This window comes from Ideonella oryzae (assembly GCF_024055665.1).
Classification (GTDB): Bacteria; Pseudomonadota; Gammaproteobacteria; order Burkholderiales; family Burkholderiaceae_C; genus Ideonella; species Ideonella oryzae.
Window position 1 is genome coordinate 1 of the sequence record NZ_JAMXMC010000004.1, and the last position, 57,249, is coordinate 57,249.

Here is a 57,249-nt window from a genome sequence, read left to right on the forward strand (position 1 = left end):
GTACGGGGTGACGAACTTGGGGGCGATCAGGCGCACCGTGTGGCCCAGGGCCATGAACTGACGGGCCCAATGGTGGGCACCGGAGCAGGCTTCCATGCCGATCACGCAGGGCGGCAGGGCCGAGACCAGGGCCAGCAGCTTGTCGCGCGGCACCGCCGGTCGTACCAGTTCAGCACGTCCGGCCTCGTTGATGCCGTGCACGGCAAAGACGTTCTTGGCGAGGTCGATTCCAACGCATACGATGGCCATGGGCTTCCCCTTCGGAGTGAATGGATGAGATTCGCAACCCCATCGTGGCACTCGTTGCCGTTTGCCGCTTCGCGGCTCGCTCGGGACGGGGAAGTCCCTTTCATTCGTTAGACCGCATGGACAGCATTGCGTCACCGCAGGCACTAGTTCTTTCGTTGGTCCGAGCCCTTTGGGGAGAGGTCCATCCAGAGTTGCGCCAAGCCTCTATCGAGGCTGATGAAGATGCGCATGTAGTTCGCATTCGTTTCGAGTACGACGGAGCAGCAAACGGCCCCGCCCAAGAGAGTTGCTCACACGCGGCGACAGAGGTAATTGCTGACTTTCCTGCACCTTGGGACTTGGATGAGCAGCATGTAGCTACGCCTGCTCTTGGCAAGCTTTCTTCTCTTAGGCATGTTGTTTACCGTCGCTGGGAGCCTGACAATGCGGTCTAACAATTCATTCAAGCCGATGCAGCTTCGCGGCACGGCTTAATTCAGGCGTTGAGGCTGTAGCAAAACCCTGTTTTGCAGCCTCGAACCGACACGGCGTCCCAGGTGGGCGCCGTTTTGCTTTCTGCCCTGCGTTGAGTTGGCTGGTTGGCTTTGCGCTTCGGCGATGCCCTCTGGCCCGCCCGGTGGCCTCCAACGGGGTGCCCCTGGCCCGTGGTCCCCTGCCTTCACCTCATCCCATACCCGGCCTTGGCCAGTTTCTCGATGTTGTGCACCAGGCAGAAGAGCTTGAACTGCCCATCGACCTTCTTCTGCCCGCGCAGGGTGAAGCGACGCAGGCCCTTGTTGTGGCGCAGGTTGGCGAAGATGGGCTCCACGGTGGCCATGCGCCGGTCGTACAGGGCCCGGCCCTCGTGGCTGTCGATGAGCGCGCGCATGCGCTGGGTGTGCGGGTGGCCCTGCCCGGTGTTGGCCTGGTGGAAGGCCACCTGGCGTGCAGGCGTGGTCTCGGGTTTCCTCAGGCATTGGGCCTTGAGCGCGCAGGGCCCGCACTGGCTGGGCTGGAAGCGGTAGCGCCGTGAGACATAGCCGCGCTGCTGGGCCTCATGGCCGCCTTGCACGGTGTGGCCGCCCGGACAAGTGCAGCGGTCGCTGGCCGGGTCGTGCTGGAAGTCCTCGGGGCCGAAGCGCTTGGGCTGGTCGGGTTGGGCCGTCTTGTCGTGCAGCGGATCGGGCTGCTGGCGGTGCTTGGCCTGGTCGGCCAGGCGGGGGTCACGCTGGCGGCGCTGGTTGTCGGCGATGACGGCGGCCACGCCCAGCTCGGCCAGGGCCTGCAGATTGGCCTCCGAGTGGTAGCCCGCGTCAGCGGTGATGACCGTGTGCGCTGCCATGTGGGGCCGCGCGGCCTGCACGGCCGGCAGCAGCAGGGCCTGCTCCGAGCCCGTGCCATGGGCCTGGGCATCGACGATGACCTGGTGGGCCGCATCCACCGTGGCCACGCCGCAGTAGCCCTGGATGACGCCCTTGTCGGTGGCCATCTTGGCCGAGTCGTTGTCGGTGACGTTGCTCTTGCGGATGGCCCCGCGGCTGCCGGGCTTGTCCTGGGGGTGCTCGGCCAGGAAGCGGGCGATGCGCTGGGCCTCGTGGCGCAGGCGCTCGACCTGGCGTTGTTCGCGGGCCGCCAGCGTGGGCTCGGGCGCCAGAGGCTCACCATCGCAGGCCTGGTGGCGGTGCAGCATGGTGATGGCGGCGTCCAGCATCTTGCCGGCGCGCTGGGCCAGTTCGACGCGGCTGCCGCTGTGGCGCTTGCTGGCGTTGCCCGGCAGCTTCACGCCGTCGATGGCGAACATCTCGCGGCCGATCAGGCCCTGGGCGTCGCAGATCAAGAGCACCTGCTGGAACACCGCGGCGATGGGCTCGGCCAGGCGCGAGACGAAGCGGGCCACGGTGGTGAAGTGCGGGGCGTCCTGCCCGCACAGGGCGATGAAGGTGACGTGGCGCTCGCAGGCCGAAGCGATGGCGCGGCTGGAGACCAGGCCGCGCGAATAGCCCAGCAGCACCACCTTGAGCAGCACCGCCGGCGAGACCGCCGGCGCCCCCACCTCGTCGTTGCGGTAGTGGGCATCGAAGCCGTCCAGCGGCACCGCGCCGGAATCGATCAGGTGGTTCAGGGCGAATTCAAAGGTGCCCGGCAACAACTGCTCGGACAGCACCACCGGCAGGAAGCAGGGTTGGTTGGAAACGGGGCGGTAGCGGGCCATGGGCATCCCCAGCACAAGGCGACACATTCACCTTGCAAGCCCCATGCCGCAACGATAGGCTGGGGCCATTACCCCACATCCGAGCCAAGAGCCAACACGGACTGCCCATGCCTGAGATCAACATGATGCTCGACCACACCGAAGCCGCGATGGGCCGGGTTTTGCTACAGCTTCGTTAGACCGCCTAGGCACGCCGCAGTGCACACAACCAGTTCAAGTCAAACCGTCCAGTTTCTTCAATAGAAAATCGCCGCAATGAAGCTCAAGATCTGCGTCAACAAGGTCAAGTCCATAAACCATTTGGAAATGGAGTTCCCAGTCGACAAGGGACTGTATGCAATCACGGGGCAAAATGGGTCCGGAAAGAGTACTTTAGTGACTTGCGCGTCAAGCGTGTTCTTCAGTATGCGAATGAAGGACTACTTCGGCACCACCGAGCCTGATGCATACATCACGTCGGAGTTTGCAGGGGCTACACGGTCTTGGCGTAAAAACCTCAATGGGAACTGGGCGCAAGACGCAAACGGGGTCATGGACTTGAAGGGGTTCTACGAAGGCAGCTTGATTTTTGGAAATCGTTTCAAAAACACGAGCTACGAGGTTCTCAGGCAGCTTGATCGCATTGACGGCGCAAGACTCAGCGTTGCAGACGATTTCATTCGAAATAATCTTGGCGGCATCCTACACAACAACCCCGAATTCTATGAAAAGCTGCTGCGGGTAAACAGTAAGGAAGCCGGACCCGACTTCACATTTCGCGGGGAAATATTCTACTACGAAAAGGGCGGGCGCAGAGTAAGTCAGTTCCATATGTCTACGGGTGAGAACCTCCTCGTTAGTGTTCTCCACTCACTGCACCTTAGGAACATGGATCGAGCGAGCTTGAACAAGCCCTGCATCATGTTCCTCGATGAAATCGAACTCGCGCTCCACCCCTCATCGCTCAAGCGACTGGTTGGTTTTCTTAAAGAGATGGCAAACGAGTTCAATTACGCAATTTACTTCTCAACTCACTCCATCGAACTAATCGGCTCCATCCAGCCGCAGAACATCTTCTTTCTTGAAAGGCACTCAGATGGTTCGCTTGAGGTCCTAAACCCGTGCTATCCCGCGTACGCCACTCGCATACTTTACGATCACTCAGGGTACGACCACGTATTCCTGGTTGAGGATGACCTTGCCAAGGAAGTCATTAACCGCCTTCTTCGGCGCCATTCTCTCTTGTCTAGCAAGTTGGTGCATATTCTGCCGTGCGGCGGATACACAAACGTTATCGAACTTGCTCGCGAGGTCGTTAATAGCAATCTCGTAGGCCGAATCGCCACGGTGTCTGTAATTCTCGACGGAGATGTTCAGAGAGAGGCAGAGGCGTATATGCTAAAGCACTCGATAAAGAACAACATCCCTCTTTCCTTTCTTCCAATCGAGAGTCTCGAAAAGTACTTGAAGGCTAAGTTGTTCGACAACGTAGACCACAAACTTTTACGGAAGCTAAACGACTTTCTCTTTCATCAGGTCAGCTTAACCGAGCTGATCGAGACCTACAGATCCAGCGGCGGATCCGCCAAAGATACCGGCGGTAAACGCCTTTACAAAATAATCGAGGAGGAACTCCAGCGGCGCAAGAAGTCAAGAGCCGACCTTGTCGAGATGATCGTCGACCACTTGGTGGAATTTGAAATCGAGGAAATGAACAGGATTGCGGCTTACCTTAAAGGGCGACTGTCGTAGCCCTTTACTTCCCGAATCAAAGGAACGCTCACGCCCCTTGGCCCCAATGCGGCCTAACACCTTGGTGAACCGGACACGCCACGGCATGCCGTCGCCCGGCTCCATTTCATTCTGGGCAGGCGCCGTCACGCCGCAGCGTGCCGGTTACCGCGAACGTTAAACGTCATCATGGATACCGCATCTCTCTGCCAAGCATTTCTCGAGCGAGCGCATATTCCGGGCGTCAAGTTTTGGCACAACGACTATGTCCGCGTCATATCAGGCTTGCACTGTGGAGCAGCAGGCTCGCTTGTGACCGTACTATCCCTTCAGCCAGAACCGCGCTTCATAGTGGAGCTTGAGTCAGGCTTCGACGTCGAGGTTCTTCAGTCGGAGATCCAGCGTGAAGATGGCTAATTTCCCAAAAGCTACGCCTTTGTCCATCGGCTGAGCTTGGAAGTTGAACGGCCCCTTCCGGCATCTCGTCACACTCATCCGAATTTCCGCTCACGGTCGAAAGCGACCGCTCGTTCGCCGTTCACGGCAAACGCAGGTCGGTCCTTCACGCTCTTGCAGACCCCTGGATGATTCATCCGGGAAGGCGTCCCAGGGCAGCGCCATTCGCCACCCCAAAGCAAAAAGCCCCCAGTTCCACCGGAACTGAGGGCTTGCTTGTTTGGTAGGCGCGATTGGATTCGAACCAACGACCCCCACCATGTCAAGGTGGTGCTCTAACCAACTGAGCTACGCGCCTGCTGAGCCTCGCAGTATAGACCGCTTTTCAGGAACTGTGCAAGCTTCTGCTGAAAATTTCCCGTGATCAGCGTCGGCGCACCTGGCGCACGCCGGCCACCTGCCCCACCTGCACCAGCACCTGCTGCAGGCGCGATGCGTCCGCCACCTCGATGGTGAAGGTCATGCGGGCGGTGCGGCCGTGCATGTCGGTCACCGTCTGGCTGTGCACGCCCACCACCTGCATGCGTTCCTTGGCGAACACTTCGGAGATGTCCCGCAGCAGCGCGGTGCGGTCGGCGGCTTCGATCTGCACGTCCACCGGGTAGGCAGCCTCGCCGGCCTTGGCGGCCGCGCCCCAGGTGACGGCAATCACCCGCTCGGGCATGCGGTCAGCCATGTGGCGGAAGTTGGAACAGTCCTGCCGGTGCACGGCCACGCCCTTGCCGCGGGTGACGAAGCCGCCGATGGCATCGGGCGGCGCCGGGCGGCAGCAGCGGGCCAGGTTGGTCAGCAGGCTGTCCACGCCCACCACCAGCACGCCGCCGCGCGCGGTGGGTGCGTCACTGGCGGTGCGCTTGAGCAGCGGGTTGTCGTCTTCGGACGGTGCGGGCGGCGGGCGCAGCAGCTGCTCGATGTTGCGCAGCGAGTATTCGTCCTTGCCGACCAGCTCAAAGAGGTCGTCGGCTTCCTTGAAGCCCAGCTGGCTGGCCAGCTCGCTGAGCTTGAGGGCCGTCTTTCCCTCGCGCTGCAGCAGCTTTTCCACCGCCTCGCGGCCGCGGGCGATGGTGTCGGCCTGGGCCCGGGCGTTGAACCAGGCGCGCACCTTGGCACGGGCCCGCGGGCTCTTGAGGAAACCGGCCTCGGGGTTGAGCCAGTCCAGCGAGGGGCCGCCTTCCTTGACCGCGGTGATCTCCACCGTCTGGCCGTTGGCCAGCGGGGTGGTCAGCGGCACCATGGCCCCGTCCACCTTGGCGCCGCGGCAGCGGTGGCCCAGGTCGGTGTGCAGGGCGTAGGCAAAGTCCACCGGCGTGGCACCGGCGGTCAGCTCCACCAGCGCGGCCTGCGGGGTGAAGACGTAGACGCGGTCGTCGAAGCGGCCCTGCACCTGGCCGGCGCCCTGCCCGGAAAAGTCACGTTCCCAGGCCAGCAGCTGGCGCAGCACGGCCTTGCGGGCCTCGGCCACGCGCTGCTCGAACTCGCCCGCGGCGCTGACGCCACCGTAGCCCTTGGTGCCCGCTTCCTTGTAGGCCCAGTGCGCAGCCACGCCGTACTCGGCATGCTCGTGCATCTCCTGGGTGCGGATCTGCACCTCCAGCGGCCGGCCCTCGTCGTCCAGCACCACGGTGTGCAGGGAACGGTAGCCGTTGGGCTTGGGCTTGGCGATGTAGTCGTCGTATTCGGCGGCCACCGCGCGGTAGCGCTCGTGCACGCGGCTGAGCGCGGCGTAGCAGGCCGGGATGTCGGCCACCACCACGCGCAGCGCGCGCACGTCCATCACCTTCTCAAAGGGCAGATGCTTGCCCTGCATCTTCTTCCAGATGCTGTAGATGTGCTTGGGCCGGCCATAGACCACGGCCGGGATGCCGTGGGACTGCAGGTCGCTGCCCATCTGCAGGCGGGCCGCTTCCACGCTGGCCTCGCGCTCCACGCGCTTCTCGGCCAGCAGCTTGGCGATGCGGCGGTATTCGTCGCCCTGCAGGAAGCGGAAGGACAGGTCCTCCAGCTCCCACTTGATCTGCCAGATGCCCAGGCGGTTGGCCAGCGGCGCGAACACGGCCTTGGCCTCTTCGGCCAGGGCCACCGGGCAGTCGCGCTTGCTGGCGGCGAACCAGCGCAGCGTCTGCAGGCGCGAGGCCAGGCGCAGCAGCACCACCCGCAGGTCCTTGGAGAAGGCCAGCAGCATCTTGCGCACGCGCTCGGTCTGCTCGGCGCGCTGGGCATCGCCCAGCTGGGCTTCGCGCGCGGCACGCTGGATCTGCACCAGCTTGCGGGTGAGCACCACCAGGCTGGCGTAGGACGGCCCGAAGGCCTTCTCGACCACGTCCTCGGGGCGCTGCAGGAAATCGGCCGCATAGACCAGGAAGGCCGCGGCCTGCAGCGACGGCCCGCCGCCGATGCTGGCGAGGATGGCGGCCACGCCCTGCGCGTGGGCATAGGCGTCCTCGCCGCTGTCCATCACGCGGCCGGCCAGCAGCGGCTCGGCAAAGGCCATTGCGCGGTTGAGCGCGGCCAGCGCCTCTTCGGTGGCGGGATGGTCCGCGCGTTGTGGCGCCACCCGCTCATCGGGCTCGGAGGCCAGCGAGACGATCGGTGCCGTGCTGCTCAGGGTCTCGGCAGAACTCTTCATGGGGACAACAGGAAATCGCGCACGACGGCCACCTGGTCGGGCGCCACCAGCGTGGGGGCATGGCCCACGCCGGCGAATTCGTGCAGGCGGGCCCGCGGGCCGCGCTGGGTCATGGCCTGGGCGGTGGCAGGCGACAGCAGATCGGACTCCGCGCCGCGCAGCAGCAGCGTGGGGCAGGCAATGCGGTCGTAGCTGGCCCACAGGGCCGCCTCGCCCGCGGCCGCCAGTTCGGGCGTGATGGCCGCGAAGGCCTGGCGGATGGCCGGGTCGTAATGGGGTTTGAAGCCGGTGCCGTCCGGGGTGATCTGGTGCTCGGTCAGCGCCAGCCATTGCGCGCGGGTGTGGGGGCCGAAGCTCTGCGAAATGGCCCACAGCGCGTCGGCCGCCTCGTCCAGCGTGGCCCAGTGGGCCGGCTGCCCCAGGTACTGGCCGATGCGCTGCAGCGAGACCGGCTCGATGGCCGGGCCGACATCGTTGAGCACCAGGCGGCTCACCGGCGAGCGCGCCAGGCTGGCCACGCCCAGGCCGATCAGCCCGCCCATCGAGGTGCCCACCCAGTGCACCTCTTGCGCATCCAGCCGGGCCAGCAGCGTCACCATGTCGGCCACGTAGTAGGGAATGGCGTAGCCCATCGGGTCGGCCAGCCAGTCAGATTCACCGCGGCCCACCACATCGGGGCAGACCACGCGGTAGTCATTGGCCAGGGCCTGGGCCAGCACGTCGAAGTCCCGCCCCTGGCGGGTCAGGCCGTGCACGCAGACCAGCACCTTCGGATTGGCCGCGTCACCCCACTCGTGGTAAGCCATGCGGTGCAGGCCGCGGCTGTCCAGGCATTGCACAAAACGCAGGCGAGGCTCGGGGCTGGAAAAGTCGTTCATGATGCTGTCGCTTGCGGCATGGGCATGTCGTGGGCCAGATAATCCACTGTAGCAACCAAACCGCGCTTTCACCTCAAGGAGACTTGCATATGCTCAAAGGAAAAACGGCCTTGGTCACGGGTTCCACCAGCGGCATCGGCCTGGGCATTGCCAAGGCCCTGGCCGCCCAGGGTGCGAGCGTGATGCTCAACGGCTTCGGCGAGGTGGATGCTGCCAAGGCCGAGGTGGCCGCCCTCGGGGTGCGCGTGGGCTACCACGGGGCCGACATGAGCCAACCCGGCGAGATCGCCGAGATGATCTCGGCCTGCCAGGCCGAGTTCGGCGCGCTGGACATCCTGGTCAACAACGCCGGCATCCAATACGTGGCGCCGGTGGACGAATTCCCGGTCGAGCGCTGGGACGCGATCATCGCGATCAACCTGTCCTCGGCCTTCCACACCTCCCGCCTGGCCCTGCCGGGCATGAAGGCCCGCGGCTGGGGCCGCATCATCAACGTGGCCTCGGTGCACGGCCTGGTGGCCTCGGCCAACAAGTCGGCCTATGTGGCGGCCAAGCACGGCATCATCGGCCTGACCAAGACCACCGCGCTGGAAACCGCCACCACCGGCGTGACCGCCAACGCCATCTGCCCGGGCTGGGTGCTGACCCCGCTGGTGCAGAAGCAGGTGGATGCCCGCGCAGCGGCCGAAGGCGTCTCCAACGAGGAAGCCAAGCGCCGTCTGCTGGCCGAGAAGGAGCCCTCGCTGCAGTTCACCACGCCCGAGGAGCTGGGCGCGATGGCGGTGTTCATGTGCTCGCCCGCCGCCAACAACCTGCGCGGCGCCGCCATCAACATGGACGGCGGCTGGGTGGCGCAATAAGCGCCACCCGTATCCGGCTCACTTGAGCTGGATGCTGCCTGAGACCGTGGCGGTGACGCTGCCCTTGCCGGCTTCCACCGGCAGAGACTCGCCGTCGCCCACCTTGGCGGCGGCCATGGCCACCTGGAAGCGCGGCACGGGCGAAGGTGCGCCGCCGTCGGTGTTCACCGACACCTCGCGCAGCGTGTAGCCGCCAAAGCCGAACTGGTGGGCATAGTCGCCCGCCTCGGCCCGGAAGCGGGCGATGGCCTGGGCGGTGGCTTCGGTCTGCAGCTTCTCGCGCGCTTCCCGCGAGAGGCTGTAGCCCACGCGGGAAATGGTCAGGCTGCCGATCTGGCCGGAGAGCTGGGCGATGGCCGGCATGTCCCGGCCCTCGATGACCAGCTCGGTCGAACCCTGCCAGCCGGTGATGCCGCCCTTGCTGCCGTAGCGCGGGAAGACCGAGAAGGCCCCGCTGCGCAGCTCCACCTGGCCGGGCCGGGCCTGGCGCCGGGCCTGGGCCATGGCGCTCTCCACCGCCTGCTTGAGCTGCTGCTGCACCTGGGTGGCATCGCCGCCCTCCCGGGTGACGGACAGCACCAGTGTCATCCAGTCCTGGGGCGCCTCCACGGTGGCCTGGGCGCTGAGGTTCAGCACCCCCTCGGGCGCAGCCGCGGGCGCTTGGGCCCGGGCAACGGCCGCCGCAACGGTCAGCATGGACAGGCCGGCCAGACGGCAGCCGGAGCGAAGAAGGTGCAGATGTGTCGTCTTCATGGGTCCATTAACGCATGAGGCGGGATGGGTGGACGACCCGATGGCGCCGGGGTGTGAGAGAGCAGGAACATTTGTAACAGACAGTCAGGACCGGCCAGAAACCCAAAATCCGCCCCGCACAATCCGCCTCTGTTACAAATTGGGGTCTGACCATGAATGCCACCGCCTCCCCCCGCCAGGACCGCATCGTCGTCGTCGATGACGACGCCCGCATCCGCGACCTGCTGCGCCGCTACCTGACCCAGGAGGGTTTCGATGTGCTGCTGGCCGAGGACGCCAAGGCCCTGGCCCGGCTGCAGACCCGCGAGACCATCGACCTCATCGTGCTGGACCTGATGCTGCCGGGCGAAGACGGCCTGTCCATCTGCCGCCGCCTGCGCGCGGCCGGTGACCGCACCCCCATCATCATGCTGACCGCCAAGGTCGAAGATGTGGACCGCATCGTCGGCCTGGAAGTGGGCGCCGACGACTACCTGCCCAAGCCTTTCAACCCGCGCGAACTGCTGGCGCGCATCCACGCCGTGCTGCGCCGCCGGCCAACGCAAGAGGCCCCGGGCGCCCCGGCCAAGGAGCCGCAGACCGTCACCTTCGGCCCCTTCGAATTCGACCTCTCGCTGCGCCGCCTGACCAAGGACGGCGAGCAGATCACCCTGACCACCGGCGAGTTCTCGATGCTCAAGGCCCTGGTGCGCCACCCGCGCCAGCCGCTGTCGCGCGACAAGCTGGCCCAACTGGCCCGCGGCCGCGAGTTCGAGCCCTTCGACCGCAGCCTGGACGTGCAGATCTCCCGCCTGCGCAAGATGCTGGAACCCGATCCGTCCAATCCGCGCTACATCCAGACCGTCTGGGGCGTGGGCTATGTGTTCATTCCCGGCGACACTGCCTGAATCCCTGACCCCATTGCCTGCGCCAGGCTGCGCGCCCCGCCGTCGTGTCCCTCAAACGCCCCGCCCTGTCGCTGAACCTGTTCTGGCGCACCTTCGTGCTGCTGGCCCTGCTGTTGACCGGCGGCGTGGCCGCCTGGGTGCAGACGCTGCGCCAGCTGGAGTTCGAGCCCCGCGTGACCCAGGCCGCGCAGCAGCTGGCCAGCCTGGTCAACCTCTCACGCGCAGCGCTGCAGTACTCCGACGGCATCAACCGCATCGCGGTCATCAAGACCATGAGCGAGCGCGAGGCGGTGCGCATCCTGCCGCGCAGCAAGGACGACCGCTGGGAGCCGCTGGAGACCGACCGCTTCACCCGCCAGGTGGGCGCCGAGCTCAAGGCCCTGCTGGGTGACGAAACCCTGCTGGCCCGATCGGTCAACGACGAGCCCGCCCTCTGGATCGGCTTCACGATCGAGCAGGACCCGTACTGGCTGCAGGCCGACTACGCCCGGGTCGAACCGCTGACCCCGCGCACCTGGATCGTCTGGGTCTCGATCGCCCTGTTCTTCTCGGTGCTGGGCGCGGCAGTCATCGCCAGCCTGATCAACAAGCCGCTGAAGAACCTGTCCTTCGCGGCCAGCCGCATCCGCGAGGGCGAATACGACTCGCGCCTGGACGAGAGCAACATCACCACCGAGATCCGGGCGGTCAACATCGGCTTCAACCGCATGGCCCGCGAACTGGCCAAGGTCGAAGAAGAGCGCGCGGTGATGCTGGCCGGCATCTCGCACGATCTGCGCACGCCGCTGGCCCGCCTGCGGCTGGAGGCCGAGATCAGCGTGGCCGACGAGGAGGCGCGCAAAGCGATGGCCCTGGACATCGACCAGCTCGACGCCATCATCGACAAGTTCATGGACTACGCCCGGCCGGACGACACCAAGACCAAGCCGGTGGACCTGGGCATGGTGATCGAACGCGAGGCCGCCGCCTTCCGCGACAAGTCGCAGATCCGCTTCTCGCTGCGCATGCCGCCGGGCATCAAGGTGCATGGCGACGACGTGGAACTGGGCCGCGTGTTCGCCAACCTGTTCGAGAACGCCCGCCGCTACGGCCGCACCGTGGAAACCGGCGTAGCCAAGGTCAAGGTTAGCCACGTCATCACCGGCGACACGGTCATCGTCACCGTGCGCGACTACGGCCAGGGCGTGCCGCCCGAGAAGCTCGACCAGCTGACCACCCCCTTCTTCCGCGGCGACGCCGCTCGCACCGCGGCCACCGGCGCGGGCCTGGGCCTGGCCATCGTCAAGAAGGCACTGCAGCGCATCGGCGCCTCGTTGGAACTGGTGAACGCCCGCGATGGCGGCCTGATGGCCCACATCCGGCTGCGCCGCGCCAACTGAGCCGCTCCCACCGAGCCCGCCGCCAGCCCGGCGGAAATCCGCCACGGCCCTTGGGGCATGGCGGCTCACCGCCACCGGGTACACCCGGAGAACCCAGCGCCTTTCGGGCTTTCGGGGCCTGCGCACCCTCCTCTCTTCAGGGTGATCCCTGAGGTTTCTCCCGCTCCGCAGACTGGCACAGCGCATGCAACATGGGTCGCCATGGCCACGGCCATTTTTCCCAAACAACAACGGAGACAAAGCATGCGGAAGCTGCACGCCCTGATCGCTGGCGCGGTCTGCGCCTTCTCGATGGCCACCGCCTCGGCCCAGGCCCAGTTCATCAACGTCCTGACCGGCGGCACCAGCGGGGTCTACTACCCGATGGGCGTGGCCCTGTCCCAGCTCTACGGCAAGGCCATGCCCAATGCCAAGGTCACGGTGCAGGCCACCAAGGCCTCGGCCGAGAACCTGAACCTGCTGGAGGCCGGCCGCGGCGAGATCGGCTTCACGCTGGGCGATTCGCTGTCCGACGCTTGGCAGGGCAATGCCGAGGCCGGCTTCAAGGCCCCGCTGAAGAAGCTGCGCACCGTCGCCGGCATCTACTCCAACTACATCCAGATCGTGGCCAGCGCCGATTCCGGCATCCGCACCCTGGCCGACCTCAAGGGCAAGCGCGTCTCCGTCGGCGCCCCCAAGTCCGGCACCGAGCTGAACGCCCGCGCCATCCTGCGGGCCGCCGGCCTGAGCTACCAGAGCCTGGGCAAGGTGGAATACCTGCCCTTCGGCGAATCGGTGGAGCTGATGAAGAACCGCCAGCTCGACGCCACGCTGCAATCCGCCGGCCTGGGCGTGTCGGCCCTGCGGGATCTGTCCACCTCGATGAAGATCATCGTCGTACCCATCCCGGCCGACGTGATCGCCAAGGTGGGTGACGCGGCCTACCAGCCCGCCACCATCCCGGCCAACACCTACGACGGCCAGACCGCTGATGTGCCCACCGCGGCCATCCAGAACTTCCTGGTGACGCATGCCGGCGTGCCCGACGAGACGGTCTACCAGATGACCAAGGCCATGTTCACCAACCTGCCGGCCCTGGTGGCCGCGCACTCGGCGGCCAAGGGCATCAACCCGCAGAACGCGGCCAGCTCCTCGCCCATCCCGCTGCACCCCGGCGCGATCAAGTACTACAAGGAAGCCGGCCTGATGAAGTGAGCGTGAAGTGAGCGAGCCGCGCGCCCGCTCCTGCCCCGCCCTTCCCCTCGCCTGACTGCCCCCGCGCCCCGGCCCGTGCCGGGGCGCCCCTCTGCCCCGCGCGCAGGAGTTCCCGCATGTCTTCTTCCGTCCCGGCCAGCGCCCCCGCGCAGGCCGACGATCTGCTGCAGAACCTCGACCACCCCTCGGACGACCACGGCCACACCCGCCGCCTGGCCGGCTGGGCCGCCTGGCTGGTCGTGGTCTCGGCCCTGTCCTTCTCCGTCTTCCAGCTGGTGGTGGCGGCTTTCTCGCCCCTGTCCAGCCTGCCCACGCGCTCCATCCACGTGGGCTTCCTGATGCTGCTGGCCTTCCTGCTCTACCCGGCCCGCAGCAAGAGCGCCCGCGACCGCCTGCCCTGGCTGGACCTGGTGCTGGCCCTGGGTTGCTTCGTGCTGGGCCTGTACCACTGGAAGTTCGAGGCCGATCTGGTGATGCGCTCGGGCGACCCCAGCACCACCGACATGGTGGTGGGCACCGCCTGCGTGGTGCTGCTGTTCGAAGCCGCCCGGCGCGTGCTGGGCCTGGCCCTGCCCATCGTCTGCGCTCTGTTCCTGGCCTACGGCGTGTTCGGCGAATACCTGCCCGGTGAACTGGCCCACCGGCCCTTCGGCATGGACCAGATCATCTCGCAGCTGCACCTGGGCACCGAAGGCATCTACGGCACGCCCACCCTGGTGTCGGCGACCTACATCTTCCTGTTCATCCTGTTCGGCGCCTTCCTGGAGCACGCCGGCATGATCCGGCTGTTCAACGAAATGGCGCTGGGCTTCGTCGGCCATGCCAAGGGCGGCCCGGCCAAGGTGGCGGTGGTGTCCTCGGGCTTCATGGGCACCATCTCCGGCTCGGGCGTGGCCAATGTGCTGACCGTGGGCCAGTTCACCATCCCGCTGATGAAGCGCTTCGGCTACGCGCCGCACTTCGCCGGCGCGGTGGAGGCCACGGCCTCGATGGGCGGCCAGATCATGCCGCCGGTCATGGGCGCGGTGGCCTTCATCATGGCCGAGACGCTCAACGTGCCCTACGCCGAGATCTGCAAGGCCGCGGTGGTGCCCGCCCTGCTCTACTACGTGACCACCTTCTGGATGGTGCACCTGGAAGCCGGCCGCGCCAACCTGCTGGGCCTGCCCAAGGACCAGTGCCCCAACCCCTGGCGGGCCATCCGCGAGCGCTGGTACCTGATGCTGCCGCTGGCCGCCCTGGTGGCCATGCTGTTCCACGGTTTCACGCCGATGTTCGCGGGCCTCACCGGCCTGGCGCTGACCGGCGTGCTGATCCTGGGCACCACGGTGGCCGCCCAGTTCGGCCAGCGGGCCATGCGGGTGGTGTTCTGGATCGGCCTGGGCATCGTGGCCTCCTTCTTCGCCAAGTTCGGCATCTGGGTCATCCTGGGCCTGATCGCCACGCTGGTGGCGGCCAACGCGGTGGCCCAGGGCGGCCGCAGCACCCTGGCCGCGCTGCGCGACAGCCTGATCGACGGTGCCAAGCAGGCGGTGCCGGTGGGCCTGGCCTGCGCCATCGTGGGCGTCATCATCGGCACGCTGACGTTGACCGGGGCGGCCACCAGCTTCGCCGGCTACATCCTGCAGGTGGGCGAGAAGAGCCTGTTCATGTCGCTGGTGCTGACGATGATCGTCTGCCTGATCCTGGGCATGGGCATCCCGACGATCCCGAACTACATCATCACCAGCTCGATCGCCGCACCGGCCCTGCTCAAGCTGGGCGTGCCGCTGATCGTCTCGCACATGTTCGTCTTCTACTTCGGCATCATGGCCGACCTGACGCCGCCGGTGGCCCTGGCCGCCTTCGCCGCGGCGTCGATCGCCCGCGCCTCGCCGATGAAGATCGGCATGAAGGCCACCCAGATCGCCGCAGCCGGCTTCGTCGTGCCCTACATGGCCGTCTACGACCCGGCGCTGATGCTGCAGCCTGGCGCCGATGGTGTGCTGCACTGGGGGGCCGCGGCCTACATGCTCTTCAAGTGCCTGGTGGCCATCGGCCTGTGGGGCGCGGCCGCCATCGGCTACCTGTCGCGCCCGCTGCATGTGCTGGAGCGGCTGTGGTGCGCCGCCGGGGCCTTGCTGCTGGTGGCCGCCGTGCCCTTCACCGACGAGCTGGGCTTTGCCGCCGGCGCGCTGATGCTGGGCTGGAACGCCTGGCAGCTCAAGCGCCAGCGGCCGGCCGGCGTGGCCAGCGGGGCCTGAGCACCGCGATGCCCCTGGCCCTGTGCCTGAGCCGCGCGGCCACCACGGTGGTCGTGGCGGCCAGCCATTTCAGCCTGAGCTGGACCCACTCGATCGAGAAGATCCGCTGGGAGGAGCAGTGGCAGGTCACGCCCGCCGGGCTGGTGGTGGTGGACGCCAGCATCCAGGGCTCGGGCGCCGGCATGGAGCCGCCGGACGACGCCGTGCTGCGCGACGGCGCCTGGCACTACCGGCCCCGGGTGCCACCCCAGCCCGAGGTGGTGCTCGCCGCCTCGGACTTCACCGCCGACCACACCCTGTGCGCCCAGGGCCGCTGCCAGCCGCTGCACCAGTGGGTGGCCGGTGAGGGCCCGGTGCGCCTGTCGCGCTGCGACGCGCCCTGAACGAAGCCCTCGGCGCATGATCCGGCGACCGGCCCTCTGGACTGCCATCGGCCTGGTGCTGCTGGGCGCGGCCATCGTGCTGGGCGCCTTCTCGGCGGCCTGGCGTCATGGCTGGCAGCAGCTGCACGACCAGGCCCAGCGGCGGCTGGACTTCCTGGCCGCGGACCTGACCACCACGCTGGAGAAGTACGAGAACCTGCCCATCGCACTGGCCAGCCATTCCGAGCTGACCGATCTGCTGCAGCACCCGGACGACGCCGCCCGGCGCGATGCGGTCAACCGCAGGCTGCAGGGCCTGGCCCAGGCCACCCATGTCTTCGCCATCTACCTGATCGCGCCCAGCGGCCTGACGCTGGCGGCCAGCAACTGGGCCACGCCCACCAGCTTCGTCGGCCAGAACTACGCCTTCCGGCCCTACTTCCGCGACGCCCTGGCCGGCGGGGCGGGCCGCTTCTACGCCATCGGCGCCACAACCAAGGAGCCCGGCTACTTCCTGGCCCAGCCGGTGCGGGACGCTGCCGGACGCCCCATGGGCGTGCTGGCGGTCAAGATCTCCTTCGACGACCTGGAGGCCAACTGGCAGCGCAGCGGTGAGCTGCTGATGCTGGCCGATGCGCGCGGCGTGGTCTTCCTCTCCAGCCGGCCTGAATGGCGCTTCCACACGCTGCGGCCGCTGGACACCCCCACCCAGGCCCTGCTGCAGGCCACCCAGCAGTACGGCGCCGGCCCGCTGGCGCCGCTGCCGCTGGACCGGCCCGACGAGGCCTTCGACGGCCGCGCCACCCGCCTGGCCACCCAGGCCGAAGGCAACGGCCGCGCGCCCCACTGGCTGCGGGTGGCTGCCCAGCGGCGCACCTTCGGCCCCATGGACTGGACCCTGCTGTCCTTCGCCGAGACCGACGGCCTGATGCAGGAGGCCCGCGCCCAGGCCCTGGCCGCCGGCCTGGCCTATGCGGTGCTGGTGGTGGGCCTGCTGTACGCCCGGCTGCGCCGCCGCCGCGACGAGGAGCTGGGCCGCGTGCGGCGCGACCTGGAGCGGGTCAACGCCGAACTGGAGGCCCGCATCGACGAGCGCACCGCCCACCTGCGCGGCGCCAACGAGGAACTGGCCCGCAAGATCGACGAACTGGCCCGCACCCAGCGCACGCTGCAGGCCGCGCAGGACGAACTGGTGCAGGCCGGCAAGCTGGCGGTGCTGGGCCAGATGGCCGCCAGCATCACGCATGAGATCAACCAGCCCCTGGCCGCCTTGCGCGCCCTGAACGACAACGCCGGCCTGCTGCTGGCACGCGGCGACCTGGCCGCGGTGCAGGCCAACATCGGCCACATCGGTGGCCTGACCCTGCGCATCGCCGAGATCGTCTCCCGGCTCAAGGGCTTTGCCCGCAAGGACGAGCTGCAGCCGGTGCCGGTGGCGGTGGCCCCGGCGGTGGCCGCGGCCTGCGCCCTGGTGGCGGCCGACGCCCGGCAGGCCGGCCAGCAGATCGACCTCGCCCCTGTCCCGCCCGGGCTGGCGGTGCTGGGGCAGACGGTGCGCATCGAGCAGGTGCTGGTCAACCTGCTGCGCAACGCGCTGGACGCCAACCGCGAGGGCGGTGGGCGACGGGTCCGGCTCGGCGCAGCCACCGTGGGCGATCAGGTGCAGCTGACCGTGCAGGACGAAGGCCCCGGCCTGAGCCCGGCGGCGCGGCAGCGCCTGTTCGAGCCCTTCTTCACCACCAAGCCCAGCGGCCAGGGCCTGGGGCTGGGCCTGGCCATCTCGGCCTCCATCGCCAATGCGCTGGGTGGCGGCATCGAGCTGCAGGCCCGCGCGGACGGCCACCCCGGCACGGTGGCCACCCTGAGCCTGCCGGTGGCGACGCTGGCGCCTGGGCCGGCAGCGGCCCTGCCCACCATCGGCTGAGCGATGATCGGTGCCTCACCCCTTTCATCGACCATGAGCGAATCCCTGCGCACCGTTGTCCTGATCGAGGACGACCCCAGCGTCCAGCTGGCCGCCGCCCAGACCCTGCAGATCGGCGGCTTCGAGGTGCTGGCCTGCGACAGCGCCGAACAGGCTCAGGCCCTGCTCAAGCCCGACTTCGCCGGCGTGGTGGTCTGCGACGTGCGCCTGCCCGGCAAGGACGGCCTGACCCTGCTGCGCGAGCTGCACCGCGCCGATCCCGACCTGCCCGTCACGCTGGTGACCGGCCATGGCGATGTGGCGATGGCGGTGGAGGCCATGCGCGAAGGGGCCTGGGACTTCCTCGAAAAGCCCTTCGCCTCCGAACGCCTGATCGACGTGACCCGGCGCGCCGCCCTGCAGCGCCAGCTGGTGCTGGAGAACCGCCGGCTGAAGGCCGCGCTCTCGGGCATGGGCCGGTTGATCGGCACCTCGCCGGCCATGGAACGCATCCGCACCCTGGTGGCCCACCTCGGGCCGGCCGGGGTGGACGTGCTGATCGAGGGCGAGACCGGCGCCGGCAAGGAGGTGGTGGCCCAGGCCCTGCACGAGGCGAGCGGCGCCAGCGGGCCCTTCGTCGCGATCAACTGCGGTGCCCTGCCGGAAACCGTGTTCGAGTCCGAGATCTTCGGTGCCGAGCCCGGCGCCTACACCGGCGCCACCAAGCGCCGCATCGGCAAGCTCGAACATGCACGCGACGGCACCGTCTTCCTCGACGAGATCGAGTCGATGCCGCTGGCCCTGCAGGTCAAGCTGCTGCGGGTGCTGCAGGAGCGCAGCTTCGAGCGCCTGGGCGGCAACGCCGTGTTGCCCTTGCAGGCCCGGGTCATCGCCGCCACCAAGGTGGACCTGCAGGCCCTGGCCGAGCGCGGCGGCTTCCGCGCCGACCTGTACTACCGGCTGAACGTGGCCACGCTGGCGCTGCCGCCGCTGCGCGAGCGGCGCGAGGACATCCCGCTGCTGCTGACCCACTTCGCCGAACTGGCCGGGCTGCGCTTCCGGCGCCCGGTGCCGCGCTGGAGCGCGGCGCAGATGGCCGCTTGGCAGGCGCGCGACTGGGCGGGCAATGTGCGCGAGCTGCGCCACCTGGCCGACCGCTGGGTGCTGGGGCTGGAGGACGCCACGACCGAGGCAGCGGGCCGTGATGCCCCCGAGGGCGCGCCTGGCGAGGGCACGGCCGCGGCGCCGCGAGCCGGCCTGGAGGCCCAGCTGGAGGCCTTCGAGCGCGGGCTGATCGAGGCCGCGCTGCGCGGCTCGCAGGGCAGCGTCAGCGCTGCCGCCGCCGCGCTGGACCTGCCGCGCAAGACCCTGTCCGACCGCATCCGCCGCCTGGGCCTGGACGCGGAGAGCTTCCGCCTCAGCTGAGCGCGGCCAGCAGGCAGACGGCGCGGGTCTCGATGGCCCGGCCCTCGCCCACCGGGCCCATCTTCTCGGCCGTCTTGGCCTTGACGTTGACCCGTGCGGGCTCGATGCCCAGGGCCTCGGCAATGCGCGCGACCATGGCCGGCACATGCGGCGCCATCTTGGGCGCCTGGGCGACGATGGTGCAGTCCACATTGACCACCTGCCAGCCGGCCGCGCGCACGCGGCGCATGGCCTCGGTGAGCAGGCGGTGCGAATCGGCGCCCTTGAACTCCACCGCGGTGTCCGGGAAGTGGCGGCCGATGTCGCCCAGCCCGGCCCCGCCCAGCACCGCGTCGGTGATGGCGTGCAGCAGGGCGTCAGCATCCGAGTGGCCCAGCAGGCCGTGGCTGTGCGCAATGGCGACGCCGCCCAGCACCAGCGGCCGGCCCACCACCAGGGCGTGGGTGTCCCAGCCCTCGCCGACCCGCAGCGCGGGCAAGTTCGTCGTGCTCATTCGGCCACCTCCATGCGTTGGGCGATGCGCCAAAGCACGCCGCTGGGGTCGGTCAGGGTCATGTCCACCAGGCCCCAGGGCCGCTGCTGCGGCGGCTCGGCGCGCACGCCGTGCTCGGCAAAGCTGCTCAGCACGCCCTCCTGCTCCAGGCGGGCCCAGAAGGTCTGCAGGTCGTCCAGCGTCAGGTGCATCATGAAGTTCGCCGCGTGGGCGGGCTCGAAGAAGTCCTGCAGCAGAAAGGCCGTCTGCCCCATGCGGTAGCCGGCCAGGTTGCCCTGGGCGAACTCGCGGCTGAAGCCCAGGGCCTCGTAGAAGCGCTGCGACAGCGCGAAGTCGCGCGCGGGCACGAAGGCCCGGGCCTCGGCGCCGCGGCGCGCGGTGCTCAAGAGGCGCTCGGCCAGCGCGAAGTCGCCCGGCCAGGTGACCTTGAAGTTCTCGTAGTCGCCGCGCACCAGCTTCGGGCTGTGGCCCAGGGCCTCGATGGCGCTGGCCTCGTCGGTCACCTGCTCGCCGGCAAAGGCCAGCGCGGGCGCCAGCAGGCCCAGGCGGAACATCTGTGGCGTCTGCGCCGCCCATTTGCCGTTGCGGTCCACGGTGGCGGCCACGCGACCCGCCTCTTCGGCCTTGAGCGTGTCGGCCACCGGCAGCGCCAGCAGGCCACCCACCTCGTCGTCCTGGCAGGCGTCGATCAGGCGGTCCACCCAGGCCGGGCGCAGCAGGCAGCGGGCGGCGTCGTGCACCAGCACCCAGTCCTGCGGCTGGGCGCCACGGGCGCGCAGTTCGTTCATGCCATTGGCCACGGTTTCGGCCCGGGTGGCGCCGCCGACCTTGGCCAGCCAGATGCGGCCCTCGGCGGCATCGGCCAAGCCTGGCAGGTCTTCCTCGAACTGGGTGTCGTCCTCGGCCAGCACCACCAGGATGCCGGCCAGGCGCTCCACGCGCGAGAGGGCGGCCAGGGTGTGGGCCACCAGCGGCTGGCCCGCCACCGGCTCGTATTGCTTGGGTTGGAAGCTGCCCGCGCGGCTGCCCGTGCCCGCACAGGGCACGATCGCGAAGCAGCGGGGCTCGGCCCCGACGGTGTAGGTGGTCATCGTCCGGATTCTAGAATTGCGGGGTTCAACGCCCCCGAGCCGCGCTCCGGGGCGTGTTGTCGTTTCATGCGCGTCCCGCGCGCCCCGCCCCATGCAACTGCCCCACATCGCCCCCGGCAAACGATTCACCCTGCCCCGCCCCACCGGCTCGGCCGACGCCCTGCTGCTGGCGCGCCATGCCCAGGCCCGGGTGGCCGAGGGGCAGGTGCTGGGCATCGTCACCGCCGAGCCGGGCGACGCCCAGCGCCTGGCCGAGGAGATGGCCTTCTTCGCCCCCGGGCTGCGGGCGGCGGTGTTCCCGGACTGGGAGACCCTGCCCTATGACACCTTCAGCCCGCACCAGGACCTGATCTCCGAGCGCCTGTCCACGCTCTGGCGCATCCACAGCGGCACGGTGGACGTGGTGCTGCTGCCGGCCACCACCGCGCTCACGCGGCTGGCGCCGCCCTCCTTCCTGGCCGGCACCACCTTCCAGTTCAAGCAGAAGACCAAGCTGGACGAGGCGGCCCTGAAAAGCCAGCTGACCCTGGCCGGCTACAGCCATGTGAGCCAGGTGGTGTCGCCCGGCGAATACGCGGTGCGCGGCGGCCTGATCGACCTGTTCCCCATGGGCTCGCCGGTGCCCTACCGGGTGGACCTGTTCGACAACGAGATCGACTCGATCCGCACCTTCGACCCCGACAGCCAGCGCAGCCTCTACCCGGTGCCCGAGGTGCAGCTGCTGCCCGGGCGCGAGTTCCCGATGGACGAGGCGGCGCGGCAGCGCTTTCGCGAACGCTGGCGCGAGAAGCTCGAAGGCGACCCGACCAAGAGCCGCATCTACAAGGACATCGCCCAGGGCATCGCCACCGCCGGCATCGAGTACTACCTGCCGCTGTTCTTCGACGAGACGGCGAGCATCTTCGACTACCTCGGCGCACAGGCCAGCCTGGTGCTGCACGGCGAGGTGGACGAGGCCCTGCAGCGCTTCTGGACCGACACGCGCGAGCGCCACCGCTTCCTGCAGCACGACCCGGAGCGGCCCATCCTGCCGCCCGAGGCCATCTACCTGAAGGTGGAGGAATTCTTCACCCGCACCGGCGCCCATGCCACGCTGGCCCTGCGCGGCAGCGAGCCGGTGGACTGGGCCCGCCCGCTGCCCGACGTGAGCGTGAGCCGCGGTGCCACCGAACCCCTGGGGGCGCTGGAGAAGCACCTGGACGGCACCCCCCACCGCGTGCTGCTGATGGGCGAGAGTGAGGGCCGGCGCGAGAGCCTGCTGGAGCTGCTGCGCGACCACAAGATCCAGGTGCCCACGGTCGAGACCCTGGCCGACTTCCTGGCCGGCGACGAGAAGGTGGCCATCACCGCCGCCCCGCTGACGGCCGGTTTCTTCTGGCACGAGCCCGAAGCCCAGGTGGCGGTGCAGTTCATCACCGAGGGCGAGCTCTTCGCCAGTGCGCCGGGCACCCGGCGGCGGCGCAAGCAGGAGCAGACCAGCAACGTCGACGCGCTGATCAAGGACCTCTCGGAGCTGAAGCTGGGCGACCCGGTGGTGCACTCGGCCCACGGCATCGGCCGCTACCAGGGCCTGGTCAGCATCGACACCGGGCTGGAAGGCCCCAGCGAGTTCCTGCACCTGGAATACGCCGACCAGGCCACGCTCTATGTGCCGGTCAGCCAGCTGCACCTGATCAGCCGCTACACCGGCGTGAGCGCCGAGGAGGCCCCGCTGCACAAGCTGGGCTCCCAGCAGTGGGACAAGGCCCGGCGCAAGGCCGCCGAGCAGGTGCGCGATGCCGCGGCCGAGCTGCTCAACATCTACGCCCTGCGCGCCGCCCGCGAGGGCATGGCCCACCGTTTCTCCCCACACGATTACGAGGCCTTTGCCGCCAGCTTCGGCTTCGAGGAAACGCCCGACCAGCAGGCCGCCATCCATGCGGTGATCCAGGACATGATCAGCCCGCGGCCGATGGACCGGCTGGTCTGCGGCGACGTGGGTTTCGGCAAGACCGAGGTGGCCCTGCGCGCGGCCTTCGTCGCGGTGCACGCGGGCAAGCAGGTGGCCCTGCTGGCGCCCACCACGCTGCTGGCCGAGCAGCATTACCAGACCATCGTCGACCGCTTCGGCAAGTGGCCGGTCAAGGTGGCCGAGCTGAGCCGCTTCCGCAGCGCCAAGGAAGTCAAGGTGGCGCTGGAGGGCATTGCCGACGGCAGCATCGACATCGTCGTGGGCACGCACAAGCTGCTGTCCAAGGACGTGCAGTTCAAGCGCCTGGGCCTCTTGATCATCGACGAGGAACACCGCTTCGGTGTGCGCCACAAGGAGGCCATGAAGGCCTTGCGCGCCGAGGTGGACGTGCTGACGCTGACCGCCACCCCCATCCCCCGCACCCTGGGCATGGCGCTGGAGGGGCTGCGCGACCTGTCGGTCATCGCCACCGCGCCGCAGCGTCGCCTGGCCATCAAGACCTTCGTGCGCAACGAGGGCAAGAGCGTGATCCGCGAGGCGGTGCTGCGCGAATTGAAGCGCGGCGGCCAGGTCTACTTCCTGCACAACGAGGTGGAGACCATCGAGAACCGCCGCCAGGCCCTGGCCGAGCTGATTCCCGAGGCCCGCATCGGCGTGGCCCACGGCCAGATGCCCGAGCGCGAGCTGGAGCGGGTGATGCGCGAGTTCACCACCCAGCGCTTCAACGTGCTGCTGTGCTCGACCATCATCGAGACCGGCATCGACGTGCCCAGCGCCAACACCATCATCATCAGCCGGGCCGACAAGTTCGGCCTGGCCCAGCTGCACCAGCTGCGCGGCCGCGTGGGCCGCAGTCACCACCAGGCCTATGCCTACCTGCTGGTGCCCGATGTGGAGGGCCTGACCAAGCAGGCCGGTCAGCGCCTGACCGCCATCCAGGAGATGGAGGAACTGGGCTCGGGCTTCTACCTGGCCATGCACGATCTGGAGATCCGCGGCGCCGGCGAGGTGCTGGGCGACAACCAGAGCGGCAACATGATGGAGGTGGGCTTCCAGCTCTACAACGAGATGCTGGCCGAGGCGGTGCGCGCGCTGAAGAATGGCGAGGAGCCCGACCTGCTAAGCCCGCACAGCGTCGTCTTCGGCGCCGCCACCGAGATCAATCTGCACACCCCGGCCCTGCTGCCCGACGCCTACTGCGGCGACGTGCACACCCGGCTGAACTTCTACAAGCGCCTGGCCACGGCCGAGAAGCCCGAGCAGCTCGACCGCCTGCTCGAAGAGATCACCGACCGCTTCGGCAAACTGCCCGCCCAGGGCCAGGCCCTGTTCGACACCCACCGCCTGCGCATCCAGGCCAAGCCCTACGGCGTGGTGAAGATCGACGCCAACCCCAAGCTGATGAACGTGACCTTCCGGCCCAACCCGCCGGTGGACGCGCTGCGCATCATCGAGCTGGTGCAGAAGAACCGGGCGGTCAAGCTGGTGGGCAACGAGAAGCTGCGCATCGACCGCGAGATCGCCGACCCGCGCGAGCGCGCCACCTACCTGCGCGACCTGCTGCGCTCGCTGGGCCAGCCGGTGAAGGCCTGAGCGGATGGCCGCCGGGCATCCTCAAGTTTGAGCGGGTTAAGAAAGCCGGAAGAATGCTGGAGGGAATATAGAAGAGCGGCTGCGGGACCGGCTTCCTACAGTGACGACACGCCAGCCCCATCGCGCTGGCGAGCACACCAACAGGAGCCAACATGCAGGACACTTCTCTCGCCCACCAGCACACCAACGCCGCCCGGACCTCCCCGGCCGCCACCGCGCCCCGGTACGACCTCTACCAGGGCATCCACAAGGCCCTGCGGCGCCTCTATGCCGACACCCTGGTGCGTCTGGGCCAGGCCGACCCGGACGACAGCCAAGCGATGGCACAGGTGCTGGGCCAGGTGCGCACCCTGTGCGACATCTGCGAGGTTCACTACGCCGATGAGGACCGCTTCATGCATCCGGCGCTGGAGCAGGCCCAGCCGGGCTGCACTGCGGCCATCACGGCGGAGCACGAGGTGCACCGCGACACGCTCGAATCAGTACGCGAGCTGACCGCGGTGGTCGAAGCCAGCCACGGCACGACCCGCAGTCAGGCCCTGAACCGCCTGTACCAGACGCTGGCCGTGCTGATGGCCGAGGACCTGATCCACATGCGGGTGGAGGACCAGGACTTCAACGCCGTGCTCTGGCGCCATTACGACGATGCTGCCCTCCAGGCCCTGGAGGGTGAACTGGTGGCGACCATCCCGCCGGCCATCATGATGGCCACGCTGCCTTGGATGATCGGTGCGCTCAATGCCCCCGAGCGCAGCGCCTTCCTCGCCGGCGCCCGTCAGGGCATGCCGCCGGCGGTCTTCGAGGCCGTCATCACCATCGCCCGGCGGGAGCTGCCCGAGGGGGAATGGAACAAGCTCGCGGCGGCGCTGTACCTGCCGCCGAACTGAGACACCAACCTGCGCGGACAGGTGCGGCCGGGCTCAGGCCTGCAGCGTCAGGCTCAGGGGCCGCTGCAGGCACAGCCGGAACCGGCCGCGGCCGGTGCGCACCAGCCGCAACCCCTCACAACGCTCCTCCAGCCGGCGGGTCAGCATCAACAGCCGGGCCTCCAGGTTGTCACCCACTTCGGGCAAGCCCAGGCTGGGTGCCAGCCGCAACTCGCGGTTGGAGAACTCGGTGCGGCCGTGGCGGGCGTGCTCCTGCAGCAGCAGCCAAAGAATGGAGCCGGCCAGGCCGCGGATCAGGTACTGGTCGTCCAGGAAGATGCTGCCGTCGGCCTCGAAATGGCGCACCCGCAGCAGTTCACCCTGGGGGTTGGCCCCAGCCTCGGCGGCCGCCGGCTCGGCAGGTTCCGCCTCGTCTGCCCGGGCCTGCAGGTGGCGCTGCAGGGCCCCCACATGGGCGGCCAATGCCAGCAGCGCATCCTCGTCGTCACCGGTGAAACGCTGGTCCCGGGTGCTTTCGACGAACAGCGCGCCAAGCAGCTCGCCACCGTCGCAGATGGGCACCGCCAGCTGGCTGTGCGGCTGCGGCAGCCCGGGCCAGGGAATCTCGTCCTCCAGCGGCTGCCCGCCCTCACGCACCAGGGCCTCGCGGATGGTCTGGTTGTAGGCCCGGTCCTGGGTCAAGTGGCCGATGCGGATGGGGGTGTGGGCGCGCGCGGCCACGCCGATGACGCCCTGGCCCACCGGAATCTCCGCCCCGACGCCGGAAGCGCCATAGCCGCGGCTGGCCACGGTGGCCAGGCACTGGCGCTCGCCTTCATGCATCAGCACCATGGCGTGATCGATCTCGAACTCGCGCTGCAGGGCGTCGAGCAGGGTGTCGAACAGCGCTTCAAGCGTCTGCGAGGGCATCAGTGCCTGCAGCGTTCGGCGCAGCGCGGCCAGGCGGTTGAGGCCGGGCGGGGCCTCCGGCAGCGTGGGAGCCCCCACCTGCACGACGGCCAGCACCTCGTAGACATCGGAACCGCGCAGGCGGAAGACCTCGGCCATCCCCACATGTGAGGCCACCCCGGCCAGCTTGGCCTTCATGCGCTCGAACAGCGGCCCCTCGGACTCGGTGCGCAGGTAGCGCGCCCGCAGCCGGTACATCGCCGCGGTGACGGGATGCACCACCAGCAGCTCCACCTGGGGGTTGTCCAGCACGTTGCGCCGAGTCTTGTTGAAGAACTGGAACGACAGGGCCACATGGCGCGCATCCACGTACTCCACCTGGGAGAGGTAGGCCACGTTGGGCTCGCCCTCGGCGCTGGCGGTGGCCATGACCCCGGGAATGCCGCCCTCCAGACAGGCCCTCACGCTGTCGACGGTCAGGCTCATGCGGCCCCCCCGGCGGGATCCAGCCGGGTGCCCGCGCGTGGGCCGGGTGTCTGCTCCCAGGCCTGGGTGGGGGTGAAACGCACGGCCCACACCGGGGCGGCCTGCGTGCTCTTGAGCGCATGGGCCAGTTCCCGGCTGAAGCCGATGCCCTCAAGCTCATCGGCGAAGTGCTCGACGCCCTGGGCCACATGGGCCAGATCCTCGGCCGTGGCCGGCTCCACCAGGGCGTCACGCCCCTTCAGTTGCACGGAGGCGTGGGTGGAGGGCTCGCTGAGCACCACGGCTACCCAGCCACGTCGGCGCAGATCTTCCAGCACCGGTTCGCGGCCGTGCTCGGGCACGTAAACGGACACCCGCGCGCGATCGGCGTCCCAGGCGAAGCCCACCGCGCGGATCAGGTGCGGCTGCCCTGCGGCATCACTGCTGCCCACGATGACCGAGATCGGGCGGGCCATCAGGGTCAGGATGCTTTCACCCAGCGTGATCGCCTGCGTCGGTGCGACGTCTTCCGTCATGTCCCTCATCCCTGTGGCTCCCGCCAGAAGCCTGTAGTCGGCCCAGGGGTGCAAGGGTGCCCGAGAACCCGCCGGCCGCCAAGTGGGCCGGGCCCGCCCGTAAAATCGGCCTCCTTCCTTGCCTGCCTGCCGGGGCGCCCTGCCCACCCGGCCCTCCGATGTCCCACACCGAATTCGCGCCCGGCCTGAAGGTCCAGGGCCTGACCCCGCCGCTGCGCCTGGCCGATTACCGCCTGGCCGCCTTCGACATGGATTCCACGCTGATCAACCTCGAGTGCGTGGACGAGATCGCCTCGGCCGTGGGCAAGAAGGCCGAGGTGGCCGCTATCACCGAGGCCGCGATGCGCGGCGAGATCGCCGACTACAAGGAAAGCCTGCGCCAGCGTGTGGCCTTGCTGCGCGGCGTGCCGGTGTCGGCCATGCAGGCCATCTACGACGAGCGCCTGCAGCTCAACCCCGGCGTGGCCACCTTCGTGGCCGCCTGCCAGGCCGCCGGCCTGAAGACGCTGCTGGTCTCCGGCGGTTTCACCTTCTTCACCGACCGTGTGAAGGACCGGCTGAAGCTGGATTTCGCCCGCTCCAATGTGCTGGAAATCGAGGGCGATACCCTGACCGGCCGCATGGTGGACCAGGTCTGGGGCGACATCGTGGACGGCGAGGAAAAGCGCCGCACCCTGCTGCAGACCTGCGAGCAACTGGGCATCGCCCCGGGCCAGGCCATCGCCGTGGGCGATGGCGCCAATGACCTGCCAATGATGGGCATGGCCGGCCTGTCGGTGGCCTACCACGCGAAGCCGGCCGTGCGGGCCCAGGCCAAGGTGTCGATCGAACAGGGCGGCATGGACCGCCTGCTCGAACTGCTGCGCTGAGCCTTCAGGGAACGTGCTGGCGTGACGCCTGGCACACACCGCGCACTTTCCCGGCTCAATCCCGGCCGGCTGGCGACCGATATCGCTGGCATGAGCCACATTCTGATCGTCGACCCCGTTGCCCCGCGCTGCCGGGTGGTGCTGGAACTGCTGGCCACCGTGGGCTGGGAGCCAGAGGCCGTTGCCACACCCTGGGACGCCCTGGATGTCCTCAAACGCAAGCCGCTGCAGTTGATCGTCGTCAACGGCGGCAGCCACAGCAGTGCAGGCCTGGGCCTGAGCTACCTGCTGCGCACCCACAGGGACTGGGCCCACATCCCGGTGCTGCAGCTGGGGGGCGACGAGGAAGAATCCGAAATCCGGGAGGCGCGCCGCGCTGGCGTGAACTTCCGCATCGGCTACGACACTGGCTTTGAGGACCTGCTGCTGCGCCTGGCCTTGCTGATGGGCAATGAGCCCGCCACACGCGCCATCATCGAAGCCTCGCCCGCGGGCGCTCTGGACGAGGCCCTGACCCAGGTCTGGCAGGCCCAGGCCGATCTGCTGCACGAACCGCATCTGCTGCCCGGCACGCTGCATGCCGCCCGCGAGGTGCTGGAGCGGCTGCTGAGCCTGCGCCGGGACGACGCCTCGGTGGAGGCGGCCATGGCCCTGACCCGCGTGCCGCGCGGCGGCCCGGCCCTTCGCCAGTGGGCCGACCGCCATCTGCCCTGCCCGCCGCAGACCCTGGACCCGGCCTTCGAACGGCTGATGGGCCGCTGCTTCGCGCCGCTCAGCTGGACAGCTGAGCCCAGGTCTTCTCCAACCGCTTGACCGACACCGGCTGCGGCGTGCGCAGTTCCTGGGCGAACAGGCTGATGCGGAGTTCCTCCAACTGCCAGCGGAAGTCGTCCAGCCGGCTGTCGGCCTGCCCCTTCAGATCCGCCAGACGGCGCTGGTAGCGCTGCTCCAGCGGGCGCAGCTCGGCCAGGCGCTGGCCGTCGCGCGCGGGGTCGGCCCGCAGCTTGTCCAGCCGCATCACGATGCCCTTGAGGTAGCGCGGGAAGTGCTGCAACTGCGCATAGGGCGTGAGCGCCACGAAGCGCTTGGGCACCAGGCGCTGCAGCTGGGCGGTGATGTCGTCGGCCACGTCCTTGGGCGGCCGCGCGTCCTTGAGCTTGCGCGCGGCGGCGGCGTACTCGGCCAGCACGGTGCCGGCCAGGCGGGCCACCTCCTGGGCGATCAGGTTCAGGCGGCTGCGCCCTTCCTCGATGCGGCGCTCGAAAGCCGGCTTGTCCTGCGGCAGCGGATCGGCCAGGAAGGCCTTGTCCAGCGCCACGTCGATGATCTGGGCCTTGAGCTCCTCGGCCGTGCCCAGGGGCATGTAGGCCACCGCCATCCTGGTGAGGTCGGGGATGTTCTTCTCGAGGTACTTCAGCGGCTCGCGGATCTGCAGCGCCACCAGACGGCGCAGGCCGCCGCGGTGCCTGGCCGCGGCCACGTCCGGTTCGTCGAAGACCTCGATCTCGACATGCGCGCCCTTGTCGATCAGCGCCGGAAAGCCGATCAGCGTCTGGCCGGCCTTGCGGATTTCCATGAGCTCGGGCAGCTCGCCGAAGGTCCAGGCGGTGTGCTGCTGCACCGGGGTGTCGGCCGGCGCGGGCGCAGCGGCCTTGACCACCGCCACAGCCGCCTGGCCGCCCGAGGGCGTGCGGATCATCTTCGGCTGCGGGGCAGGTTCCGGGCCGGCCTGCAGCTTCAGCGCGGCCAGGGCCTGGAAGGCCGAGCGCGCCTGCCCGCCCAGCTCGGCCTTGAGAGTGGCCAGTTGGCGGCCCAGGCCCAGCTGGCGGCCGTACTCGTCCACCACGCGGAAGTTCATGAACAGGTGGGGCGGCAACTGCTCGAGCTTGAAGTCGTTGCGCTGGATGGCCAGCTGGGTGCGCTCGCGCACGGCCTTGAGCAGCGCGTCCACCAGGGCCCCCTGGGCAAAGGGTGCGGTGGCGCAGAACTCGGCCACGAACTCGGGCAGCGGCACCAGGCGGGAGCGTGGCCGCTGGTGCAGGCTCTTGACCAGGGCCATCACCTTGGCCTCCAGCATGCCGGGCACCAGCCATTCGCAGCGTTCCTCGCTGACCTGGTTGAGCGCGTAGATGGGCACGGTGACGGTGACGCCGTCCTTGGGGTCGCCGGGCTGGTGCAGGTAGCTGGCCGCGCAGTCCACCCCGCCCAGACGCACCGTGCGGGGGAAGGCGCTGGTGGTCACGCCGGCGGCCTCGTGGCGCATCAGCTCCTCGCGGCTGAGCATCAGCAGCTTGGGGTTGTCGCAGCTGGCCTCGCGGTACCAACGCTCGAAGGTGGCGCCGCTGACCACCTCGGCGCCCACCTGCTGGTCGTAGAAGGCGTGGATCAGCTCCTCGTCCACCAGCACGTCCTGGCGGCGCGACTTGTGTTCCAGCTCCTCCACCTGGGCGATCATCTTGCGGTTGTGGGCAATGAAAGGCAGGCGGCTGTCCCACTCGCCATTGACCAGGGCCTCGCGGATGAAGATCTCGCGCGCAGTCTTGGGGTCCACCCGGCCGAAGTTCACCTTGCGCTGGTGGTAGATGACGATGCCGTAGAGCGTGGCGCGCTCCAGTGCGACGACCTCGGCAGCCTTCTTCTCCCAGTGCGGCTCCAGCAGTTGCTTCTTGAGCAGGTGGCCGGCGATGCGCTCGATCCATTGCGGCTCGATCGCGGCCAGGCCGCGGCCGAACAGGCGGGTGGTGTCCACCAGTTCGGCGGCCACCAGCCAGCGGCCCGGCTTCTTGGACAGGTGGGCGCCCGGGTGGCGCCAGAACTTGATGCCGCGCGCACCCAGGTACCAGTCCTCGTCGTCGGACTTGCAGCCCACGTTGCCCAGCAGGCCGGCCAGCATGGCCATGTGGACCTGCTCGTAGGTGGCAGGGCTCTGGTTCAGGCGCCAACCGTGTTCGGCCACCACGGTGTGCAGCTGGCTGTGGATGTCGCGCCACTCGCGCACACGGCGCGGGTTGACGAAGCTCTCGCGCAGCCGGGCTTCCTGCTGGCGGTTGCTGAGCTTGTGGCTGTCGGTCTTCTGGCCGGCCGCCCCCCCCTGTGCCCCATGCCCGTGCTGGCCGCGGCCTTCCTCGATCCACTGCCAGAGCTTGAGGTAGCCCATGAACTCCGACTTCTCGTCGTCGAACTTCTTGTGCTTCTCGTCGGCGGCCTGTTGCTGTTCCAGCGGGCGGTCGCGCACGTCCTGCCCGGACAGGGCCGAGGCGATGATCAGCACTTCGCTCAGGCTCTGGCGGTCGCGCGCCTCCAGGATCATGCGGCCCACGCGCGGGTCCAGCGGCAGCTTGGACAGCTCCTGGCCGATGGCGGTGAGCTCGTTGGCCTCGTCCACCGCGCCCAGCTCGCCCAGCAGGGCGTAGCCATCGGCAATGGCCTTGCGCGGCGGCTCTTCGAGGAAGGGGAAGTCCTCCACCGCGCCCAGGTGCAGCGACTTCATGCGCAGGATCACCCCGGCCAGCGAGGAGCGCAGGATCTCGGGGTCGGTGAAGCGCGGCCGGCCCTGGAAGTCCTTCTCGTCGTAGAGCCGGATGCAGATGCCGTTGGCCACGCGGCCACAGCGGCCCGCGCGCTGGTTGGCCGCGGCCTGGCTGATGGACTCGATCTGCAGCTGCTCGACCTTGTTGCGGTAGCTGTAGCGCTTGACGCGCGCCAGGCCGCTGTCGACCACGTAGCGGATGCCGGGCACGGTCAGCGAGGTCTCGGCCACGTTGGTGGCCAGCACGATGCGCCGGCCATTGCCCGGGCTGAAGACCCGGTCCTGCTCGGCCTGCGAGAGGCGAGCAAACAGCGGCAGGATGTCCGGCTGCGGCCCATGCCGCTGACGCTGAGCCAGGTGCTTGTTCAGGTGGTCGGCCGCCTCGCGGATCTCGCGCTCGCCGGGCAGGAAGACCAGGATGTCGCCCGGGCCCTCGCGCCAGAGCTCATCCACCGCGTCGGCGATGGCGTCGTTGAGGTCGAACTCCTTGCTCTCTTCAAAGGAGCGGTAGCGCTGCTCCACCGGGAAGGTGCGGCCGCTGACGAGGATGATCGGCGCCGGCCCCTTGGCCGAGGCGAAATGCTGCGCAAAGCGGTCGGCATCGATCGTCGCCGAGGTGACGATGATCTTCAGGTCGGGCCGGCGCGGCAGGATCTGACGCAGGTAGCCCAGCAGGAAGTCGATGTTCAGGCTGCGCTCGTGGGCCTCGTCGATGATGATCGTGTCGTAGGCCTTGAGCAGCGGATCGGTCTGGGTCTCCGCCAGCAGGATGCCGTCGGTCATCAGCTTGACGCTGGCGCCGGGCTGCAGCCGGTCGTTGAAGCGGACCTTGTAACCCACCACCTCGCCCAGCGGCGAGTTGAGCTCCTCGGCAATGCGCTTGGCCACCGAACTGGCAGCAATCCGCCGCGGCTGGGTGTGGCCGATCAGGCCCTGCCCGCCAGCGCCCAGGCCGCGGCCCAGGGCCAGCGCGATCTTGGGCAGCTGGGTGGTCTTGCCCGAGCCGGTCTCGCCGCAGACGATCACCACCTGGTGGGCCTGCAGGGCCTGGGCGATCTCCTCGCGCCGGCCGGAGACAGGCAGCGACTCAGGGAAGGTGATGGGCGGTACCGGCGTGGCGGGCCGTGGCGCACGCGGCGCCCCCGCGGATCGGGGCGGCCGGGGAGCGCGCGGGGCGGCGGCAGGCGCCGCGGGGGGACGGGTGCGGGAGGCGGAATCGGTCACAGGGCGGGGATTATCGGTGCTGGACCTGCGCCACGCCGTCCGCGGGGCCTCGGGGGTACGGCACAATTCCGTTCACCATGGACCTTGTCTTCCCCCATACCTTTGTCCCCTGGTTTCGCTCGGTGGCGCCGCACATCCACGCCTACCGAGGCAAGACCTTCGTGATCGGCATCACCGGCGAGCTGATTGCCGCGGGACGGCTGAACGCCTTCGTGCAGGACATTTCCATCCTGCACGCGATGGGGGTGCATCTGGTGCTGGTGCATGGTTTCCGCCCGCAGGTGAATGAACAACTGCAGGCCAAGGGCCATGCCTCGGTGTTTTCGCATGGCATGCGGGTCACCGACCCGGTGGCGCTGGATTGCGCCCAGGAGGCCGCCGGGCAGCTGCGGTTTGAAATCGAGGCGGCGTTTTCCCAAGGCCTGCCCAACACCCCGATGGCCAATTCCACGGTGCGGGTGATTTCCGGCAATTTCCTCACCGCGCGGCCCGTGGGCATCGTCGATGGCGTGGATTTCATGCACAGCGGCGTCGTGCGCAAGGTGGATGCCACCGCCATCCGCCGGGCCATGGACATCGGCGCCCTCGTGATGCTCTCGCCGTTCGGTTTTTCGCCCACGGGAGAGGCCTTCAACCTCTCGATGGAAGACGTGGCCACCGAGGTGGCCATTGCCCTGGGGGCGGACAAACTGCTGTTCATGACGGAGATCCCGGGCATCCGGGAATCCCAGGATGATCCGGACAGCCCGGTCGACACCGAAATTGCACTGCCCGACGCGCAGCGTCTGCTGGCCTCGCTGCCACGCCCCATGCAGCCCACCGACCCCGGCTTCTACCTGCAATATTGCGTGCGGGCCTGCCGGGGCGGCGTGGAGCGTTCCCACATTCTTCCGTTCGCCATGGATGGCGCCCTGCTGATGGAGGTTTTCACCCACGACGGCATCGGCACCATGGTCGTGGATGAAAAACTGGAGAGCCTGCGGGAAGCGTCCTCGGATGACGTGGGGGGTATCCTGAAGCTGATCGAGCCCTACGAAATGGATGGCACGCTGGTCAAGCGCAGCCGCACCGAAATCGAGCGGGATATCGCCAACTACACCGTGATTGAGCACGACGGCGTGATCTTCGGTTGCGCGGCGCTCTACCCCTATCCGGAAGCCAGGACCGGCGAGATGGCCGCGGTGACAGTGTCCCCGCAGGTGCAAGGTCAAGGCGACGGTGACAAGATCGTCAAGCGCATTGAGCAGCGCGCCCGCGCCATGGGGCTGGACAGCATCTTCGTGCTGACCACCCGCACCATGCACTGGTTCATCAAGCGCGGCTTCGTGCAGGTCAATCCCGAGTGGCTGCCCGAGGCCCGCAAGCGCAAATACAACTGGGACCGGCGCTCACAGGTTCTGGTCAAAAAACTCGGTTGAAACCGGGTCCCCTCATTCTTTCTGGAGCCTTATCCAACATGGCACGCACCATCCACTGTACCTACCTGAACAAGGACGCCGAGGGCCTGGACTTCGCGCCCTATCCCGGCGAACTGGGCAAGCGGATCTACGACAACATCAGCAAGGAAGCCTTCGAGCTGTGGAAGCGTCACCAGACCATGCTGGTGAACGAAAATCGCCTGAATCTGGCCGATGCCCGCGCCCGTCAGTATCTGGCCCGGCAGATGGAGCAATTCCTGTTTTCCGGCTCGGCGGACCAACCCACCGGCTTTGTGCCCCCGGCGGCCTGAGTTCAGGGGAACTTCGGCCACCCGATCGGTTCTCCTGATTTCAAGAGACTGTAAATAGGGGAGACTGGTAGCAATCGATAACCAGTGTCGATTGAAATCCCGGAAAAACCTCGGTTATCATCCAATCGCTCTCCCCGAGCCCTCAAGATTGGAGATAACCCGATGACGAACATTCAAGAACTGCTGGCCCAGAAGGCCGCGCTCGAAAAGCAGATTGCGGAGGCCCAGCGTGCCGCCCGTGCAGATGCGATTGCCAAGGTGAAGTCGCTGATGGCCGAATATGGCCTGACCGCCGCTGATCTGGCCGGCCGTGCACCGACAGCCCCCAAGGCCGAAGGCACCAAGAAAGTGGCAGCGAAGTACCGCGATCCGGCCACCAGCCAGACCTGGACCGGCCGTGGCCTGAAGCCCAAGTGGCTGCAAGCCGCTCTGGCCGAAGGCAAGTCGCTGAGCGATTTCGCCATCTGATCGTCATTTCCCAGCATCCGAGGCCCATGGGCCGGATCTGAGCAACACGGCAACGTACGGGGGACGCCGACAGGCGGTGCAAGCCGGAAACGATCCGAACCTCGCTTCTTACGATGCTTTCTCCGAAGGGGCAGTTCCGACTGCCCCTTTTTTGCGTCTGAACAGGCCCCACGCTCCGGCTGCACTAGACTGACGCCGTGATTCCCCACGGCTTTATCCAGGAACTGCTGTCCCGCGTCGACATCGTCGATGTGGTGGGCCGCCATGTCGAGCTCAAGAAGGCCGGCATCAACCACAAGGGCCTGTGCCCTTTCCACGGCGAGAAGTCGCCCAGCTTCATCGTCAGCCCCACACGGCAGACCTACCACTGCTTCGGCTGCGGCGTCCATGGCGATGCCATCCGCTTCCTGACCGAGTTGCATGGCATGAGCTTCGTCGAGGCGGTGCAGGATCTGGCCCAGCAGGTGGGCCTGCAGGTGCCCGAGGACGAGCGCAGTGCGGCGGAGCAGGCGGCCGCGGCCGAACAGCGCCAGCGTCAGCGGACCCTCAGTGAGGTGCTGGAGCGCGCCGCCCAGCACTATCGCCAGCATCTGAAGAGCTCGCAGCGGGCCATTGCCTACCTCAAGGGTCGCGGACTGAGCGGCGAGATTGCCCATCGTTTCGGCCTGGGCTATGCGCCAGACGGCTGGCACGGGCTGGCCAGCGCGTTTGCGCACTATGACGACCCGCTGCTGGTCGAATCCGGGCTGGTGATCCTGCAGGGGGAAGCCGGCGAGGAGCAGCGCCGCTACGACCGCTTCCGCGACCGCATCATGTTCCCCATCCGCAACGTCAAGGGCGAGACCATCGCCTTTGGCGGCCGGGTGCTAGACAAGGGCGAGCCCAAGTACCTGAACTCACCGGAAACCCCGGTGTTCGTGAAGGGGCGAGAACTCTATGGGCTGTACGAGGCCCGCAGCGGACTGCGGGACAAGGGCTACGCCCTGGTGACCGAGGGCTACATGGACGTGGTGGCCCTGGCCCAACTCGGCTTCCCGAACGCCGTGGCCACCTTGGGCACCGCCTGCACGGCCGACCATGTGCACAAGCTGCTGCGCTTCACCGAGCAGGTGGTGTTCAGCTTCGACGGCGATGCCGCTGGCCGCCGGGCAGCCGGCCGGGCTCTGGAGGCTGCCTTGCCCCACGCCAGCGACACCCGCAGCTTCCGTTTCCTCTTCCTGCCGCCGGAACACGATCCGGACAGCTATGTGCGCGCCTTTGGGCCCGAAGCCTTTGAGGGTCAGGTGCGCGACGCCGTGCCGCTGTCGCGCCAGTTGCTGGAGCACGCGGCGGCGGAGTGCGATCTGAACACGGCCGAGGGGCGTGCCCGCATGCTGGCCCAGGCCCGCCCCCTCTGGCTGGCCTTGCCGGAGGGCGCACTCAAGTCTCAGTTGCTGGGCGAACTGGCCCGGGCCGGCGGACTGCCCGTGGATGAGCTCGCAAGACTGTGGCAGGACGGAGGCGCCCGCCAGCGCCAGGGCGCCGCCCCCAACCCCGGCCCGACGGACGGTGCGACACCGGAGCGAGCGCCTTTCCGGCGCGGTGGCCGCTTTGGGCGGGAGGCCTCGACCGCCGGCAACGCCAGAAGCTTTGGCGGACGGCGTCAGCCCCCGAAGCGCCCGGAGGACCGCGCACTGCAGATGCTGTTTGGCCAGCCGGCCTGGTGGCTGGACCTGCCCACCCACGAGCAGGACCTGCTGCATGCCCTGCCGCCCCCCCATGGGCCGCTGGTGGCCTGGCTGGAACGTGACCTTGCAGAGCACGGCCCCCGCGCGTGGGCGGTCCTGCGGGAAGTGCTGGCCCAGGATCCGGCTTTCGACGACACCGCCCGCGCGATCGCCGACGGCGATGCCGACCCGGGCGCCACGCCCGAAGACCTGCGTCGCGCCTTGGACGTGCTGGTGGAGCGTGAGCTGGCCCGGGAAATGCAAACCCTGCTGTCCGAGGCCGCCCAGCACCCTGATCTGCTCAGCCGGTACCGAGAGCTGGATCGCCAATGGCGCGAGGTCAAACTCCGTCTGAGCCAGGCGGCCACGACCAGCTGAATCCACCCGAAGCCGGAATGGATTTGCCGGAGCAATGGGTATAATCCGAAAATTATCCTCGGCAAGAGGGACAGCAGCACCTCCGGTCCAGGCCGCCCGCGTCACGGGTTCCAATTTGGCCTAACTCTCCCGCAAGGGCTGCAATCGATCAGCGTCCCCGCGATCTTGCCTGTTCGGCTGGCGCCCCCATCTGGGTGGGTGCCCTTGCCTGCGCACGCCCTGCTGCTGCTCACTTTCGAATGAGTTCGCTTTGTCGTGCCGGGTGAATCGCCGGACCCGAGTCCGATTCATTCCTCAAGGATTTGCATGACCGCGAAGAAGACTGCCGCCAAGACTGCCACGCCCGACGCTGAAGGCGAAGAACTGCAGCCGGTGAAGCCCCGGGCCACGAAGGCCGCCGCCAAGGCCGCGGCCCCGGCTGCCGCGAGCGACGAAATCAAGCCCAAGCGGGGCCGCAAGCCCAAGGCTGAAACGACGGTGGCAGCCGCGTCCCCCAAGAAGAAGGCGGCCGGAGAGATCGACGAGGATCTCGGCGACATCGAGGCGGAACTGGAAGGCGAAGCCGAGCCCGAGACCGAGTCCACCGAAGTGGTCGAGGTCGAGATCGGCGAGGACAAGCCCAAGGCCAAGCCGCTGCGCATGAAGGTCAGCCGCGCCAAGGAGCGCGCGCTGATGCGCGAGTTCGGCCTGGACGAAACTGCCCTGACCGAAGAGGAAGTCGCCAAGCGCCGCCAGGAGCTCAAGACCCTCATCAAGATGGGCAAGACGCGTGGCTACCTCACGCACCAGGAAATCAACGACCACCTGCCTGAAAAGCTGGTCGAGAACGAGATCCTGGAAGCCATCGTGTCCATGTTGAACGACATGGGCATCGCGGTCTACGAGCAGGCGCCCGACGCCGCCACGCTGCTGATTGCCGGCGGCGCCACCTCCACCGCCACCGAAGAGGAAGCGGAAGAAGCCGCGGAAGCCGCGCTGTCCACCGTCGATTCGGAATTCGGCCGCACGACCGACCCGGTGCGCATGTACATGCGCGAGATGGGCTCGGTCGAGCTGCTGACCCGCGAAGGCGAAATCGAGATCGCCAAGCGCATCGAAGGCGGCCTGCAGGCCATGATGCTCGCGATCTCGGCCTCGCCCACCACCATTGCCGAGATCCTGGGCATGGCCGACAAGATAGCGGCCGGTGAGATGCAGATCTCCGAAGCCGTCGATGGCTTTGTCGCCGAAGACGAGGCCGACGACTACGTGGCCGAGGAAGACTTCGACGAGTTCGACGAGGACGACGACGACGACGGCAACGGTGGCTCCAAGGCCCTGACCAAGAAGCTCGAGGAGCTGAAGCTCGCGGCCCTGGAGAAGTTCGGTCACCTGCGCACCCACTTCGACAAGATGCGCAAGGCCTTCGAGAAGGAAGGCTACAAGTCGGCGTCCTACGACAAGGCCCAGCAGGCCATCAGCGACGAGCTGATGACCATCCGCTTCACGGTCAAGACCATCGAGAAGCTGTGCGACATCCTGCGTTCGCAGGTCGATGACGTGCGCCGCTACGAACGCGAGATCCGCAAGATCGTGGTGGACAAGTGCGGCATGCCGCAGGAGCACTTCATCAAGACCTTCCCGCCCAATGTGCTGAACCTGAAGTGGTCCGACAAGGAAGCCACCGCCGGCAAGCCCTACAGCGCCGTGCTGAGCCGCAACCTGCCCGCCGTGCAGGAACTGCAGCAGAAGCTGATTGATCTGCAGGCCCGCGCGGTGGTGCCCATCGAGGACCTCAAGGAGATCAACCGGCGCATGAACGAGGGCGAGAAGGCCTCGCGCGACGCCAAGAAGGAGATGATCGAGGCCAACCTGCGTCTCGTGATCTCCATCGCCAAGAAGTACACCAACCGCGGCCTGCAGTTCCTGGACCTGATCCAGGAAGGCAACATCGGCCTGATGAAGGCGGTGGACAAGTTCGAATACCGCCGCGGCTACAAGTTCTCCACCTACGCCACGTGGTGGATCCGTCAGGCCATCACCCGCTCGATCGCCGACCAGGCGCGCACCATCCGCATCCCGGTGCACATGATCGAGACGATCAACAAGATGAACCGCATCTCGCGCCAGCACCTGCAGGAGTTCGGCTACGAGCCGGACGCGCCGACGCTGGCCGAGAAGATGGAGATGCCCGAGGACAAGATCCGCAAGATCATGAAGATCGCCAAGGAGCCGATCTCCATGGAAACGCCGATCGGTGACGACGACGACAGCCACCTGGGCGACTTCATCGAGGACACGAACAACGTGGCCCCGGTGGAAGCCGCGATGCAGGCCGGCCTGCGCGACGTGGTCAAGGACATCCTCGACAGCCTGACCCCGCGCGAGGCCAAGGTGCTGCGCATGCGCTTCGGCATCGAAATGTCCACCGACCACACGCTGGAAGAGGTGGGTAAGCAGTTCGACGTCACCCGCGAACGCATCCGCCAGATCGAGGCCAAGGCCATCCGCAAGCTCAAGCACCCGAGCCGCTCGGACAAGCTGCGGACCTACCTCGACAACATCTGACCGGGGTCTGCACGTGTGCCGGGCAGCGCGCTAAACTGCCCGGCACATGGCGACCATCAAGCGCAGAACCGTTCTTTTTGCCGACTTCCGCGGCAGCACGGCCCTGTATGAGGCCCTGGGCAACGCCCAGGCCAGTTCGGTGGTTTCCGAACTGATGCGCCCGCTGGTGCGCTGCATTCCGGCCTGTGGTGGGCAGCTGGTCAAGACCCTGGGGGACGGCCTGATGGCCGTCTTTCCCAACAGCCCGGACGCCGTGGTCGCCGCGGTACAGATGCAGGAAGAACTCGAGCGCCGGCCTCCCCGCGCCCTCGATGAGGGCCGCACCGGACGGCCGCACCTGCAGGTGGCCATTACCGCAGGCGAGGTGGTGGAAATGGGCGGTGACTGTTTTGGCGATGCGGTCAACGTGGCTGCCCGCTTGCTGGAGCACGCCGGGGACGGCGAGCTCCTGGTCAGCCGTGACGTCCATGACGAACTGGCCTGGGAGGCCCGTTCCCGCTTCCGTCGCCTGGACCGCGTGCATCTGCGCGGTCGCAACGAACCGGTGGAGATCTTCCAGTTCAGTCGCCAGACGGGCATGGACACCCAGGTCACCCAGCTCGAGGAGGCGGCCGATCCGGCCGAGGTCCAGGGTCTGGAGCTGGTCTGGGCCGGAGGCGTGCACACCTACCACCGGGACGAATTGCCTCTGGTGCTGGGACGGGCGGCCGGAGCCAACCTGATCGTCGACGATGTCCGCGTCTCCCGCAGTCATGCCCGGATCGAACTCCAGGGGGGAGCCCTGCAGCTCACCGACCTCAGCATCAACGGCACCTTCGTGCGCTTTGCCGGTGAGGACGAAGTGATCAGCCTGCGCCGTGGCAGTTGCACTCTGCACGGCCGCGGCCAGATCGGCCTGGGAAGCCCTCCCAACGACCCGACCGCACCCGTGGTGTCCTTCGATCTGCTGAACGTGCCCCCTGAGCGCATCGAGACCCTGCCCCTGTTCAACTGACCGGGCCGCCCTGCTTCAGGACGGCCGATGACCGCCCCGCCATGAGCCCCTCCACCACGCCCGCCTTCCAGCACGGACAGCCGGCACCGATCGGCATCCTGCTGGTCAACCTCGGCACCCCTGACGCTCCCACCGCCGACGCCGTGCGGCGCTATCTGGCGCAGTTCCTCAGTGACCCCCGGGTGGTCGAGATCCCCAAGTTGCTCTGGATGCCCATCCTGCACGGCATCATCCTGCGGGTGCGCCCGGCCAAATCGGCCCGCAAGTACGCCACCGTCTGGACCCCCGAGGGCTCGCCCCTGCTGGTTTGGACGCGCAGGCAGGCAGCGGCGCTGCAAACCCGGCTGGCCCAGGCCCACCCCGGCAGCCAGGTGCTGGTCGAGCCCGCCATGCGCTACGGCCAGCCTTCAGTGGACCAGGGTCTGGACCGCCTCACGGCGGCCGGTGCTCGGCGCATCCTGGTGCTGCCCGCCTACCCGCAGTATTCCGGCGCCACCACCGGCAGTGCCTTCGACGCCGTGGCCGCCTGGGGCCAGGCCAGCCGCTGGGTGCCCGAGCTGCGCTTTGTCGATCAGTACCACGACGATCCGGCCTACATCCAGGCCCTGGCCACGAGCATCCGGAGCCAGTGGGCCACGCTGGGCGAGCCGGACGTGCTGATGACCAGCTTCCACGGCATGCCCGAACGCACCCTGCACCTGGGCGACCCTTACCACTGCCAGTGCCACAAGACGGCCCGGCTGCTGGCCGAGGCCCTGGGCTGGCCGCGCGAGCGCCTGCGGGTGACCTTCCAGAGCCGCTTTGGCAAGGCCAAGTGGCTGGAGCCGGCCACGGAACCCACGCTGGAAGCGCTGGCGCGCGAGGGCCTGCACCATGTGCAGGTGGTCTGCCCTGGCTTCTCGGCCGACTGCCTGGAGACCCTGGAGGAAATTGCCCAGGAGGGGCGCGCCGCCTTCCTGGCCGCAGGCGGCCAGACCTTCCACTACCTGCCCTGCCTGAACGACAGCGACGAAGGCATGGCCGCCCTGCTGGCCGTGGCCGAGCGCCATCTGGCCGGCTGGACGATGACACCGGTCACGGACGCCGAGCGGGAGGCCAGCCGCCAGCGTGCCCTGGCGCTGGGAGCAGCGCAATGACCCCGACAGCCCCTGCTCCCGGGACTCGCCATGGCTGATCCTCGGCCCGAACTGACCGGCGTGCGGCTGGACAAGTGGCTGTGGGCCGCGCGCTTTTTCAAGACGCGCGCGCTGGCGGTCGAAGCCATCGGCAAGAACCGGGTGGAGGTGAACGCCCAGCCCGCCAAGCCCGCCCGGGAAGTTCGCCTGGGCGACACCCTGCTGCTGCGCGAGCCCGGCATGCCGCCGCGCGAGGTACGGGTGCTGGGGCTCAGCCAGGTGCGCGGGCCGGCGCCAGTGGCGCAACAGCTCTACGAGGAAACCGCCAGCAGCCTGTCGGCCCGCGAAGCCGCCCGCGAGGCGCGCCGCCAGGGCGTCGAGCCCGCTCAGACCCTCACCCAGGGCCGCCCCACCAAGCGGGACCGACGCCAGTTGAGCGACTGGAACCGCTGGAGTGCCGGCCTGGAAGACGAGCCAAGCTGAAAATATTTCTGCCGGTAGGGTCTTGAAATGGCCCAGGACACCCCCAGGTTGCGGGCAGTCCCGACCTTTTCAAACCCACCATGACCCAGAACGAGACGACACCCGAGCCCCAGGCCCCCGACACCGCCGCCGCCCCCGAAGCGCTTTCCCCGGAAGCCCGGCTGGCGGAATTGGAAGCCAAGCACACCGAGATGTCGGATGCCTACCTGCGCGCCAAGGCCGAGGCCGAGAACGTCCGCCGCCGCAGCGAGGAGGAGATCTCCAAGGCCCGCAAATTCGCGGTGGAATCATTCGCCGAGAGCCTGCTGCCGGTGAAGGACAGCCTGGAGGCCGCCATCGCCATGCCGGACGCCCCGGTGGACAAGGTGCTCGAAGGCGTGCATGCCACCCTGCGCCAGCTGGCCTCGGCCCTGGAGCGCAACAAGGTGCTGGAAGTGAATCCGCCGGCCGGCACCCGCTTCGACCCCCACCAGCACCAAGCCATCAGCATGGTGCCCGCCGAGCAGGAAGCCAACACGGTCGTCGCCGTGCTGCAGAAGGGCTACCTGATCGCCGATCGCGTGCTGCGCCCCGCCCTGGTGACGGTGGCCGCGCCAAAGTAAGCACAACCCCACGAATCCCGGCCTCCGGCGCCTTGAAATGCCGGCCGCCACCCGCAATTGCCGGTCAACCGGAAACGAATTCAGGAGAAACACACATGGGCAAGATCATTGGCATCGACCTGGGCACCACCAACTCGTGCGTGGCCATCATGGAAGGCAACTCGACCAAAGTGATCGAGAACTCCGAGGGTGCGCGCACCACGCCGTCCATCATCGCCTACCAGGAAGACGGTGAGGTGCTGGTCGGCGCCTCGGCCAAGCGCCAGGCCGTGACCAACCCGAAGAACACGCTGTACGCCGTCAAGCGCCTGATCGGCCGCAAGTTCGTCGAGAAGGAAGTCCAGAAGGACATCAACCTGATGCCCTACACCATCGCGGCCGCCGACAACGGCGACGCGTGGGTGGAAGTGCGCGGTAAGAAGATGGCCCCCCCGCAGGTCAGCGCCGAAGTGCTGCGCAAGATGAAGAAGACCGCCGAGGACTACCTGGGCGAAGCTGTGACCGAAGCCGTGATCACGGTGCCGGCCTACTTCAACGACGCCCAGCGTCAGGCCACCAAGGACGCCGGCCGCATCGCCGGCCTGGAAGTCAAGCGCATCATCAACGAGCCCACCGCCGCGGCACTGGCCTTCGGCCTGGACAAGGGCGGCAAGGGCGGCAAGGGCGACCGCAAGATCGCCGTCTATGACCTGGGCGGCGGCACCTTCGACATCTCGATCATCGAGATCGCCGACGTCGATGGCGAAATGCAGTTCGAGGTGCTGTCGACCAACGGCGACACCTTCCTGGGTGGCGAAGACTTCGACCAACGCATCATCGACTACATCATCGGTGAGTTCAAGAAGGAATCCGGCGTCGACCTGACCAAGGACGTGCTGGCCCTGCAACGCCTGAAGGAAGCCGCCGAAAAGGCCAAGATCGAACTGTCGAACTCCTCGCAGACCGACGTCAACCTGCCGTACATCACGGCCGACGCCACCGGCCCGAAGCACCTGAACGTCAAGCTGACCCGCGCCAAGCTGGAAAGCCTGGTCGAAGAACTGATCGAGCGCACCATCGACCCCTGCCGCACGGCCATCAAGGACGCGGGCGTGAAGGTCTCCGAGATTGACGACGTCATCCTGGTCGGCGGCATGAGCCGCATGCCCAAGGTGCAGGACAAGGTCAAGGAGTTCTTCGGCAAGGAACCGCGCAAGGACGTGAACCCCGACGAGGCCGTGGCCGTCGGCGCCGCCATCCAGGGCCAGGTGCTCTCGGGTGAGCGCAAGGACGTGCTGCTGCTGGACGTCACCCCGCTGTCCCTGGGCATCGAGACCCTGGGTGGCGTGATGACCAAGATGATCAAGAAGAACACCACGATCCCGACCAAGTTCTCGCAGGTGTTCTCGACCGCTGACGACAACCAGCCGGCCGTGACCATCAAGGTCTTCCAGGGCGAGCGCGAGATGGCTTCGGCCAACAAGAGCTTGGGCGAGTTCAACCTGGAAGGCATCGCTCCGGCACCGCGTGGCCTGCCCCAGATCGAGGTGACCTTCGACATCGACGCCAACGGTATCCTGCACGTGAGCGCCAAGGACAAGGGCACGGGCAAGGAAAACAAGATCACCATCAAGGCGAACTCGGGTCTGACCGAGGACGAGATCCAGAAGATGGTGAAGGACGCCGAGCTCAACGCCGCCGAGGACGCGAAGAAGCTGGAGGTCATCCAGGCCCGCAACCAGGCCGACGCGATGGTCCACTCCGTCAAGAAGAGCCTGGCCGAGTACGGCGACAAGTTGGACGCCGGCGAGAAAGAGAAGATCGAGGCCGCCCTGAAGGATGCCGAGGAAGCGCTCAAGAGCGACGACAAGGCGACCATCGAGGCCAAGACCGAGGCCCTGATGACCGCCAGCCAGAAGCTGGGCGAAAAGATGTACGCCGACCAGCAGGCGGCCCAGGCCGCAGCCGGTGGCGATGCCGCCGGCGCTCAGCCGGGTGGCGAAGCACCCAAGGCCAACGCGGACGACGTGGTCGACGCCGAGTTCAAGGAAGTCAAGAAGTGATCGGCACGGTCGGGCACAGCGGCCCGGCCCTGTGTCGCGCCGCGCTTGGCGCGCAGCTTGCTGCTGCGCACCGGTGCGGCGTCTCCATTTCAACGCGTTGAGTTCCGTTCATGGCAAAGCGTGATTACTACGAAGTCCTGGGGCTGGCCAAAGGCGCCTCCGAGGACGAGATCAAGAAGGCCTACCGCAAGCTGGCCATGAAGCACCACCCCGACCGCAACCAGGGGGACGATGCCAAGGCGGCCGAGGAGAAGTTCAAGGAGGTCAAGGAGGCCTACGAGATCCTCTCCGACGAGCAGAAGCGCGCGGCCTACGACCAGTACGGCCACGCCGGCGTGGATCCCAATGCCGGCGGTTTCCGCGGTGGCCCGGGGGCAGAAGGCTTTGGTGGCTTCGCGGAGGCGTTCGGCGACATCTTCGGCGACATCTTCGGCGGTGGTGGCGCCGGCGGCGGCGGTCGCCGCGGGGGCCAGCAGGTCTACCGTGGCAACGACCTGAGCTACGCGATGGAGATCACGCTGGAGGAAGCAGCCAACGGCAAGGACACGCAGATCCGCGTGCCCAGCTGGGACAGCTGCGAAACCTGCGGCGGCACGGGCGCCAAGCCCGGCACCAAGGCGAAGACCTGTGGCACCTGCGGTGGCTCCGGCACGGTGCACATGCGCCAGGGCTTCTTCAGCGTGCAGCAGAGCTGCCCGCACTGCCACGGCACCGGCAAGATCATTCCCGAGCCCTGCACCAGCTGCAACGGCGCCGGCAAGATCAAGCGCCAGAAGACGCTGGAGGTGAAGATCCCGGCGGGCATCAACGAGGGCATGCGCATCCGCTCCGCCGGCAACGGCGAACCTGGCAGCAACGGTGGCCCCCCCGGGGACCTGTACATCGAGATCCGCATCAAGCCGCACGACATCTTCGAGCGCGACGGCGACGACCTGCACTGCACCATTCCGGTGTCAGTGACCACGGCGGCGCTGGGCGGCTCGGTGGAAGTGCCCACCCTGTCCAGCACGCTGGAGATCGAGCTGCCGGAAGGCACGCAGCACGGCAAGACCTTCCGTCTGCGGGGCAAGGGCATCAAGGGCATCCGCTCGTCCTACCCGGGCGACCTGTACTGCCACATCACGCTGGAGACCCCGGTCAAGCTGACGGAACACCAGCGCAAGCTGCTCAAGGAACTGGACGAGTCGCTCAAGAAGGGCGGCGACAAGCACTCCCCCAACAGCAAGAGCTGGACGGACCGGGTGAAGGACCTGTTCAAGTGAGGACCCAAGCGCTCCTCTGAGCACAACACCGCCCTCCGCCAGGGACACCTCTCACGGTGTCCCTTTTGTTTTCAGCTGCGGCGGTGGCAAAGGGATGCCTGCCGATTCAAAACAGAGCCATCTGGGAGGTCGAGCCAGGTGCGCCTTGGCCCTTGTTCGAAGCCACGGTCGGTTGGAAATGCGTGTCGTCCAGCGGCATGCGTTGCTGCTTCAAGCCATGGCGACGGCAGGCGGCCGCAAACCGCTGCCGCATCATCTCGGCCCAGATCCCCTCACCCCGCATGCGGTGGCCAAACCGCGCGTCGTTGACCTTGCCGCCGCGCATGTCCCGCAGCCGGGCCATGACACGGCTCGTGCGCTCGGGAAAATAACTGCCCAGCCATTGTTCGAACAGCGGCGCTACCTCCCAAGGCAGGCGCAAGGGGATGCTGAAACCGGTGCTCGCACCGGCCGTGGCCGCGGCCGCGACAATGCGCTCGATGTCGGGCTCGTTGAGGAAGGGAATCACAGGCGAGACGCTCACCCCCACAGGAATGCCCGCCTGGGCCAGGGCCGCCATGGCCTCCAGGCGCCTGTGCGGACTGGCCGCCCGCGGTTCCAGGATCCGTGCCAATGCAGGGTCCAGCGTGGTCACCGACAGATACACCGCCACCAAGCCTTGCGCCGCCAGCGGTGCCAGCAGATCGATGTCCCGCAGGATGCCGGCCGACTTGGTGATGATGGAGAAGGGGTGCCGGAACTCGGCGAGCACCTCGATCAACGCCCGGGTGATCCGCAGCTGACGTTCTGCGGGTTGGTAGGCGTCGGTCACGGACCCGATGTTCAAGGCCACAGGCCGATAGCCAGGCTTGCTCAGGGCCTGCCTCAGACGCTCCGCGGCATTGACCTTGCCCACGATGTGGGTCTCAAAATCCAGCCCCGGCGAGAGGCCCAGGTAGCTGTGGGTTGGGCGGGCATAGCAGTAGATGCAGCCATGCTCACAGCCCCGATAAGGGTTGATCGACAAATCGAACCCAACATCGGGGGAATTGTTGCGGCTGAGGATGGAGCGGACCTGCTCCTCGACGATCACCGTGGCGGGAAGTGCTGCGTCTTCGATCCGCTGATGGTCGTCCTCGAGGCCTCCCCAACCGTCATCCGCCTCCTGGCGCGTCAGGTCATCGAAGCGCGTCTGGATACGCCACACCGTGCCGCGGCCCTTCTGGGCCACTGGCGCGGCAACGGGGGGACGAGCGCGGGTGGATGACATACTGTATTTTTATACAGTATTCTACCCCCACCAGCTCGTGGCCCCTCTGCGCCAGGGGGCTTCAGTACTCGCCGTAGTTGGCTTCGGGGGCCAGATTGTCGAACTTGGTCGACTGCTTCAGGAAGGCCAGCCTCACCGTGCCCACCGGGCCGTTACGCTGCTTGCCGATGATGATCTCGGCCACACCCGGCTCTTTCGATTCCTTGTTGTAGTAATCGTCGCGGTAGATGAACATGATCACGTCCGCATCCTGCTCGATGGCGCCGGATTCGCGCAGGTCGGACATCATGGGGCGCTTGTCGGTGCGTGTTTCCACGCTGCGGTTGAGCTGCGACAGCGCGATCACCGGGCAGTGCAGTTCCTTGGCCAGGGCCTTCAGGCTCCGGGAGATTTCCGACAGCTCGGTGGCCCGGTTCTCGCCCGCGGAGGCATTGCTGCCGCTCATCAGCTGCAGGTAATCGATGACGATCAGGCCCAGCTTGCCGCATTGGCGGGCTTGGCGGCGGGCCCGGGCCCGCAACTCGGCAGGGTTCAGGCCAGGCGTTTCGTCGATGAACACCGCGGCCTTGGACAGACGGTCCACCGCTTCCGTCAAGCGCGCCCACTCGTCGTCCTTCAGCGCACCGGTGCGCAGATGCTGCTGGTCGATCCGGCCCAACGAACCCACCAGGCGCAGCGCCAGCTGGTTGGCGCCCATTTCCATCGAGAACACCACCACGGGCAGGCCTTCGTTGACCGCCACGTTCTCGGCAATGTTGAGCGCAAAGGCGGTCTTGCCCATGGAGGGACGGGCCGCCAGGATGATCAGGTCGCCCCCCTGCAGGCCCGCGGTCATGCGGTCCATGTCGTAGAAGCCGGTTCGCACCCCGGTGACTTCCTCGGCCCCGTTCTCGGCCAGTTCGGTCACCCGGTCGATCAGGTCCATGACCAGCTTGTCCATGCTGTGGAAACCGACCTGGGTGCGCTGTCCTTCTTCAGCGATCTTGAAGATCTTGGTCTCGGCCTCGTCCAGGATCTGCGAGGCCGCCTTGCCCTGCGGATTGAAAGCCTGGGTCGCCACCTCGTCGGACACCGCGATGAGCTTGCGCAGCACGGCACGCTCACGCACGATCTCCGCGTAACGGCGCATGTTGGCCGCGCTGGGCACGCTCTGCGCCAGGGCGTTGAGGTAGTTCAGGCCCCCGCATTCCTCGGCCTTGCCCAGAGCCTGCAGCTGCTCGAACACCGTGATCACATCGGCCGGCTTGCTCGCCCCGATCAAGGTGCCGATGGCACCGAAGATCATCCGGTGCTCGTAGCGGTAGAAGTCGCCCTCGCCCAGCACATCGGCCGCCCGGTCCCAGGCGCCGTTGTCCAGCAGCAGGCCGCCCAGCACACTCTGCTCGGCCTCGTTCGAGTGCGGAGGCACCCGCAGCTTGGCCACCTCCTCGTCGCGAGGGCCGGCCTGGGGATCGTGGGCATCGAAGATCGTGGGCATCGTCAAATCATACGGGGAGGCCGGCATTTCCCGTTGTGCACAAGCCTGTGGATTTCGCGGGGACAGCCGGTGGATGGGCTGTGGATGCTGGCAAAAGAAAAGGGCCGGTCAAGACCGGCCCTCTCGGATGGCTGCAGAAGCGGATTACTCGGCTTCGGGAACCACCTTCACGGTGATGTCGACCACCACATCGGTGTGGGCGGCGACGCTGACCGGGAATTCGCCCACGGCCTTGAGCGGACCGTGCGGCATGCGCACCTGGGCCTTGGGGATCTCAAAACCGATCTTGCCCAGGGCTTCAGCGACGTCGTGGTTGGTGACCGAGCCGAACAGGCGGCCGTCCACGCCGGCCTTCTGGGCGACGGTGACGGTCAGGCCAGCCAGCTTTTCGCCAACGGCTTGAGCGGCGGTCAGCTTTTCAGCGGCGACCTTTTCCAGTTCGGCACGACGGGCCTCGAATTCCTTGATCGCGACTTCCGTGGCGCGACGGGCGCGCTTGGTCGGGATCAGGAAGTTGCGGGCGTAGCCGTCCTTGACCTTGACGATATCGCCCAGGTTGCCCAGGTTGGCCACCTTTTCCAGCAGGATGATTTGCATGGTGGGCTCCTATCAGACCTTGTGTTGGTCGCTGTACGGCAGCATCGCCAGGAAGCGCGAGCGCTTGATGGCGTTGGTCAGCTGGCGCTGGAAGAAGGCACGGGTGCCGGTCAGGCGGGCCGGCGTGATCTTGCCGTTCTCACCGATGAAATCGCGCAGCAGATCCACATCCTTGTAGTCGATGTGCTTGACGCCAGCGACGGTGAAGCGGCAGAACTTCTTGCGGCGGAACAGCAGCGACTGCTGGTTGCGCTTGGGACGGCGGTCCTTCGAAAAACGAGACTTGGGCGGGGGCATACGATGACCTCTGAATTGTCTATCCGGGTTGCACGTCAGGTTCTTCAGTGGCGATGCTGGTCACGTGGAACACCACCCCCTTGCCATTGCGCGAGGGTGCCAGGAAACCGGCAAACTGGGCCGGGTTCCCCAGCACCAGCGCCTGCGCTGGTCGGGTGATGTCTCCGATGGCCACCGCTCGGATCTGCAGAGAGACCTTGCGGAGCTGGCCGTTCTGGGTGACCTCCGAATCCGACTGCAGAGTCAGATCCAGGGCCGGCAGACCGGCGGGGGTGTAACGCATCGCACCGCGTTCGACCACGTGGGCTGCAAGAACCAGTCGGTTCATGGCAGATGGCGTGGCCGGACCGAACCTGTCAGGTTCAGGCGGCGGTTTCCTGGGCTGCCTTGCGGGCTTCTTCCTTCTCGACCGACTTCATCATGACGGACGGGGCGGTTTCGGCCTGGTCCATCTTGACGGTCAGGTGACGCAGCACGGCGTCGTTGAAGCGGAAGCCGGTTTCCAGCTCGACCAGCACTTCCTTCGAGCACTCGATGTTCAGGCACAGGTAGTGCGCCTTGGCGAGCTTCTGGATCATGTAGGCCAGCTGACGGCGGCCCCAGTCTTCCACACGATGGACCTTGCCACCACCCGCGGTGATCAGGCCCTTGTAACGCTCCAGCATGGCCGGAACCTGTTCGCTTTGATCCGGATGGATCAGCAGAACGATCTCATAGTGACGCATGAAAACTCCTTGTGGTTTCCTGGGCCCCTGGGTGCCCCCGAGAAACCGGGGAAAGGGGCGGAAGCTGCCTGGGAGCGTCGATGAACCCATGACAGCAAGGGGGAGCCGATGATTATGGCACAAATGAAACAGGCCGGGCTAACCCGGCCTGCAAAGCATCTCCGGGGCGCTCAGGCCCCCAGAGGTTGCCTCATCAGCTGCCCTTGGCCAACAGCGTCCAGGTCTCCACCACCGAGTCGGGGTTCAGGGAGATCGAGACAATGCCCTCTGCGGTCAGCCACTGAGCGAAGTCAGGGTGATCGCTGGGGCCCTGCCCGCAGATGCCGATGTACTTGCCAGTGGCGCGGCAGGCCGCGATGGCCCGCGAGATCAGGGCCTTCACGGCGGGATCGCGCTCGTCGAAGTCCTCGGCCAGCAGTTCCAGGCCCGAGTCACGGTCCAGGCCCAGGGTCAGCTGGGTCAGGTCGTTCGAGCCGATGGACATGCCATCGAAGTGCTGCAGGAACTGCTCGGCCAGGATGGCGTTGCTGGGCACCTCGCACATCATGATGACGCGCAGACCGTTGTCACCGCGCTTGAGTCCACGGCCGGCCAGCAGACCGATGACACGCTCGGCCTGGCGCACCGTGCGCACGAAGGGCACCATGATCTCGACATTGGTCAGGCCCATGTCGTTGCGCACGCGCTTGAGGGCTTCGCATTCCATGCCGAAGGCGTCTGCGAACTCGCCGCTGATGTAGCGGGAAGCACCGCGGAAACCCAGCATCGGGTTCTCTTCATCCGGCTCGTAGCGCGAGCCGCCGATCAGCTTCTTGTACTCGTTGGACTTGAAGTCCGACAGGCGCACGATCACCGTCTTGGGCCAGAAGGCCGCGGCGATGGTGGCAATGCCCTCGGCCAGCTTGTCCACGTAGAAGGCACGCGGCGAGGCGTGGCCGCGGGCCACCGACTCGACCGCCTTCTTCAGGTCAGGATCGACATTGGGATAGTCGAGGATGGCCTTCGGGTGGATGCCGATGTTGTTGTTGATGATGAACTCCAGGCGGGCCAGGCCGACGCCGGAATTGGGCAGCTGCGCGAAGTTGAAGGCCAGCTGGGGGTTGCCCACGTTCATCATGATCTTGACCGGGCTGTGCGGCATCTCGCCACGGCTCACCTCGGTCACTTCGGTTTCCAGCAGGCCGTCGTAGACGTAGCCGGTATCGCCTTCCGAGCAGGCCACGGTCACCAGCGCACCGTCGGCCAGCTTCTCGGTGGCATCGCCGCAGCCCACCACGGCCGGGATGCCCAGCTCACGCGCGATGATGGCCGCGTGGCAGGTGCGGCCACCGCGGTTGGTCACGATGGCGCTGGCGCGCTTCATCACCGGCTCCCAGTTCGGGTCGGTCATGTCGGTGACCAGCACGTCGCCGGGCTGCACGCGGTCCATCTCGCTGATGGAGCTGACCAGACGCACCGGGCCGGTGCCGATCTTCTGTCCGATGGCGCGGCCTTCGGCCAGCACGGTGCTGTGGCCCTTGAGCTTGTAGCGGTGCTCGACCTGGTTTTCGGCCTGGCTGCGCACAGTCTCCGGGCGGGCCTGCAGGATGTAGAGCTTGCCGTCCACGCCATCCTTGCCCCACTCGATGTCCATCGGGCGGGCATAGTGCTTCTCGATGATCATCGCGTAGCGGGCCAGCTCGGTGACGTCGGCATCGCTGAGCGAGTAGCGGTTGCGCTGTTCCGGCGGGGTGTCTACGGTCTTGACCAGCTTGCCGCTGGCGGCCTTCTCCTCGGGCGAGGCAAAGGTCATCTTGATCAGCTTGGAGCCCAGCGTGCGGCGGATCACCGCCTGCTTGCCGGCCTCCAGGGCGGGCTTGTGCACGTAGAACTCGTCAGGGTTCACGGCACCCTGCACCACCGTCTCGCCCAGGCCATAGCTGGAGGTGACGAAGACCACGTCCTTGAAGCCGGACTCGGTGTCGATGGTGAACATCACGCCAGCCGCGCCCAGGTCGGAACGCACCATGCGCTGAACGCCAGCCGACAAGGCCACCACGTCATGGGCGAAGCCCTTGTGCACGCGGTAGCTGATGGCGCGGTCGTTGTAGAGGGAGGCGAAGACCTCCTTCATCTTGTGCAGCACATCGTCGATGCCATGCACGTTCAGGAAGGTCTCCTGCTGACCCGCGAACGAGGCGTCGGGCAGGTCCTCGGCGGTGGCCGAGGAACGCACGGCCCAGGTTGCGTCGGGCGAGCCCGCAGCCACGCGCTCGTACTCGGCGCGCACCGCAGCCTCGAACTCTGACGGGAACGGGGCATCGGTCACCCACTGGCGGATCTCGGCACCGGCCTCGGCCAAGGCACGCACATCCTCGATGTCCAGGGCCGCCAGACGGGCACTGATCTTCTCGGTCAGGCCACCATGTGCCAGGAAGACCCGGAAGGCATGGGCAGTGGTCGCAAAGCCACCGGGCACGCGCACGCCGGCCTCGGCCAGTTGGCTGATCATCTCGCCGAGGCTGGCGTTCTTGCCGCCGACGGTCTCGACGTCGGTCATCCTCAGATGTTCGAAGGGGACGACCAGGGCGGTGTCCAGTGCGTTGTGGGACATGAAAGCTCCTTGATGACAAAAACCGGTGTCGCACGGGACGCGAGCGGGCCCTCTGGCGCACGCTTCACAGGCATCTGATCGTTGTTATGGCCTGGAAGCTGCGCCGGGAGGACCAGGCTTGTGACGGCTTTCCGTCACACCGCCTGCGCCATCCTGGCGAAGATGACCGAATTCTACGGACGGAATGCCTATCATTGCCCCCGACACTCGACAAAAGGTTTTCTGCATGCCCAATCGCACCGTTTTCTATGTCTCTGATGGCACCGGCATCACCGCAGAAACCTTCGGCCACTCCATCCTGGCCCAGTTCTCGGCCAAGCCGCGGCACGTGCGTCGCCCCTTCATCGACTCCCTGGACAAGGCGCACAAGGTGGTCACCGAGATCAATGCCGTGGCGGCCGCGGAGGGGCGGCGCCCCATCGTGTTCATCACCCTGGCTCGGCTGGACGTGCGGGGCATCCTGACGAGCGACCAGTGCAAGGGCCTGGTGATGGACCTGTTCCAGGCCTTCGTGGAGCCGCTGGAGCGCGAGTTCGGGCTCAAGTCGAACCACCGCGTCGGACGTTTCTCCGATGTGGCCAAGAGCCAGGAGTACAACGACCGCATCGAGGCCATCAACTTCTCGCTGGCCCATGACGATGGCCAGTCCTCGCGCAACCTGGAGGCCGCTGATGTCATCCTGGTCGGTGTGAGCCGCAGCGGCAAGACACCCACCTCGCTGTACCTGGCCATGCAGCACGGCATCAAGGCAGCGAACTACCCGCTCATCCCCGAGGACTTCGAGCGCGGCCACCTGCCCAGTTCGCTGACGCCCTACAAGCACAAGTGCTTCGGGCTGACGATCGACGCCGAGCGATTGGCCCACATCCGCAACGAGCGGCGCCCGGAAAGCAAGTACGCCTCGATCGAGAACTGTCGCTACGAAGTGAAGCAGGCCGAGATGCTGATGAAGCGCAGTGGTATCCACTGGCTCAGCTCGACCCACAAGTCGATCGAGGAGATCGCCGCGACCATCCTGCGCGACGTGCTCTCCGACCCGGCCAGCTGAACTCAGTCCCGCGGCCCGCTCTGCGCCCCGGTGGCGCTGGCGAACAGGCAGATGGCCGCTGCCGCGCCCACGTTGAGGGATTCCTCGCCACCCGGCTGGGGGATGCTCACGGTGTGGGTGCAGCGGTCCATCAGGACCGAGGACACACCCTGCCCTTCGTGACCCAGCACCCAGGCACAGGGCCAGGGCAAGGCGCCCTGCCCCAGGACCAGCCCCGCGTGGGAGCTGGTGGCCAGCAGCGGTACCTCGAGCGCCGCCAGATCGTCCGCCGACAGGGCCTCGACCAGGCTCAGTGCAAAGTGCGCCCCCATGCCCGCACGCAGCACCTTGGGCGACCACAGGGCTGCCGTGCCCTTGAGGGCCAGCACCTGCCGCACGCCAAAGGCGGCGGCACTGCGCAGGATGCTGCCCACATTGCCGGCATCCTGCAGCCGGTCCAGCACCACGGTGAACACGCCCGGCTGGACGACCGGTGCCTGCGGCAGGCTCACCAGGGCGCCGACCGACACCGGCGATTCCAGGCTGCAGAGCCCCCGGAACAGCTCCGCGGACACCAGGGCCGTGCGCCGCGCCTGGGCCGTCCAGGCCTGCCAATCGGCGCGGGCCGTCCAGGCACCCTCGGTCATCACCAGCGCCTCCAGCATCCAGCCGCGGGCCAGCGCCGCGCTCACCAGATGGTCGCCCTCCAGCCAGACCTGCCCGGCCTTGCGGTAGCCACCCGGATCGGCCAGCAGCTTGCGGATGCGCTGCAGCAGCGGGTTGTCGCGCGCACTGATGCGCAGCGCCTCGACCTCCGGCGGAAACGACAGGCTCATGCCCGCTCCTGCAATGCGGCCCGCACCGGACCAAAACTGCGGCGATGCACAGGGCTGGCCCCGTGCGTGCGCAAGGCGGCCAGGTGTTCTGCGGTGGGATAGCCCTTGTGGGTGGCAAAACCGTAGTCGGGCCAGCGGGCATGCATGTCCTCGCAGAGGCGGTCGCGGTGCACCTTGGCCAGGATGGAGGCCGCCGAGATGGCCGGCACCTTCGCATCGCCCTTCACGATGGCCTCGCCCGGCACCTTCAGCACGGGCAGGCGGTTGCCGTCCACCAGCACCTTGGCTGGCGGCAGGCGCAGACCCTCCACCGCCCGGCGCATGGCCAGCATGGTGGCGTGCAGGATGTTGAGCTGGTCGATCTCCTCGACACTGGCCTCGGCGATGCAGCAGCACAGCGCCTTGGCCCGGATCTCGTCGTAGAGCTGATCCCGGCGGCGCGCGCTGAGCTGCTTGGAGTCCCGCAGGCCGGCAATGGGGTGGAGATCGTCGAGGATCACGGCCGCGGCCACCACCGGCCCCGCCAGCGGCCCGCGGCCCGCTTCGTCGACACCGGCCACCAGACCGGTGACATCGAAGTGCAGGCTCATCTGCTCAGGCACCGAGGACTTGCGCGATCGCATCGCTGGCCTTGCGCGCCGTGTCCTGGCGCAGCATGTGATGAAGGTCGGTGAAGCGGGCCTGCAGGCGCTCGCGGCGCGGCGCGTCGTCCAGCCAGGCCAGGCCTTCGCGGGCCAGGGCCTCGGGCGTGGCGGCATGCTGCAGCAACTCCGGCACGGCAAAGTCGCGCAGCAGGATGTTGGGCAGCCCCACCCAGGGCAGGTAGGCCATGTGCCGCATGTACTGCCAGTTCAGCCAGTGCATGCGGTAGGTGATGACCATGGGGCGCTTGAAGAGCGCGGCTTCCAGCGTGGCGGTGCCGCTGGCGATCAGTGTCAGGTCGCAGGCGGCAAGTGCCTCGTGGGAGCGGCCAGCCAGGCACTGCAGGTCCAGGCCCGGCGCATGCTGGGCCACCAGGGCCTCCACCTCGGCCTCCAGCCCCGGCACAACGGGCAGGATGAAGCGCAGGCCGGGCCGCTGCCCGGCCATGCGCAGCGCGGCCTCCAGCAGCACCGGCCCGATGTAGCGCAACTCGCTGCGGCGGCTGCCTGGCAGCAGCGCCACCACGGTGTCGGACGCCGCCAATCCCAGGTCGGCACGGGCCTGGGCCTGAGGCACCTCCAGCGGGATGCGATCGGCCATGGGATGGCCGACGAAGGTCGCCGCCACACCGTGCTCGGCCAGCAGCGCAGGCTCGAACGGGAACAGGCACAGCACATGGTCCGCCGCCGCGGCCAGCTTCTTCACCCGCCCGCCCCGCCAGGCCCAGATGGACGGACAGACGAAATGCACGGTGCGGATGCCTTGGGCCTTGAGCGGCTGCTCCAGGCCGAAATTGAAGTCGGGCGCATCCACCCCGATGAACACGTCCGGCCGCTGGACCAGCAGCCGGTCACGCAGCTGGTTGCGGATGCCCACCAGCTCGCGGTAGTGGCGCAAGGCATCCACATAGCCGAAGACCGACAGCTTGTGGCTGGGCCACCAGACGTCGAAGCCCTCGGCCTGCATGCGGGGGCCGCCAATGCCTGCCGCACTCAGCGCCGGCCAGCGGGACTTCAGGCCGCTGAGCAGCAGGCTGGCCAGCAGGTCACCCGAGGCCTCGCCGGCCACCATGCCCAGGCGCGGCGCCTGCAGAGGGGCGATGGGATGACTCACCTCAGCGCACGATGCCGCGCTCGGCGGCCGCCAGGAAGGACAGCATGCTGTCGATGTCGCCATCGGCCTCGGGCTGTGTGCCCTTGAGCGCCTCAATGCCCTGCTGGGCCTGGGCCAGGGTCAGGCCGCTGCGGTAGAGCAGCTTGTGCATCTGCTTGATCACGGCCTGACGCTCGGCCGAGAAGCCGCGCCGCCGCAGGCCGGTGAGGTTCACGGCGCGCGCGGTCAACGGGTTGCCGTCCACCGTCATGAACGGCGGCACGTCCTGGGCCACATGGCCCTGGAAGCCGATCATCGCGTGTGCCCCGATCTTGACGAACTGGTGCACGCCACTGAGGCCGCCGATGGTGGCCCAGTCTCCGACATGCACGTGCCCGGCCAGGGTGGCATTGTTGGCCAGCACGCAGTGGTCGCCCAGCTGCACATCGTGCGCAATGTGCACGTAGGCCATGACCCAGTTGTCGGACCCCACACGTGTCACACCGCCATCCTGCACCGTGCCGGTGTTGAAGGTGCAGAACTCGCGCACGGTGTTGCGGTTCCCGATCAACAGCTCGGTGTCCTCGCCCGCGTACTTCATGTCCTGCGGCGCTGCGCCGATGGAACTGAACTGGAAGAAGCGGTTGTCGCGCCCGATCGTGGTCCGCCCCTCGATCACGCAGTGCGCGCCGACGGTGGTACCGGCCCCGATGCGAACCCGCGGGCCGATGACGGCGTAAGGCCCG

At 67.6% G+C, this 57,249-nt stretch carries 46 protein-coding genes, 1 tRNA gene and 1 pseudogene (1 of these 48 only partly in view); 26 read left to right on the forward strand and 22 right to left on the reverse strand.

All coding sequences use genetic code 11. From position 1 onward, the window contains the following. A pseudogene (locus tag M0L44_RS06890) lies at positions 1-249 on the reverse strand (IS110 family transposase); the annotation flags it as partial. Positions 250-365: 116 nt separating this feature from the next. On the opposite strand from M0L44_RS06890, the gene M0L44_RS22285 reads away from it, so the two are divergent. Next, complete coding sequence (locus M0L44_RS22285; RefSeq protein WP_494337295.1) at positions 366-683, forward strand: MafI2 family immunity protein; 318 nt, start codon at positions 366-368, stop codon at positions 681-683. A 224-nt stretch (positions 684-907) separates the two neighbouring features. On the opposite strand, the gene M0L44_RS06895 is transcribed toward M0L44_RS22285, so the two are convergent. Continuing rightward, a complete protein-coding gene (locus tag M0L44_RS06895) occupies positions 908-2,440 on the reverse strand; it encodes an IS1182 family transposase (RefSeq protein ID WP_252768921.1) in 1,533 nt (510 codons plus the stop codon). Between the two features lie 255 nt (positions 2,441-2,695). Between M0L44_RS06895 and M0L44_RS06900 the strand changes: the two genes are divergently transcribed. After that, complete coding sequence (locus M0L44_RS06900; RefSeq protein WP_252768922.1) at positions 2,696-4,171, forward strand: ATP-dependent nuclease; 1,476 nt, start codon at positions 2,696-2,698, stop codon at positions 4,169-4,171. A gap of 656 nt (positions 4,172-4,827) precedes the next feature. Here M0L44_RS06900 and M0L44_RS06905 read toward each other — a convergent pair. The 3 genes from M0L44_RS06905 to M0L44_RS06915 form a co-directional block, all read right to left on the reverse strand. Further along, positions 4,828-4,904: transfer RNA gene (locus M0L44_RS06905), tRNA-Val, on the reverse strand. Between the two features lie 66 nt (positions 4,905-4,970). Further along, a complete protein-coding gene (locus tag M0L44_RS06910) occupies positions 4,971-7,232 on the reverse strand; it encodes a RelA/SpoT family protein (protein ID WP_022982505.1) in 2,262 nt (753 codons plus the stop codon). After that, positions 7,229-8,110 carry an alpha/beta fold hydrolase gene (locus M0L44_RS06915; protein WP_252768923.1) on the reverse strand — a complete coding sequence of 294 codons (882 nt, stop codon included), beginning with the start codon at positions 8,108-8,110 and terminating at the stop codon, positions 7,229-7,231. Before M0L44_RS06915 ends, M0L44_RS06910 begins: the two co-directional genes overlap by 4 nt. Before the next feature lie 89 nt (positions 8,111-8,199). Here M0L44_RS06915 and M0L44_RS06920 point away from each other — a divergent pair, with 89 nt between their 5' ends. Then, positions 8,200-8,970 carry a 3-hydroxybutyrate dehydrogenase gene (locus tag M0L44_RS06920; RefSeq protein WP_252768924.1) on the forward strand — a complete coding sequence of 257 codons (771 nt, stop codon included), beginning with the start codon at positions 8,200-8,202 and terminating at the stop codon, positions 8,968-8,970. An 18-nt stretch (positions 8,971-8,988) separates the two neighbouring features. On the opposite strand, the gene M0L44_RS06925 is transcribed toward M0L44_RS06920, so the two are convergent. Next, complete coding sequence (locus M0L44_RS06925) at positions 8,989-9,723, reverse strand: SIMPL domain-containing protein (RefSeq protein ID WP_252768925.1); 735 nt, start codon at positions 9,721-9,723, stop codon at positions 8,989-8,991. A gap of 152 nt (positions 9,724-9,875) precedes the next feature. Between M0L44_RS06925 and ompR the strand changes: the two genes are divergently transcribed. The 7 genes from ompR to M0L44_RS06960 all read left to right on the forward strand — a co-directional run bounded on the left by ompR (position 9,876) and on the right by M0L44_RS06960 (position 19,116). After that, positions 9,876-10,610: an osmolarity response regulator transcription factor OmpR gene (ompR, locus tag M0L44_RS06930; protein ID WP_252768926.1), complete on the forward strand. Its 735-nt coding sequence runs from the start codon at positions 9,876-9,878 to the stop codon at positions 10,608-10,610. Positions 10,611-10,654: 44 nt separating this feature from the next. Beyond that, positions 10,655-11,989 (forward strand): sensor histidine kinase, encoded by a 1,335-nt coding sequence (locus M0L44_RS06935; protein WP_252768927.1) that lies wholly within the window; start codon positions 10,655-10,657, stop codon positions 11,987-11,989. Between the two features lie 243 nt (positions 11,990-12,232). Beyond that, the gene (locus M0L44_RS06940; protein WP_256490124.1) at positions 12,233-13,183 is read left to right on the forward strand and encodes a TAXI family TRAP transporter solute-binding subunit; all 951 of its coding nucleotides are present in this window, start codon (positions 12,233-12,235) and stop codon (positions 13,181-13,183) included. A 116-nt stretch (positions 13,184-13,299) separates the two neighbouring features. Beyond that, complete coding sequence (locus M0L44_RS06945; RefSeq protein ID WP_252768928.1) at positions 13,300-15,426, forward strand: TRAP transporter permease; 2,127 nt, start codon at positions 13,300-13,302, stop codon at positions 15,424-15,426. 8 nt (positions 15,427-15,434) lie between these two features. After that, positions 15,435-15,809 (forward strand): DUF1850 domain-containing protein, encoded by a 375-nt coding sequence (locus tag M0L44_RS06950; protein ID WP_252768929.1) that lies wholly within the window; start codon positions 15,435-15,437, stop codon positions 15,807-15,809. Between the two features lie 16 nt (positions 15,810-15,825). Further along, on the forward strand, positions 15,826-17,712 hold the full coding sequence (locus M0L44_RS06955) for a sensor histidine kinase (protein ID WP_252768930.1): 1,887 nt from the start codon (positions 15,826-15,828) through the stop codon (positions 17,710-17,712). A gap of 33 nt (positions 17,713-17,745) precedes the next feature. Beyond that, on the forward strand, positions 17,746-19,116 hold the full coding sequence (locus M0L44_RS06960) for a sigma-54-dependent transcriptional regulator (protein ID WP_252768931.1): 1,371 nt from the start codon (positions 17,746-17,748) through the stop codon (positions 19,114-19,116). Here the strand turns inward: M0L44_RS06960 and ispF are convergent. Both ispF and ispD read right to left on the reverse strand, forming a co-directional pair. Further along, the gene (gene ispF / locus M0L44_RS06965) at positions 19,109-19,609 is read right to left on the reverse strand and encodes a 2-C-methyl-D-erythritol 2,4-cyclodiphosphate synthase (RefSeq protein WP_252768932.1); all 501 of its coding nucleotides are present in this window, start codon (positions 19,607-19,609) and stop codon (positions 19,109-19,111) included. The two genes, M0L44_RS06960 and ispF, sit on opposite strands and share 8 nt — an antisense overlap. Then, complete coding sequence (ispD, locus tag M0L44_RS06970) at positions 19,606-20,700, reverse strand: 2-C-methyl-D-erythritol 4-phosphate cytidylyltransferase (RefSeq protein ID WP_435526393.1); 1,095 nt, start codon at positions 20,698-20,700, stop codon at positions 19,606-19,608. The genes ispF and ispD overlap by 4 nt, the downstream gene beginning before the upstream one ends. A gap of 91 nt (positions 20,701-20,791) precedes the next feature. Here ispD and mfd point away from each other — a divergent pair, with 91 nt between their 5' ends. Next, positions 20,792-24,244 carry a transcription-repair coupling factor gene (gene mfd / locus M0L44_RS06975; protein ID WP_252768933.1) on the forward strand — a complete coding sequence of 1,151 codons (3,453 nt, stop codon included), beginning with the start codon at positions 20,792-20,794 and terminating at the stop codon, positions 24,242-24,244. Between the two features lie 152 nt (positions 24,245-24,396). After that, the gene (locus M0L44_RS06980) at positions 24,397-25,131 is read left to right on the forward strand and encodes a hemerythrin domain-containing protein (RefSeq protein ID WP_252768934.1); all 735 of its coding nucleotides are present in this window, start codon (positions 24,397-24,399) and stop codon (positions 25,129-25,131) included. A 33-nt stretch (positions 25,132-25,164) separates the two neighbouring features. On the opposite strand, the gene M0L44_RS06985 is transcribed toward M0L44_RS06980, so the two are convergent. Both M0L44_RS06985 and M0L44_RS06990 read right to left on the reverse strand, forming a co-directional pair. Further along, on the reverse strand, positions 25,165-26,505 hold the full coding sequence (locus M0L44_RS06985) for a GAF domain-containing protein (RefSeq protein WP_252768935.1): 1,341 nt from the start codon (positions 26,503-26,505) through the stop codon (positions 25,165-25,167). Then, positions 26,502-27,020, reverse strand: coding sequence for a pyridoxamine 5'-phosphate oxidase family protein (locus tag M0L44_RS06990; protein WP_252768936.1), 519 nt, complete (start codon positions 27,018-27,020; stop codon positions 26,502-26,504). The genes M0L44_RS06985 and M0L44_RS06990 overlap by 4 nt, the downstream gene beginning before the upstream one ends. Before the next feature lie 158 nt (positions 27,021-27,178). Between M0L44_RS06990 and serB the strand changes: the two genes are divergently transcribed. Together serB and M0L44_RS07000 are read left to right on the forward strand one after the other, a co-directional pair. Continuing rightward, entirely contained in the window at positions 27,179-27,889 is a 711-nt protein-coding gene (gene serB, locus M0L44_RS06995; protein ID WP_252768937.1) for a phosphoserine phosphatase SerB, read from the forward strand. 90 nt (positions 27,890-27,979) lie between these two features. Then, positions 27,980-28,702: a PleD family two-component system response regulator gene (locus M0L44_RS07000; protein WP_252768938.1), complete on the forward strand. Its 723-nt coding sequence runs from the start codon at positions 27,980-27,982 to the stop codon at positions 28,700-28,702. Here M0L44_RS07000 and hrpA read toward each other — a convergent pair. Next, positions 28,662-32,708, reverse strand: a complete 4,047-nt coding sequence (hrpA, locus tag M0L44_RS07005; protein WP_252768939.1) for an ATP-dependent RNA helicase HrpA — start codon at positions 32,706-32,708, stop codon at positions 28,662-28,664. The two genes, M0L44_RS07000 and hrpA, sit on opposite strands and share 41 nt — an antisense overlap. A gap of 11 nt (positions 32,709-32,719) precedes the next feature. Here hrpA and argA point away from each other — a divergent pair, with 11 nt between their 5' ends. From argA to dnaJ, 11 genes are all read left to right on the forward strand, one after another. Then, positions 32,720-34,060, forward strand: coding sequence for an amino-acid N-acetyltransferase (argA, locus tag M0L44_RS07010; RefSeq protein ID WP_252768940.1), 1,341 nt, complete (start codon positions 32,720-32,722; stop codon positions 34,058-34,060). A 38-nt stretch (positions 34,061-34,098) separates the two neighbouring features. Then, positions 34,099-34,371: an oxidative damage protection protein gene (locus M0L44_RS07015; RefSeq protein WP_252768941.1), complete on the forward strand. Its 273-nt coding sequence runs from the start codon at positions 34,099-34,101 to the stop codon at positions 34,369-34,371. Between the two features lie 162 nt (positions 34,372-34,533). Then, a complete protein-coding gene (locus M0L44_RS07020; RefSeq protein WP_252768942.1) occupies positions 34,534-34,839 on the forward strand; it encodes an H-NS histone family protein in 306 nt (101 codons plus the stop codon). A 197-nt stretch (positions 34,840-35,036) separates the two neighbouring features. Continuing rightward, positions 35,037-36,923 carry a DNA primase gene (gene dnaG, locus M0L44_RS07025; protein WP_252768943.1) on the forward strand — a complete coding sequence of 629 codons (1,887 nt, stop codon included), beginning with the start codon at positions 35,037-35,039 and terminating at the stop codon, positions 36,921-36,923. Positions 36,924-37,229: 306 nt separating this feature from the next. Continuing rightward, positions 37,230-39,470 (forward strand): RNA polymerase sigma factor RpoD, encoded by a 2,241-nt coding sequence (gene rpoD, locus M0L44_RS07030; RefSeq protein WP_252768944.1) that lies wholly within the window; start codon positions 37,230-37,232, stop codon positions 39,468-39,470. 46 nt (positions 39,471-39,516) lie between these two features. Further along, on the forward strand, positions 39,517-40,464 hold the full coding sequence (locus M0L44_RS07035; protein WP_252768945.1) for an adenylate/guanylate cyclase domain-containing protein: 948 nt from the start codon (positions 39,517-39,519) through the stop codon (positions 40,462-40,464). A 41-nt stretch (positions 40,465-40,505) separates the two neighbouring features. Beyond that, complete coding sequence (gene hemH / locus M0L44_RS07040; protein ID WP_252768946.1) at positions 40,506-41,600, forward strand: ferrochelatase; 1,095 nt, start codon at positions 40,506-40,508, stop codon at positions 41,598-41,600. 30 nt (positions 41,601-41,630) lie between these two features. Continuing rightward, on the forward strand, positions 41,631-42,062 hold the full coding sequence (locus M0L44_RS07045; RefSeq protein ID WP_252768947.1) for an RNA-binding S4 domain-containing protein: 432 nt from the start codon (positions 41,631-41,633) through the stop codon (positions 42,060-42,062). Between the two features lie 80 nt (positions 42,063-42,142). After that, positions 42,143-42,664 carry a nucleotide exchange factor GrpE gene (grpE, locus tag M0L44_RS07050; protein WP_252768948.1) on the forward strand — a complete coding sequence of 174 codons (522 nt, stop codon included), beginning with the start codon at positions 42,143-42,145 and terminating at the stop codon, positions 42,662-42,664. A 95-nt stretch (positions 42,665-42,759) separates the two neighbouring features. Beyond that, positions 42,760-44,706, forward strand: coding sequence for a molecular chaperone DnaK (dnaK, locus tag M0L44_RS07055; RefSeq protein ID WP_252768949.1), 1,947 nt, complete (start codon positions 42,760-42,762; stop codon positions 44,704-44,706). A gap of 110 nt (positions 44,707-44,816) precedes the next feature. Then, positions 44,817-45,968 carry a molecular chaperone DnaJ gene (gene dnaJ, locus M0L44_RS07060; RefSeq protein ID WP_252768950.1) on the forward strand — a complete coding sequence of 384 codons (1,152 nt, stop codon included), beginning with the start codon at positions 44,817-44,819 and terminating at the stop codon, positions 45,966-45,968. Between the two features lie 106 nt (positions 45,969-46,074). Here dnaJ and M0L44_RS07065 read toward each other — a convergent pair whose 3' ends face one another. The 7 genes from M0L44_RS07065 to ppsA form a co-directional block, all read right to left on the reverse strand. Next, entirely contained in the window at positions 46,075-47,217 is a 1,143-nt protein-coding gene (locus tag M0L44_RS07065) for a PA0069 family radical SAM protein (RefSeq protein WP_252768951.1), read from the reverse strand. A gap of 61 nt (positions 47,218-47,278) precedes the next feature. Beyond that, positions 47,279-48,694 carry a replicative DNA helicase gene (gene dnaB, locus M0L44_RS07070; protein ID WP_252768952.1) on the reverse strand — a complete coding sequence of 472 codons (1,416 nt, stop codon included), beginning with the start codon at positions 48,692-48,694 and terminating at the stop codon, positions 47,279-47,281. Between the two features lie 144 nt (positions 48,695-48,838). After that, entirely contained in the window at positions 48,839-49,291 is a 453-nt protein-coding gene (rplI, locus tag M0L44_RS07075; RefSeq protein WP_252768953.1) for a 50S ribosomal protein L9, read from the reverse strand. Positions 49,292-49,303: 12 nt separating this feature from the next. After that, positions 49,304-49,588 carry a 30S ribosomal protein S18 gene (gene rpsR, locus M0L44_RS07080; protein ID WP_151124730.1) on the reverse strand — a complete coding sequence of 95 codons (285 nt, stop codon included), beginning with the start codon at positions 49,586-49,588 and terminating at the stop codon, positions 49,304-49,306. A gap of 19 nt (positions 49,589-49,607) precedes the next feature. Continuing rightward, on the reverse strand, positions 49,608-49,916 hold the full coding sequence (gene priB / locus M0L44_RS07085) for a primosomal replication protein N (protein ID WP_252768954.1): 309 nt from the start codon (positions 49,914-49,916) through the stop codon (positions 49,608-49,610). Between the two features lie 34 nt (positions 49,917-49,950). Beyond that, on the reverse strand, positions 49,951-50,313 hold the full coding sequence (gene rpsF, locus M0L44_RS07090; protein ID WP_252768955.1) for a 30S ribosomal protein S6: 363 nt from the start codon (positions 50,311-50,313) through the stop codon (positions 49,951-49,953). A gap of 193 nt (positions 50,314-50,506) precedes the next feature. After that, positions 50,507-52,906, reverse strand: coding sequence for a phosphoenolpyruvate synthase (ppsA, locus tag M0L44_RS07095; protein WP_252768956.1), 2,400 nt, complete (start codon positions 52,904-52,906; stop codon positions 50,507-50,509). A 226-nt stretch (positions 52,907-53,132) separates the two neighbouring features. Here ppsA and ppsR point away from each other — a divergent pair, with 226 nt between their 5' ends. Then, on the forward strand, positions 53,133-53,954 hold the full coding sequence (ppsR, locus tag M0L44_RS07100; protein ID WP_252768957.1) for a posphoenolpyruvate synthetase regulatory kinase/phosphorylase PpsR: 822 nt from the start codon (positions 53,133-53,135) through the stop codon (positions 53,952-53,954). Positions 53,955-53,956: 2 nt separating this feature from the next. Here ppsR and M0L44_RS07105 read toward each other — a convergent pair whose 3' ends face one another. The 4 genes in view from M0L44_RS07105 to lpxA are tightly spaced (at most 43 nt apart) and all read right to left on the reverse strand, a layout consistent with a single transcriptional unit that may run on beyond the window. Beyond that, a complete protein-coding gene (locus tag M0L44_RS07105) occupies positions 53,957-54,769 on the reverse strand; it encodes a TrmH family RNA methyltransferase (protein WP_252768958.1) in 813 nt (270 codons plus the stop codon). Further along, entirely contained in the window at positions 54,766-55,392 is a 627-nt protein-coding gene (gene rnhB / locus M0L44_RS07110; protein WP_252768959.1) for a ribonuclease HII, read from the reverse strand. The genes M0L44_RS07105 and rnhB overlap by 4 nt, the downstream gene beginning before the upstream one ends. Further along, complete coding sequence (gene lpxB, locus M0L44_RS07115; RefSeq protein WP_252769285.1) at positions 55,364-56,482, reverse strand: lipid-A-disaccharide synthase; 1,119 nt, start codon at positions 56,480-56,482, stop codon at positions 55,364-55,366. Before lpxB ends, rnhB begins: the two co-directional genes overlap by 29 nt. Positions 56,483-56,525: 43 nt before the next feature. Then, positions 56,526-57,249: the 3' portion of an acyl-ACP--UDP-N-acetylglucosamine O-acyltransferase gene (gene lpxA, locus M0L44_RS07120; RefSeq protein ID WP_252768960.1), read on the reverse strand. It continues 65 nt past the right edge of the window; the window shows 724 of its 789 coding nt (coding positions 66-789); its start codon lies off the right edge, out of view; the stop codon is at positions 56,526-56,528.

Excerpts from the sequence above, each read along its gene's own strand:
- rnhB (WP_252768959.1), bottom strand. The coding sequence starts at position 55,392 with ATGCGATCGCGCAAGTCCTCGGTGCCTGAGCAGATGAGCCTGCACTTC.
- M0L44_RS06940 (WP_256490124.1), top strand. The coding sequence starts at position 12,233 with ATGCGGAAGCTGCACGCCCTGATCGCTGGCGCGGTCTGCGCCTTCTCG.
- lpxB (WP_252769285.1), bottom strand. The coding sequence starts at position 56,482 with ATGGTGGCCGGCGAGGCCTCGGGTGACCTGCTGGCCAGCCTGCTGCTC.
- M0L44_RS06900 (WP_252768922.1), top strand. The coding sequence starts at position 2,696 with ATGAAGCTCAAGATCTGCGTCAACAAGGTCAAGTCCATAAACCATTTG.
- grpE (WP_252768948.1), top strand. The coding sequence starts at position 42,143 with ATGACCCAGAACGAGACGACACCCGAGCCCCAGGCCCCCGACACCGCC.
- M0L44_RS07045 (WP_252768947.1), top strand. The coding sequence starts at position 41,631 with ATGGCTGATCCTCGGCCCGAACTGACCGGCGTGCGGCTGGACAAGTGG.
- M0L44_RS06955 (WP_252768930.1), top strand. The coding sequence starts at position 15,826 with ATGATCCGGCGACCGGCCCTCTGGACTGCCATCGGCCTGGTGCTGCTG.
- ispF (WP_252768932.1), bottom strand. The coding sequence starts at position 19,609 with ATGAGCACGACGAACTTGCCCGCGCTGCGGGTCGGCGAGGGCTGGGAC.
- M0L44_RS07000 (WP_252768938.1), top strand. The coding sequence starts at position 27,980 with ATGAGCCACATTCTGATCGTCGACCCCGTTGCCCCGCGCTGCCGGGTG.
- M0L44_RS06910 (WP_022982505.1), bottom strand. The coding sequence starts at position 7,232 with ATGAAGAGTTCTGCCGAGACCCTGAGCAGCACGGCACCGATCGTCTCG.
- rpsF (WP_252768955.1), bottom strand. The coding sequence starts at position 50,313 with ATGCGTCACTATGAGATCGTTCTGCTGATCCATCCGGATCAAAGCGAA.
- priB (WP_252768954.1), bottom strand. The coding sequence starts at position 49,916 with ATGAACCGACTGGTTCTTGCAGCCCACGTGGTCGAACGCGGTGCGATG.
- M0L44_RS06950 (WP_252768929.1), top strand. The coding sequence starts at position 15,435 with ATGCCCCTGGCCCTGTGCCTGAGCCGCGCGGCCACCACGGTGGTCGTG.
- rplI (WP_252768953.1), bottom strand. The coding sequence starts at position 49,291 with ATGCAAATCATCCTGCTGGAAAAGGTGGCCAACCTGGGCAACCTGGGC.
- ompR (WP_252768926.1), top strand. The coding sequence starts at position 9,876 with ATGAATGCCACCGCCTCCCCCCGCCAGGACCGCATCGTCGTCGTCGAT.
- M0L44_RS07020 (WP_252768942.1), top strand. The coding sequence starts at position 34,534 with ATGACGAACATTCAAGAACTGCTGGCCCAGAAGGCCGCGCTCGAAAAG.
- dnaB (WP_252768952.1), bottom strand. The coding sequence starts at position 48,694 with ATGCCCACGATCTTCGATGCCCACGATCCCCAGGCCGGCCCTCGCGAC.
- mfd (WP_252768933.1), top strand. The coding sequence starts at position 20,792 with ATGCAACTGCCCCACATCGCCCCCGGCAAACGATTCACCCTGCCCCGC.
- M0L44_RS07015 (WP_252768941.1), top strand. The coding sequence starts at position 34,099 with ATGGCACGCACCATCCACTGTACCTACCTGAACAAGGACGCCGAGGGC.
- hemH (WP_252768946.1), top strand. The coding sequence starts at position 40,506 with ATGAGCCCCTCCACCACGCCCGCCTTCCAGCACGGACAGCCGGCACCG.
- ppsR (WP_252768957.1), top strand. The coding sequence starts at position 53,133 with ATGCCCAATCGCACCGTTTTCTATGTCTCTGATGGCACCGGCATCACC.
- ispD (WP_435526393.1), bottom strand. The coding sequence starts at position 20,700 with ATGACCACCTACACCGTCGGGGCCGAGCCCCGCTGCTTCGCGATCGTG.
- M0L44_RS06920 (WP_252768924.1), top strand. The coding sequence starts at position 8,200 with ATGCTCAAAGGAAAAACGGCCTTGGTCACGGGTTCCACCAGCGGCATC.
- M0L44_RS07065 (WP_252768951.1), bottom strand. The coding sequence starts at position 47,217 with ATGTCATCCACCCGCGCTCGTCCCCCCGTTGCCGCGCCAGTGGCCCAG.
- M0L44_RS06990 (WP_252768936.1), bottom strand. The coding sequence starts at position 27,020 with ATGACGGAAGACGTCGCACCGACGCAGGCGATCACGCTGGGTGAAAGC.
- M0L44_RS06915 (WP_252768923.1), bottom strand. The coding sequence starts at position 8,110 with ATGAACGACTTTTCCAGCCCCGAGCCTCGCCTGCGTTTTGTGCAATGC.
- M0L44_RS06985 (WP_252768935.1), bottom strand. The coding sequence starts at position 26,505 with ATGAGCCTGACCGTCGACAGCGTGAGGGCCTGTCTGGAGGGCGGCATT.
- dnaK (WP_252768949.1), top strand. The coding sequence starts at position 42,760 with ATGGGCAAGATCATTGGCATCGACCTGGGCACCACCAACTCGTGCGTG.
- rpoD (WP_252768944.1), top strand. The coding sequence starts at position 37,230 with ATGACCGCGAAGAAGACTGCCGCCAAGACTGCCACGCCCGACGCTGAA.
- ppsA (WP_252768956.1), bottom strand. The coding sequence starts at position 52,906 with ATGTCCCACAACGCACTGGACACCGCCCTGGTCGTCCCCTTCGAACAT.
- M0L44_RS07105 (WP_252768958.1), bottom strand. The coding sequence starts at position 54,769 with ATGAGCCTGTCGTTTCCGCCGGAGGTCGAGGCGCTGCGCATCAGTGCG.
- M0L44_RS07035 (WP_252768945.1), top strand. The coding sequence starts at position 39,517 with ATGGCGACCATCAAGCGCAGAACCGTTCTTTTTGCCGACTTCCGCGGC.
- M0L44_RS06895 (WP_252768921.1), bottom strand. The coding sequence starts at position 2,440 with ATGGCCCGCTACCGCCCCGTTTCCAACCAACCCTGCTTCCTGCCGGTG.
- M0L44_RS22285 (WP_494337295.1), top strand. The coding sequence starts at position 366 with ATGGACAGCATTGCGTCACCGCAGGCACTAGTTCTTTCGTTGGTCCGA.
- M0L44_RS06925 (WP_252768925.1), bottom strand. The coding sequence starts at position 9,723 with ATGAAGACGACACATCTGCACCTTCTTCGCTCCGGCTGCCGTCTGGCC.
- serB (WP_252768937.1), top strand. The coding sequence starts at position 27,179 with ATGTCCCACACCGAATTCGCGCCCGGCCTGAAGGTCCAGGGCCTGACC.
- M0L44_RS06945 (WP_252768928.1), top strand. The coding sequence starts at position 13,300 with ATGTCTTCTTCCGTCCCGGCCAGCGCCCCCGCGCAGGCCGACGATCTG.
- M0L44_RS06960 (WP_252768931.1), top strand. The coding sequence starts at position 17,746 with ATGAGCGAATCCCTGCGCACCGTTGTCCTGATCGAGGACGACCCCAGC.
- M0L44_RS06980 (WP_252768934.1), top strand. The coding sequence starts at position 24,397 with ATGCAGGACACTTCTCTCGCCCACCAGCACACCAACGCCGCCCGGACC.
- dnaJ (WP_252768950.1), top strand. The coding sequence starts at position 44,817 with ATGGCAAAGCGTGATTACTACGAAGTCCTGGGGCTGGCCAAAGGCGCC.
- argA (WP_252768940.1), top strand. The coding sequence starts at position 32,720 with ATGGACCTTGTCTTCCCCCATACCTTTGTCCCCTGGTTTCGCTCGGTG.
- rpsR (WP_151124730.1), bottom strand. The coding sequence starts at position 49,588 with ATGCCCCCGCCCAAGTCTCGTTTTTCGAAGGACCGCCGTCCCAAGCGC.